Source organism: Bacillus salacetis, assembly GCF_003581585.1.
Taxonomy (GTDB): Bacteria; Bacillota; Bacilli; order Bacillales; family Bacillaceae_B; genus Rossellomorea; species Rossellomorea salacetis.
In genome coordinates this window covers 173015-223822 of record NZ_QXIR01000003.1, presented here as the reverse complement: position 1 = coordinate 223822, position 50808 = coordinate 173015, and the positions used below count along the sequence as shown (strand labels likewise).

The window sequence follows — 50808 nt, the reverse complement described above, 5'->3', positions numbered from 1 at the left end:
TTGTTTATGAATTCCTTTAAAGGGCTTTTCCAATCGATTGAAGCATTCGGGTATCTTTCCAATATTTCTGTTTCTACATATTTCAGGTCTTCATAACTCATTCCTTTTAAAGAGCTGGAGTTTTCGACCCATACAAAAATGGAGATGACATCAAAAGCCTGGTCGGTGGTTCCTAAATATTTTTCGCCTTGAAACAATATGCCCTTATAAGTGACGAGAAAGTTTTTCCTAATATTCTCCTGATCGTCGAGGAAGTAGAATTTCTTTTGCTCCATTGCCAGTTCCAATTTCCGTTTTGGATTAACAACGTATTTGAAAGCACGGTATAATAGGTAAATAATAAGGATAAAGATCAAAATTCTAATAAGTATAAGCACAAAATTACCTCCAGACAATTACACAGCATAGTCCATCTGTTCCTCTCTACGATTGAGCGGAAAAAAAGTTTCATTTTTTTATAAAATAAATTAAAGGTTTTTTCTGAAGACGGAACAATATGTTATAGTATTCGTTGTCATTCAATGAATTTAGAGGGTACATAAGTGAAAGAAGGATGAAAGGAAGCTGATGAAATGAATATTAATCATTTACTGGAAATGCAGAGAGAGCTCGATACATACATAGAAGAAGAACATGGTTTGGAAGAAACGGACCTCTTTGATAAGAAGGTCCTGGCACTGTTAGTAGAGGTGGGTGAGCTGGCGAATGAGACAAGATGCTTTAAATTTTGGAGTACAAAGCAGCCTTCCGAAAAAAATGTAATCCTTGAAGAATTTGTAGATGGGGTGCATTTCATCCTTTCATTGGGGATCAATATCGGGATCCAGCATTTTGAGCTGCGGGAAGCAAGTTATCTTGAAGAAGATGTTACGAAACAATTCCTTGAAATTTATAATTCGATTCATGACTTTACAAACGGGCGGTCTGTCTCGGAGTATGATCAGCTTGTGCATCAATATTTCTACCTTGGGGAAATCCTTGGTTTTTCACATGAAGATGTAGTACATGCCTATAAGGAAAAGAATGATGTGAATTACAAACGGCAGCAGGAGGGGTACTGAGGAATATCCATTTGGTGATAGTGGTACCATAACGAGAGCGGGCAGAAATTAATGTTAATCTTTTGAATAAATTCTGATAATTTGGTATGATTATTAACGGTACATAAAATCATTAGGGGGTCGAAATAATGGCGAAATTAGACGAAACACTCACAATGCTGAAAGATTTGACAGATGCTAAGGGTGTGCCAGGAAACGAACGTGAAGCAAGAGACGTGATGAAGAAATACATAGAGCCTTTCGCTGATGAAATTACAACAGATAACTTGGGAAGCCTGATCGCTAAGAAGGTCGGCGATGAAAACGGCCCGAAAATCATGGTAGCAGGCCATCTTGATGAAGTCGGCTTCATGATCACCCAAATCGATGATAAAGGATTCCTTCGCTTTCAAACGGTCGGCGGCTGGTGGTCACAGGTAATGCTGGCACAGCGCGTTACAATCGTAACAAAGAAAGGCGATGTCACAGGTGTGATCGGTTCCAAGCCGCCTCATATCCTTCCTGCTGAAGCACGCAAGAAGCCTGTTGATATCAAGGACATGTTCATTGATATCGGTGCATCAAGCCGCGAGGAAGCTCAGGAGTGGGGCGTGAAACCGGGCGACATGGTGGTTCCTTACTTTGAATTCACAGTCATGAACAATGAGAAGATGCTGTTGGCAAAAGCTTGGGATAACCGCATCGGCTGTGCAATTGCCATCGATGTCTTAAAAGGATTGAAAGGTGAAAACCATCCAAACGTCGTGTACGGCGTTGGTACAGTCCAAGAAGAGGTCGGTCTTCGCGGAGCAAGGACCTCTGCTGCAAAAATCAACCCTGACATCGCATTTGGTGTAGATGTTGGTATTGCAGGTGATACTCCTGGAATTTCTGAAAAAGAAGCACAAAGCAAAATGGGTGAGGGGCCGCAGATCATTCTTTATGATGCATCAATGGTTTCCCACAAAGGACTGCGTGATTTCGTAACAGATATTGCGGATGAGAACAACATTCCTTACCAGTTCGATGCCATCGCAGGCGGCGGAACAGATTCAGGTGCCATCCACTTGACTGCTAACGGTGTCCCTGCATTGTCCATCACAATCGCAACTCGCTACATCCATTCGCATGCAGCGATGCTTCACCGTGATGACTACGAAAATGCCGTTAAATTGATTACCGAAGTCATCAAGCGCCTTGATAAAGACACAGTCGCTAAAATCACATTTGATTGATAATCACTGAAGAGACTCCTTTTGGGGTCTCTTTTTAATTGTTTTTAAGTCAGCGGGTTTTCAGGGCAGTTTGAGGTTGGGGCGGGGAATCGTACACCTGAAGGGAAATCTTATATTATATTCAAAGCAGCCACAAATAAAAAACGGATGCCTGATAAGCATCCGCATCCATTATTTGCTCAAGCCTTCTTCAATTGTTTCCAAAAGCATCTTCTGCTCCTGGGGATCTGCATTATTCCAGAATACTTCCATCAAAACGCCAAGACCTGGAAGGGTTTTTTCTTCTCCGCCTTGAATCGCATCAACAATCGTATCTTTAAGCTGATCCTGATTGTTTCCGGATACATTATGGATGATCGCATTACGTAAGTTTAAGCCCATTTTTAACGCTCCTTTATCGAGTATTAATGTTTTCAAGGATATCTTCTCCTCACTTGGCGTTTATTATGTATAAATTCTGATGTATAATGTAAATTCGAAAGCGGCATAAAGGGAATATGGCTGCTAAATTGTTCACAAGGAGATTAAACTGTGAAATACGTCCAATCTGCAAAAAATCCGCAAGTGAAACAATGGAAGAAACTTCAGGCGAAGAAAGAGCGTGATCGCTCAGGTACATATATGGTAGAAGGCTTTCACCTTGTTGAGGAAGCCCTGAAATACAAAAAAGTTGTAAAAGAGGTCCTCATTAAAGAAGGTGTAGAGCTTCCCTCCGATTGGAATGTGGATGATGTCTCGATCATCACCCTGTCGGAAGATGCAGCCAAAGCTGTTTCGGCTACGGAGACAAGCCAGGGGATATTCGCTGTCTGCCATCAAGATGCAGATGGGGAGCTGGACTTAAAAGGTAAAACGTTTCTGCTGCTGGATGAAGTCCAGGATCCGGGAAATCTGGGGACGATAATCCGGACAGCGGATGCTGCGGGAATCGACATGATCATCCTGGGAGAAGGATCTGCTGATCTTTATAATCCCAAAGTACTGAGGTCTGCCCAGGGGAGCCACTTTCATCTGCAGATTGTCAAAGGGGATCTGCCTGGCTGGATCGAACGGCTGAAAGCTGAAGGAATCCCTGTATATGGAACGGCATTAGAAAATGGTATCGAATATCAGGGGATTTCCAGCACGGAGTCATTTGCCTTGATACTCGGTAATGAAGGAAATGGAGTTTCACCGGCCATATTGAACTCCACTGATAAAAATCTTTATGTCCCTATCTATGGGAAGAGCGAATCCTTGAATGTCGCCATTGCAGCCGGCATTTTGATGTATCATCTAAAAAAGGCTCAGTAATTTCACGAAAAGGTTTGAAAACAGATCAAATATTTTCTATAATAGAGGGCATATATATTAAAAACAGTGATAGAGAAAAGTAACATGTTGTAACCATCCCAGGGAAAGAGTACCGAGACTGCAAGTACTCTAATGGACAGCATCGTGAACGTTCACCTCTTGAGTTGGCATCGGGACCGTTTCTTCTGAAACCGAAAGATGCCCCGGCGAAAAGCCGTTATCCCAATGAAGTTAACACAGGACTACGTTCCTCGTGTTTTAATAAGGGTGGTACCGCGACGATAACCTCGTCCCTTGATAGGGAGGAGGTTTTTTTGTTGTTAAAAAAGGCTGTTTCCGTATTGATTGTTGTATTCGAAGATTCCAAGAGCCGGATTTTTCCCTGAACACAAAGATTTTTCTCTGGTTTTTTCCGGTGAACAAATGCAATATTGTTTCGAAAATCCATATCCAACACCAACAAATTTTACGAAAACAGCCCAATAAATTACCAAAATCAGTTAAGGAGGCCATTTGCATGGAAGCAAAATTAAAGCAGCTGCAAGAGGAAGCTATCGAAAAAATCGAAGCAGCAGAGGGGCTTAAAGAGCTCAATGATATCCGTGTTGCCTATCTAGGGAAAAAAGGACCGATCACAGAAGTACTGAAAGGAATGGGCAAGCTTTCTGCCGAAGAGCGTCCAAAAATGGGGGCTCTCGCCAACGAAGTGCGTGCAGCAGTTACAGAACGCCTTGAAGAAAAGAGTGAAAAGCTGGAAAAAGAAGCAGTCAACAAGAAACTCGCTTCAGAAACAATCGATGTCACCCTTCCTGGAAGGCCGGTCAGAAAGGGGCGCAAGCATCCTCTCACGAAAATCGTGGAAGAAATTGAAGATCTGTTTATTGGAATGGGTTACAGCATTGCCGAAGGACCTGAAGTGGAAACAGACTTTTACAATTTTGAAGCCTTGAATCTTCCGAAAGGGCACCCGGCAAGGGATATGCAGGATTCTTTCTATATTACAGAAGAAACTTTGCTTAGAACCCACACTTCACCTGTACAGGCCAGAACGATGGAAATGCATAAAGGCAAAGGGCCTATCAAGGTCATCTGTCCAGGAAAAGTATACCGGCGCGACAATGACGATGCGACACACTCCCACCAATTCATGCAGATTGAAGGATTGGTCATCGGTGAAAACATCCGCATGAGTGATTTAAAAGGAACTTTGCAGGTGTTCGCCAAGAAAATGTTCGGAGAAGACAGGGAAATCCGTCTGCGTCCAAGCTTCTTCCCTTTCACAGAGCCTTCTGTCGAAATGGATATTACATGTAAGATTTGCGGCGGGAAAGGCTGCAGTGTTTGTAAAGGCACAGGCTGGATTGAGATTCTCGGAGCGGGAATGATCCATCCTAACGTATTGGAAATTTCAGGTTTCGATTCGAAAAAATACACTGGATTCGCATTCGGAATGGGACCAGAGCGTATTGCAATGCTGAAGTATGGAATCGATGACATCCGTCATTTCTATACAGACGATGTTCGTTTCTTAAACCAGTTTCAAACACAAGAATAATAAAGCTTGAGGAGGCAGGAAAATGTTTGTTTCATATAAATGGCTGCAGGATTACGTAGACCTTTCCGGTGTGGATCCTGAAGAACTGGCCGAAAAAATCACCCGCAGCGGAATTGAAGTTGAAGGTGTCGAGATCATCGGGGAAGGGATCAAAAATGTAGTGGTCGGCCACGTATTGGAATGCGAACCGCATCCCGATGCAGATAAATTGAATCGATGTCAGGTTGATGTGGGAGAAGGCGAGCCTGTTCAAATCATATGCGGTGCACCTAATGTGGCTGCCGGCCAGAAGGTGCCAGTGGCAAAGGTAGGAGCAGTGCTTCCGGGTAATTTTAAAATCAAAAAAGCGAAGCTGCGCGGCCAGGCATCAAATGGAATGATTTGTTCACTGCAGGAGCTTGGAGTAGAGGGTAAGCTTGTTCCAAAAGAACATGCAGAAGGAATCTATGTGTTTCCTCAGGATACAGAGGTCGGTTCGGATGCAGTGGCAGAGCTGAATTTGGATGACGCTGTCCTGGAATTGGGATTGACGCCAAACAGAGCCGATGCCATGAGCATGCTTGGGGTTGCTTATGAAGTAGGCGCAATCCTTGGAAGGGATATTAAAAAGCCCGAAACCAAAGTCGAAGAGTCTTCAGAGAAAGCTTCCGAATATATTTCCGTGAAAGTGGAAGCTGTTGAAGATAACCCGCTTTATGTGGCAAAAGTCATTAAAAACATCAAAATCGGGCCATCACCGATGTGGATGCAGAACCGCCTGATTGCTTCAGGAATCAGACCTCATAATAACGTAGTCGATATTACGAACTATATCCTGCTGGAATACGGCCAGCCGCTGCATGCATTCGATTACGGCAAGTTCGGTTCAAAAGAAATTCTCGTCAGAAGAGCGGAACAGGATGAAGTGATCGTCACTTTGGATGATGAAGAAAGAAAACTTAACGAAAATCATTTAGTCATCACGAATGGCACAGTACCTGTTGCATTGGCAGGAGTTATGGGTGGAGCCGATTCGGAAGTCGGCCAGGATACAAATACGGTCCTTCTTGAATCAGCGTATTTCGCAGGCGGTCCCATCCGCACGGCATCAAAGGATCATGGACTGCGCAGTGAAGCCAGCTCCCGCTATGAAAAAGGTGTCGATCCAAACCGTGTCAGAGAAGCAGCTGAACGGGCGGTTTCCCTTATGGCAGAGTATGCCGGCGGTGAGGTGCTGCAAGGATCCGTCACAGTAGACAACCTGAAAGTGGAACCTGCTGTTGTAACGATCTCGCTGGAAAAAATAAATTCTGTCCTTGGTACCGATATCAGTGCTGCTGACGTGGAGTCGATTTTTAATCGCCTTCAATTCGCCGTAAAGGTTCAAGGAAACGAGTTCCAGGTTACTATCCCTACACGCAGAGGGGATATTACGATCGAAGAAGACCTGCTGGAAGAAGTGGCAAGGCTGTATGGCTACGATAATCTGCCGTTGACACTGCCGGAGGGTGATGCAACTGCCGGCAAGCTGACGCCATTCCAGATCAAACGCCGTGCGGCCCGCCGCAACCTGGAGGGCTCAGGCTTGATGCAGGCAATAACATATTCTCTTACAAATGATAAGAAAGCAGGCCAGTTCGCACTTCATAAGCGTGAACCGATTCGTCTGATCATGCCGATGAGTGAAGAGAGGAGCAATCTCCGTCTGAGCATCATTCCGCAGATGCTGGAAGCTCTTTCTTATAACATTGCCCGCCAAAATGATTCTCTTGCTTTCTATGAAATCGGTTCAGTGTTCTTAAAAGAAGAAAATCAGGAACTTCCTTCTGAGCATGAACATATTGCCGGAGCAGTGACTGGCTTGTGGAACAGCCACCCATGGCAGGGAGAGAAGAAGCCGGTTGATTTCTTCGTTGTAAAAGGAATCCTGGAGGGGCTTTTCGAGGAAATGGGTGTTGCGGAACATATCAGCTTCCGACAAGCTGAACGTGAAGGCATGCATCCGGGCCGTACGGCAGAAATTCTGCTGGATGACATGGTCATCGGCTTCGCCGGACAGGTACACCCTGATGTTCAAAAAGATATGGATCTTAACGAAACATATGTATTTGAAATCGAGGCTGCACCAGTATTCAATTACAACCTGCCGGCACTTCAGTACTCACCGATCCCAAGATATCCATCCATTACAAGAGATATTGCCCTTGTAGTCAATCAGGATGTTAAAGCGGGAGAGTTGAAGTCCATCATTAAGGAAGCAGGAGGCAAGCTGCTGAGGGAGGTTTCCATCTTTGACCTTTATCAGGGCGAGCATATGGAACCAGGGAAGAAATCCCTTGCATATTCATTGAAATACTTCGACCCTGCCCGCACTTTGACGGATGATGAAGTGGTCAAAGCACATAACAAAGTCCTTGACGCAGTGAAAGATAAAACTGGAGCTGAATTAAGAGGATAAGAAGCGATTGCAAGAATGAAACGCCCCCGCATAGGTGCCTATGCGGAGGCGTTTTTTGTTAAGACAGTTGGAGCGGAATGAGCCATAAGATTCCTTTATTCCCAAAAGAGGGAGGCATCAGTTTAAAAGGTGCATAGAAGGGTTCTAGAGTCCAAAAAGAAGGGTGACTTCAGCAGAAAAGGCGCATAGCCGGGTGCCGTAGTCCAAGAAGAATTGCTATCCAAGCCCAAATGGCGAAGAGAAGGGCCCAAGTGCCCTAAAAAAAGGGCAGCCCCCCAAAAAGGGAGTATAGACAGGCTGTAAATTCCCTCCCAAAAAAAGAAGTCTCAAATGAAAAGGCGTCTAGAGCAGTCCTAAACAAACAAATTCACCTGAAACTCCTATTCACTTCATCTTTTTATCCACGCGCAAGCTTCTGTGCTTTATCGCTGTTCGCGAAATGCCATTTTGTTAGTTTCTTCAATTCTGCAGTTCCGTGCTTCCTGATTATTTTCGCACCTGCGATGTCCACTTGTTTTCCGGCGCCTTTAGGCAGGGTGAAGCCTGCGGCGGAGCTGAGTTTATCCATTTCTTTGACAAAGGCATAGCGTGCAAGGATGGAAGCTGCTGCAACGGAGAGATGGATGCTTTCGCCTTTGGTGCTGAAGAGTACTTTTTCCCGGTGAATCTCTTTTTGGCCGGCTAAGTATTTATAATAAGTGCTTTCTTCGGCGAATTGATCGATCAAGATTGCTTCAGGATCCTCCGGTGATATTTTTTGGAGGAGATTAAGGATGGCCCTGTTATGAAGAAGTGCTTTGATTTTTCCCTGGGACATCCCTTGTTCCTGCAAATCGTTATACTTCGGGTTATGGCAGATTAGGAGACTGTATGGAATGACGGATACCAGGTCTTTGGCTATGGCGATGATTTTTTCATCTGTCAGATTTTTGGAATCTCTTACACCAAGCTCCTTTAATAGCGGAATCTGCTCTTTTTTTACATAGGCGGCTACGACAGTGATGGGGCCGAAGAAGTCTCCTGTCCCTACCTCATCTGAACCAATGAGTGACATTTCAGCAATATTGGCCGGTAATTTCGGGTTTGTTTTGGGCTTGCCGCTTTTCGAAGGAGCTGAATCTTGGGCAGTTCCCCATTTTCCGGCTTCGTCCTGTCCGTTTCCTCCCTGAAAGAGGACCTTTCCGGAACGATAAGCGGTGATGGTACAGCCTGGTACTTTTGCTGTAAAGACCGAACCAGGGGGCATCTTATCCTGAAGATTGGTTTTATAGAAAGCTTTCATTTCATTGATTTTCACTGCGGTGCATTGTAAGACGGTGTTAGCCACAAAGCCCACTCCCTTCTGGATATATGGTTTCTATGTATGCTTGAACCTAAAGCATATCAGACTTCTGACACTTTTAGAATTGTTAACAAAATCAGACTCAAAATGACAAAATTTTTCCCATTCTAAATATTTTCGTGTTATGATAATGTTTAGGATTCTTATGATAGGGGGCTTTCATGTTGTCTCAAAAACAAAAAAACCGTACAACTGTGGATATATATGGGACGCAATATGTCATTGTCGGGACTGAATCCACAAGTCATATCCGCCTTGTCGCTTCCTTGGTAGACGAGAAGATGAGAGAGATCAGCTCCATGAATCCTTCCCTGGATAAAAGCAAGCTTGCAGTACTGACAGCAGTGAACACTCTTCACGATAATCTTAAGCTGAAAGAGTACTGTGAAAGTCTGGAAGAAGAATTAAAAAAATTAAAGGATTGAAAATATTATGCTTGATTTAGCACTATTGATTATCCTCATTTTCGGATTCTTTGTCGGATTGAGGAGAGGGTTTATCCTTCAGCTTGTACATATGACAGGTTTTATCATTTCATTTATCATTGCCTATATTTATTATGATCAGTTAGCGCCGAAATTAACTTTATGGATCCCTTTCCCTGTGCTTGATGAAGAATCAGCATTGAACATGCTGTTTGAAGCAACGAATCTGGATCAATCCTATTATCGGGTCATCGCATTTGCCATCATATTCTTTGCTGCCCGGATTCTGTTTCAAATCATCGGTTCCATGCTCGATTTCCTTGCACACCTGCCGATTCTGAAGCAATTCAATGCTCTTGGCGGCGGTATTCTAGGATTCATTGAAACCTATATTGTCATCTTCATCCTTTTATACATTGCAGCACTGCTTCCGATTGCCGGTGTCCAGTCGCTGCTGAATGATTCAGTGCTTGCTGAGTTCATGGTTTCTAACACGCCGTTTTTATCCGGCCAGGTGCAGGACTGGTGGATCAATTATACAGAACAATAGATTCTAAGAGGACTGGCCCGTCAACCCCGGCCAGTCCCTATTTGTGTTTAAAGAGGGATTTTCCTGACATGCTGTGCCATTCTGTTTATCTTTTTCCTTTTAGGCAGGTATTCTGATAGTATTAATACTGGAGGCTAAAAAGGGTCCCGCAGATGAACATTACTCTGAAAAATCATATAAGAGGGTGATCGAATGACTGTAAATAAAAAAAATATCATTAAATTACTTGAGACAATTGCTATATATATGGAGTTGAAAGGTGAAAACACATTCAAGGTATCTGCTTTCCGGAAGGCAGCCAATGCCTTGGAGACCGACGACAGGAGCCTGAATGAGATAGATTCGTTCACGGCAATCAATGGCATCGGCAAGGGCACTGCGGCTGTCATAGAAGAATACATTTCTGAAGGGAAATCGAGCGTTCTGGAAGAGCTGCAGAAAGAGGTCCCGGAAGGGCTGGTCCCTCTATTGAAACTGCCTGGACTTGGCGGAAAGAAGATTGCCAAGCTGTATCAGGAACTCAATGTTACAAACATAGAAGAACTGCAGGAGGTTTGTGAGGCAGGAAAAGTCTCTTCCCTGTCAGGATTCGGTAAAAAGACGGAAGAGAAGATTCTGGCAGCAATCGAGAACGCAGGTTCACAGCCGGAACGCCTTCCAATTGCATACATGCTTCCAATTGCGGAAAAAATTGAAAGTGCTCTTTCCGGAATGAAGGGGATAAAAGAATTTTCACGTGCGGGAAGTCTTAGAAGGATGAGGGAGACTGTTAAAGATTTGGACTTCATCATTGCAGTGAATGATGTACAAGGTGTTAAAGAACAGATACTGAACTTACCTGATATAAAGGATTCCGTTGCTGCAGGTGATACGAAAATCTCGCTTACTTTCCTGTATGAATGGGAAGTATCCGTTGACTTCAGGCTTGTAAAGCCGGAAGAGTATGCCACTGCTCTCCATCATTTTACCGGTTCAAAAGATCATAATGTCCGTATGAGGCAGATCGCAAAGGAAAGAGGCGAAAAGATCAGCGAATATGGAGTGGAAAATGCTGAGTCCGGTGAAGTGAAAACATTCCGCTCTGAAGAAGAATTCTATGATCATTTCGGGCTTCATTGGATTCCCCCGGAACTTAGGGAAGACGGCAGGGAAATCGATAACTATTCGAAAGACTACGGACTGGTTGAATTGAAGGATATAAAGGGCGACCTGCATATGCACTCCACTTGGACAGATGGTGCTCATTCATTGGAAGAAATGGCAGAGGCATGCAGGGCTAAGGGCTATAAGTATATGGCGTTTACCGACCACTCACAGTATTTGAAAGTCGCCAATGGATTGACGGCTGAAAGGTTATTGAAACAACGGGATGAAATCCATAAGTTAAATGATAAATATGATGATATTACAATTCTATCAGGAATAGAGATGGACATCCTGCCTGATGGAACATTGGACTATGATGATGAAGTTCTTGAACAAATGGATCTGGTGATTGCCTCAATCCATTCCAGTTTTTCTCAATCAAGAGATAAGATCATGGACCGTATGAAAACAGCTTTGAAAAATGCGCATGTCGATATCATTGCCCACCCGACTGGAAGGATCATAGGCAGAAGGGAAGGGTATGACGTTGATGTCGATATGCTGATCGAACTTGCAAAAGAGACAGATACAGCACTTGAATTGAATGCCAATCCAAACAGGCTCGACTTATCCTCTGAGAACATAAAGAAAGCGGAGGAAGCAGGGGTCAAGATTGTCATCAATACGGATGCACACAGCATAGACCATCTCGAATTCATGGAAGTCGGTGTCGGTGCTGCCAGAAAAGGCTGGGTAAAGTCCGATTCTGTCATCAACACATATGAAAGTGATGATTTACTGAAATTTTTAAAAAGAAATGATTGATAGTAGGGAGGAGTATACTCCGTGAATGATAAAGTATTAAGGACGCTGGAATTCAATAAAGTGAAAGAGCTTCTTGCAGGGTTTGCTGCTTCTGCACTCGGAAGGGCAAGGGTGGATGCCCTTCAGCCTTCCCTTACGCTCGAAGAAGTCATTGAATTGCAGGAAGAGACGGACGAAGCTGCCAATATTCTGCGCATTAAAGGGCATGCGCCGCTCGGCGGGATATTTGATATCCGGCCTGCGGTCAAACGCGCGACAATAGGGGGAATGCTTAGTCCCCAAGAGTTTGTACAAACAGCCAGCACCATCCGGGCAAGCAGGAAGTTCAGGCTGTTTATGGAAGAATTGGAAGAGGAAGAAATCGAGCTGCCGATCCTTACAGGAAAAGTCAGTGAGATGGCTGTATTGACACCTCTCGAGCACAAAATCAAAGCAGTGGTGGATGAGAATGGTGCGATCCTTGATTCAGCAAGCGACGCATTAAGGCAGATCCGCTCGCAGATCAGGGCGAATGAAGGGCGTATCCGGGAGAAGCTGGAAAGAATGATCCGTTCCAGCAATGCACAGAAAATGCTGTCGGATGCGATCATCACCATCAGGAATGACCGGTATGTCATCCCTGTAAAGCAGGAATACCGAGGTAATTACGGAGGAATCATCCATGATCAGTCCTCATCCGGCCAGACACTGTTCATTGAACCTGAAGTCATTGTTTCACTGAATAATGCATTGCGTGAACTCAAGCTGAAGGAAGGACAGGAAATTGAAAGAATCCTGACAGAACTGACGGTGGAAGTAAGTGCTTCTTCAGAAGACCTGCTGCTGATTGTATCCATCCTGGCTGATATCGATTTCATGTTCACCAAGGCAAAATACGGAAAGTCCATTAAAGGAACGAAACCGGAAATGAATGGCGACCAGGTCTTGAAGCTTAACAGGGCGCGCCATCCTATGCTCTCAATCGAGGAAGCAGTAGCCAATGATATTGAACTCGGAAAGGATTTCAGTTCCATTGTGATTACAGGCCCCAACACAGGCGGTAAGACGGTGACCTTGAAAACGATCGGGCTTTTGACGCTGATGGCCCAATCCGGATTGCAGATTCCGGCACTTGACGGTTCTGAAATGGGTGTGTTCCAAAATGTTTACGCAGATATTGGTGACGAGCAGTCGATCGAGCAGAGTTTAAGTACCTTCTCTTCCCACATGGTGAACATAGTGGATATTCTCGGGAAGGTAGATCATGAAAGCCTGGTGCTGTTTGATGAACTGGGGGCGGGGACAGATCCCCAGGAAGGAGCAGCCCTTGCGATTTCCATTCTGGATGAGGTACACCAGCGGGGGGCAAAGGTTGTAGCCACCACCCATTATCCTGAATTGAAAGCCTATGGATATAATCGTGAAGGTGTCATCAATGCGAGTGTGGAGTTTGATGTTGAAACACTGAGCCCAACGTATAAATTGCTGATCGGTGTTCCGGGGCGGAGCAATGCCTTCGAAATATCCAAGAGGCTGGGACTTTCGGACAGAGTGATTCAGCGCGCTAAATCACACATAGGTACAGATAGCAAAGAAATTGAAAATATGATTGCTTCCCTTGAGAAAAGCAGGAAAGATGCAGAAGCTGAATACGATGAAGCGCATGATCTTCTAAAGCAGGCTGAGAAGATGCATAAAGATATGCAGAAGCAAATGATGGAGTTCTATGACAAACGTGACAGCCTTTATGAAAAGGCTGAAACAAAAGCAGCCCAGGTAGTGGAAAAAGCGAAAGAAGAAGCTGAAGGCGTCATACGGGATCTGAGAAAAATGAGACTTGAAAAAAGCGCCGAGGTCAAAGAACATGAACTTATCGAGGCGAGGAAGCGGATTGAAGGCGCCGCGCCAGAGCTGAATAGAAGCAAACCGAAAAAAGCAAACGCCGGCCAGAAGCGGGAACTGAAGCCGGGTGATGAGGTGAAGGTCCTCTCGTTAGACCAGAAAGGCCATCTTGTTGAAAAGGTTTCAAGTAAAGAATGGCAGGTCCAGATGGGGATCATGAAAATGAAGGTGAAAGAATCGGACCTTCAATTCATTCAAGCAGAGAAGAAAGTGGAAACAAAACCGCTCGCGACCGTGAAAGGGAAAGATTTTCATGTCGGGCTTGAACTCGATCTCCGCGGTGAACGCTTTGAAAATGCATTATCCAGAGTTGAAAAGTATATTGATGATGCCCTGCTTGCCGGATATCCAAGAGTATCCATCATTCATGGTAAAGGGACCGGCGCCCTTAGACAGGGAGTGCAGGAATACCTGAAAAACCACCGTTCCGTAAAACGGGTCCGTCTGGGAGAAGCCGGTGAAGGCGGTACGGGTGTCAGTGTCGTGGAATTCAAATAAAAGCTTCATGCAGGTCGTCTGGAATGCCGATGGGGGTAAGATCCTGAGAGCCGGCTGCCCCTTCTGTAAGGAGGCTGTCTCACTTAGGGGAGCTCAGGATCTGACGTGAATTATGATCAGGGGATTTTTTAAAACTTATATCAACAGCAGCATATGTTTAAATGTTAATTTATCAATTTTAAAGGGAGTTTCGGGATGGAGAACTTTTGGGAAAATGATTTTGTTCAGACAGCAGGTAATTACAGTGTGGTTGTGCTGTTCCTTATCCTTTTTCTTTCCGTTTTTGAGCTTGTGACAAAGTATAAGAACTGGGAAGAAATCAAGAAAGGCAACATGGCTGTAGCTATGGCCACAGGGGGAAAGATATTCGGGATCGCAAATATCTTCAGGCATTCGATTGCAGAAAATGATACACTCCTGACTACGATTGGCTGGGGAGTATTCGGCTTCATTCTGCTGTTGTCCGGATACTTTATTTATGAATTCCTGACACCAAAGTTTAAAATCGATGAGGAAATCGAGAACGATAACCGGGCAGTAGGCTTTATTTCCCTTGTAATATCAGTTGGCCTGTCCTATGTAATCGGGGCAGGCATCTCATAAGGAGAGAGAAATGGAAACGTTAGCTAAAGTGTTATTGGGACTTTGTGCCCTGTTCATCATTGTAGGTATTATTTATCTGGTCTTCTTTGTATAAGGTTACAAAACGGTAGAGCGGCCAAGCCGCTCTTCTTTAATTTACAGGATGTAAAACAATTGAGAAAAGCGATTTCGAATTGTATCAGTAGTAAAGATATACTATAATAGTATAAAGAATTAAAATTTTCTAACTACTTCTCGGAAGGGGGAAATACTTTGGTGAAACCATGGCTTGAGCTTTATCCTGAAGAAATCAAAAAGGAATTGGACTATACTCCTTCACCCCTGCAGGATTACCTTACAAAAGCAGCGGAACAGTTTCCTGATAAGGCTGCGATTCATTTTATGGGCAAGGAAGTCACGTACAGGGACCTGTATGATGCCGCTTTGAAGTTTGCCAATCACCTTAAATCACTGGGTGTGGAAAAAGGGGACCGTGTAGCAATCATGCTGCCCAATACACCCCAGTCGGTCATTGGCTATTATGGAACCCTTTTTGCTGGAGGTGTCGTCGTCCAGACCAATCCTCTTTACATGGAAAGGGAAATTGAGTATCAAATGAATGATTCGGGGGCAAAGGTCATCCTGACATTGGATATTCTTTATCCAAGGGTCACAAAAGTAATGAAGGACACTGCCCTTGAGCATGTAATTGTAACCGCTGTCAAAGACTATCTGCCTTTCCCTAAGAACCTGATTTATCCTTTCATCCAGAAGAAGCAGTATGGAATTGTCGTGAAGGTAGAACCTTCCGATAATCTGCATTTGTTTACAGACATCATGAAAACGGCGGAAAGCAAACCAATTGAAATCGAATTTGATTTCGAGGAAGATCTGGCTTTACTGCAATACACGGGAGGCACAACCGGATTTCCTAAGGGGGTCATGCTCACCCATAAAAACCTTGTTTCCAATGCTGTAATGTGTGATGCCTGGCTTTACAAGTGCAAAAAGGGGGAAGAGGTAGTATTAGGTATCCTTCCATTCTTCCACGTTTATGGAATGACAACCGTTATGATCCTGTCTGTCATGCAAGGATATAAAATGGTGCTGCTTCCGAAGTTCGACGCGGAAACCACGCTGAAAACAATCCAAAAACAAAAACCTACACTGTTTCCCGGAGCCCCTACCATTTATATCGGATTATTGAACCATCCTGAGTTAAAGAAATATGACCTGTCCTCAATTGATTCCTGTATCAGCGGTTCTGCTCCGCTTCCGGTTGAAGTCCAGCAGAGATTTGAGGAAGTGACAGGAGGGAAGCTGGTTGAGGGATACGGACTCACCGAATCATCACCGGTCACTCATTCGAACTTCCTGTGGGATCGGGAAAGAGTAAAAGGAAGTATAGGCATTCCCTGGCCCGACACTGACGCCGCTGTCTTTTCAATGGAGACAGGGGAGAAACTGCCTCCAAATGAAATTGGGGAAATTTGTGTCAAGGGTCCGCAGGTCATGAAAGGATACTGGAACCGGCCTGAAGAGACTGAAATGACCCTTAGGGACGGCTGGCTGCTGACAGGGGACCTGGGATACATGGACGAGAGAGGATACTTTTATGTAGTGGACCGCAAGAAGGATATGATCATAGCCGGCGGTTTTAACATTTATCCACGCGAGATTGAAGAGGTCCTTTATGAACATCCCGATGTCCAGGAAGTTGTGGCTGCGGGGGTGCCTGATCCGTATCGTGGTGAGACCGTAAAAGCATATGTGGTCCTCAAGGAAAATTCCAGCATAAGTGAAGAAGACCTTAATGCCTTTGCCAGAAAGCATCTTGCTGCTTATAAGGTTCCAAGATTGTATGAGTTCAGGGAGGAACTTCCTAAAACGGCTGTAGGAAAAATCCTGAGAAGGGCACTTGTAGAAGAAGAGAGAAATAAGCTTCAAGACCAAGATGAAAAGCTAGGGTGACTTTGTTTTTGGAAACTGATTAATTTCATACTATCCTGGAAATGGGAAAAGACCATTTGGCTGCCATCCGGCCCTTCTTTTTGATGGAAAGTGGGACAAGGATATTCCTCTTGACTTTTTTTCTAAAGCAATTTATCATAAAATTATGAATGAATAGTCATTCATTATTTCTAAGAGGCAGGGCATAAAATGAAAAGAGACAAACCGAAATACAAACAAATTATCGATGCCGCTGTAGTGGTTATTGCTGAAAATGGATATCACCAGGCCCAGGTTTCGAAAATAGCGAAACAGGCCGGCGTGGCCGATGGGACCATTTATCTTTACTTCAAAAACAAAGAAGATATATTGATCTCCGTCTTCCGGGAAAAGATGGGAATGTTTGTCGGAAAAATTGAAGAAGTTATAGCAGGAAACCGAACTGCGGCGGAGAAGTTATTAGTGATGATTGAAAATCATTGTAAAATCTTGTCGGAAGATCACCATCTGGCAATTGTAACCCAGCTTGAGTTAAGACAGTCCAATAAAGATATCCGCCTGAAAATCAATGAAGTGTTAAAAGGATACCTCTTGGTCATCGACAAGATCCTCACAGAAGGAATCGAAGCAGGTGAATTCACCTCCGACCTTGATATCCGCCTTGCACGGCAAATGATCTTTGGCACTATCGATGAGATGCTGACCAACTGGGTCATGAACGAACAGAAGTATGATTTGTCATCACAAGTTCCTGCCATACATAAGCTGCTGCTCAATGGCTGCGGTTTCAGGAACTGAAGACTTGCGTAGGAGGGAATCCAGATGCAGTATCTGAGTTGCAAAATTGAAAGCCAGACAGCACTCGTTACGATTCAGCGTCCGCCTGCAAATGCCCTTGCCAGTGACTTGATAATTGAACTGGACGGGTTGATGGATGAACTGGAGACGGACAATGAAGTAAGGGTTATTTTGCTGCACGGCGAGGGAAGGTTCTTTTCTGCCGGAGCAGATATTAAAGAATTCACAAAGGTGGAAAGCGGTAAAGATTTTTCCAAGCTGTCAAAGAGAGGCCAGGACCTCTTTGAACGAATGGAGAACTTTTCTAAACCAATCATTGCGTCCATCCACGGAGCTGCACTTGGAGGCGGCCTGGAACTTGCTATGGGATGCCATATCCGCATTGTCGGGGAGAATGCCAAGCTTGGTCTTCCGGAACTTCAGTTAGGATTGGTCCCCGGGTTTGCAGGTTCGCAAAGGCTTGCCAAATTTGTAGGCTCAGCAAAAGCAGCGGAAATGCTGCTGACAAGTGAACCAATCAGCGGCAAGGATGCAGTTCAGTGGGGATTGGCCAACAGGGCATACCCTGACGAAGAAGTTCTTGATCAAGCTAAGAAATTGGCTTTCGGCATAGCGAGGAAGAGTCCGGTCGCTATGAAAGCTGCCTTGGAACTTTTAAGTTATACCAAGCATGGCCGTTTTTATGATGGAGTCAAACGGGAAGCAGAGCTTTTTGGCGATGTCTTCATGTCGGAGGATGGCCAGGAAGGAATCAAGGCATTCATCGAGAAGCGGACACCTGAATTCAAGGGTAAGTAAGCCGGTAATCCCGGCTTCCCTTTGGACCAGGGGATAATTTTTTTTGCCGTAAATATTCTCAATCTTTACAACCAATTGAAAGTTTGAAATTTTAGGAGGGAACTAGGAATGAACATCTATGTACTTATGAAAAGGACTTTCGATACTGAAGAAAGAATCAGTATTTCCAACGGACAAATCAGTGAGGACGGCGCTGAATTCATCATTAACCCATACGATGAGTATGCGATTGAAGAAGCGATCCAGGTACGTGATGAACACGGCGGTGAAGTGACAGTCGTAACAGTAGGCGATGAAGAAGGAGAGAAACAACTGAGAACAGCCCTTGCTATGGGAGCGGATAAAGCTGTTTTGATCAATACCGAAGACGATGTTGAGAATGGTGACCAATTCACCACTGCCAAGATCCTTGCAGAATATCTGAAGGATAAGGATGCAGACCTGATCCTTGCCGGTAACGTAGCGATTGACGGCGGATCAGGCCAGGTTGGACCGCGTGTAGCGGAACAGTTGAACATCCCTTACGTAACGACCATTACAAACCTTGAAATCAACGGCAGCACAGTAACGGTTGTCCGCGATGTTGAAGGTGATTCCGAGACTATCGAAACATCTCTTCCTCTATTGGTAACTGCGCAGCAGGGGCTGAATGAGCCAAGATATCCTTCTTTGCCTGGTATCATGAAAGCAAAGAAAAAACCATTGGACGAAGTTGAGATTGATGATTTAGACCTTGAAGAAGAAGATGTTGAGGCAAAAACTAAAACAATCGAAATCTTCTTGCCGCCAGAGAAGGAAGCGGGCAGGATTCTGGAAGGCGAGCTTGATGATCAAGTAAAAGAACTTGTAGGGCTTCTTCACACGCAAGCCAAAGTGGTTTAATAAGAGGTTTTTTTGGTATAAATTGTTGCTTTCGGAAAAATCCCAAGGGCCGGAACTTTCCACTGAATACAAAGATATTGCATTGAAAAGAGAGAGCAGCTCTTTTCATATCGAAATTCTTATTGAAAGTAACAAAGTTTAGAAAAGAGCCTGATAAATAGACAGTCAACAGATCATTCACTCAGGAGGTAATCTAACATGGCAAGAAAAGTATTGGTACTTGGTGAAGTACGTGATAATGCATTGAGAAACGTTTCTTTTGAAGCTGTTGCTGCTGGTAAGACAGTTGCAGAAGGCGGAGAAGTGGTAGGAGTTTTATTGGGCAGTTCTGTAAGCGCTTTAGGTAATGAGCTGGTTCAATATGGAGCTGACCGCGTGGTTGTGGTAGAGGACGAAAAATTGGAGCAGTACACATCTGACGGTTATTCCCAAGCACTGATGGCTGTCATCGACCAGGAGAGTCCTGAGGGGATCATCTTTGGTCATACAGCTTTAGGGAAAGACCTTGCGCCTAAAATTGCAAGCAAGTTGGGTTCAGGATTGATTTCCGATGCTACAGCCCTGGAAGAAGCAGGCGGCAACCTTGTATTTACCCGTCCAATCTATTCCGGTAAAGCCTTTGAAAAGAAAATCGTTACAGACGGGTTGATCTTCGCGACGATCCGTCCGAATAACATCGATCCGCTTGAAAAGGATGAATCAAGAAGCGGGGATGTAAGTTCTGTAACAGCGGATATTAAAGACCTGCGCACTATCATTAAAGATGTTGTACGCAAAGCCAGCGAAGGTGTGGACCTGTCAGAAGCTAAGGTCGTCATTGCCGGCGGGCGCGGAGTGAAAAGTGAAGATGGTTTCGAACCTCTTAAGGAATTGGCTGATGTACTGGGCGGAGCAGTGGGAGCTTCCCGCGGCGCGTGTGACGCGGATTACTGCGACTACTCACTGCAGATCGGACAGACAGGTAAAGTGGTGACTCCGGATCTGTATATTGCCTGCGGAATTTCAGGGGCGATACAGCACTTGGCAGGTATGTCAAACTCCAAAGTGATTGTTGCCATCAACAAGGACCCTGAAGCGAACATTTTCAATGTAGCGGACTACGGAATCGTTGGAGACTTATTTGAGGTTGTCCCTTTGCTGACGGAAGAATTCAAGAAATTAAAAGTTTCTTCTTCATAAGGATTGATAGCAGCTGTTCATACAGAGCAGCTGCTAAATTTTTTTGCGGATGTCACAAAACCTTGAGAAGGTAATATTATGATATACCCGCCTGAATTGCAGAGTTTAGGTTTTGTTGTCTTCCTTGTTTAATTTGAAGGCCTGATATTTTTATCCACCTTCTTGTTCAAAGGTAGATTGGAGTGGAAGATGTGCGGCATCCGGGGGGATCAGCGGGACTCGTCCAGCTCAAGAGGCCGGCGCCTGTTCTATTTAAGATCTCTCCTTGCGTTGCGTCAATTGGCTAAACGCTTGCCGTGTTTATTATCTCATGCGAGAGCCCTCAAGACTGTACGGAACTGAACGGCCGCATTCACTTTTTATACTGCCCGCCCCGCTGAATCGCAAATCTGGAGTGGGAATCTTCATGAATAAACAAGGGGAAACAGGGTAAATTACCTGCGAGGCATATTTATAGCATCATCAAATGAACGATGATATACTGACGGTAACTTTGAAAGATAATTGGAGGCGAATATAAATGGCTATCACACATGCTACAGATCAAACATTCCAAAATGAAGTAGGTTCAGGTTTAGTACTTGCAGATTTCTGGGCGCCTTGGTGCGGACCTTGTAAAATGATTGCGCCGGTACTTGAAGAACTTGACGCTGATATGGGAGATAAAGTCAAAATCGTCAAAGTTGATGTTGACGAGAACCAGGAAACTGCAGGAAACTTCGGCGTAATGAGCATCCCGACTTTGGTCGTTCTTAAAGACGGCGAAGTGGTTGAGAAAGTTATCGGTTTCCAGCCGAAAGAAGCTCTTGCTGAATTACTGAACAAACACGCTTAATCAAATAAGCCAAAAAACGGGCCTGAGGGGCTCGTTTTTTTGTTTGTTTGAAAGGTCTTTAAAAAGCCAGAAATAATAGTCTGCTGGAGGTTCTAATGTAAGGTTGTGAACCTCTTTAATCATGGCTGTTTTCGCATATATTGTTGCTTTCGGAAAATTATTTGAAATATATATTGAATAGCAGCAAATTTTCGAAAAGATCCTTAATCATTAACTAAGCACCAAGAGATTTTATGATTCAAAAGAAGAAGACTGCATTTCCAGCAACGTACATCGGGAATTCAATTATAGTATGGAGTGATTAATGAAATTGTATCTTTTTCCCAGTTGTCCTGTAGTTGACCTTATTCGACTAATTGCCTATGATTATTGAAGAAGTTTACTGTATTCCGTTCATTTTTCAGGAAACAGGGGGTGAGAGTAAATGAACGAGGTCATTTCAAACAAACTGGCACTGCTGCCGGACCAGCCAGGCTGTTACCTGATGAAAGACAGGCAGGGAACAATCATATATGTCGGGAAGGCAAAAGTGTTGAAGAATAGAGTAAGATCTTATTTTACAGGCTCTCATGACGGGAAGACCCAGAGGCTTGTAGGTGAAATCGAGGATTTTGAATATATCGTAACAGCTTCCAATTTGGAAGCGTTAATCCTGGAATTGAATTTGATCAAAAAACATGATCCTAAATACAATGTCATGCTCAAGGATGATAAGAGCTATCCGTTTATTAAGCTAACAGCGGAAAGACACCCAAGGCTGATCATCACGCGTAATGTCAAGAAAGACAAAGGCAAATATTTCGGTCCATATCCTAATGCGGGGGCAGCGAATGAAACCAAGAAACTGCTTGATCGCATTTATCCATTGAGAAAGTGTGATAAACTTCCGGACAGAGTCTGCCTTTACTATCACCTGGGGCAGTGCCTTGCACCGTGCGTAAATGAAGTGGAACCTGAAACATACAAAAAGCTGACAGATGAAATTGCCCGTTTCTTGAATGGCGGTTATAAAGAGATCAAAAAGGAATTGAGCGAAAAGATGGCTGCTGCTGCTGAGAACCTTGAATTTGAACGGGCCAAGGAGTTCCGGGATCAGATTCAGCATATCGAAGCAACGATGGAAAAGCAGACGATGACCATGACGGACTTCACTGACAGGGACATTTTTGGCTTTGCCGTGGATAAAGGCTGGATGTGTGTCCAGGTATTTTTTATCCGCCAAGGGAAGCTGATTGAACGGGATGTATCACTGTTCCCGATATATGATGAACCGACCGAGGAGTTCCTGACTTTCATTGGGCAATTCTATTCAAAGGCCAATCACTTTAAACCGAAGGAAATCAACCTTCCAGAGGATATCAACGAGGACATTGTCTCAGAACTTCTTGATGTCAAAACGACCCGTCCGCAAAAAGGGGCGAAAAGGCATCTTGTTCAACTGGCCGGGAAGAATGCTGAGATTGCACTGAAGGAAAAGTTTTCACTTATTGAAAGAGATGAAGAGAGAACGATCCTGGCTGTTGATAAATTGGGAGAGGCTATGGGCATTTATACGCCTCACCGCATTGAAGCGTTTGATAACTCCAATATCCAGGGAACTGATCCGGTATCGGCGATGATTGTTTTTCTTGACGGTAAGCCTGAAAAGAAAGAGTACCGGAAGTACAAAATCAAATCTGTAAAAGGACCGGATGATTATGATTCAATGCGTGAAGTGATTAGAAGAAGGTACAGCAGGGTGTTGAAAGAAGGACTTCCGCTTCCGGATTTGATCGTCATCGACGGAGGGAAAGGACAAATCGGTGCTGCAAAGGAAGTATTGGAACTGGAATTGAATCTGGATATTCCTGTAGCCGGGCTGGCAAAAGATGATAAGCACCAGACATCGGAATTGCTTTATGGAAACCCGCTTGAGATTGTGCCGCTGGAGAAAAGGAGCCAGGAATTCTACCTTCTTCAAAGAATCCAGGATGAGGTCCACAGATTCGCCATCACATTCCATAGGCAGCTCCGAGGAAAAACTGCCTTTTCTTCCATGCTTGATGAAGTGAGCGGTATAGGTCCAAAGAGGAAGAAGCAGCTTCTGAAAACATTCGGATCAATGAAGAAAATGAAAGAAGCTTCACTTGAAGAATTGACCGCCGCGGGACTTCCTCCGGCAGCGGCTGCAGAACTCATGGAGAAGCTGACGGATTAAATAGGGTGCAGCCTTCCTCTCTTGGGGAAGGTTTTTTGTTTTGGGATGCCCTTTTTCGTAAACTTAATGTCATTCAAATATCCTTAAAATTGCCGTAGAACCCCGGTAAGCAGGAAAGACAAGCAGCCGCTCTTTCTTTTTCGAGAGTAAACCATTGGAATGCAAAGGAAATCCGGTATTTGGATTATTCCAAAAGCAGCATTATATCCGAAAACAGCCTATGAATATTTACCCGGGGAAGATGCTGTAAAAGAGCCATTACTCAAACATTAAAAGAGTAAACATTGCCAAGGAACTTTTCCACCAGTCCGCCGCGAATACAGCGGTTAAGAAAATTCATGGTTGTCACCCGCTTTTTCCTGTGTTAAAATGAATAAAAATTTTATAAATTATCACTTTTTATACAAGTGGTGATAGAGGTGCGGACTTTCATCAGTAGATGCTTCGAGGAGTATGGGCTCTTATGACGGGTATTGAAAGGGGAATTCGCCGAAGCGGGAGCGGGCTCATGGCTGCATTCGCTGGTTCTGTGTTTAAGAGATGCAGGATTGTCAAGATTAACAGTCTTGGAGAGCTATCTCACGTGGAACCTGCATAATTTTGCGATTTCACAGGCAATGAGATAACCATCTCATTGCCTTTTTTAATGAGGTTTGTTTTTCGCATTCGACCGTTATTCTTGAACTTATACTTAGAGCACAATAACCTGATAGGAAATGAGGACGAGAATGTGGGACTGATAGTACAGAAATTCGGGGGCACCTCTGTAGGTGATATCGGCAGAATCAAAAATGCTGCCGGCAGGGTGATGGATGAGAAAAAGAAAGGCAACGACGTAGTGGTGGTCGTTTCAGCCATGGGGAAAACAACTGACGGTCTCGTCGGTTTGGCGTACCAAGCGGCTTCCAAGCCCAGCAAACGTGAACTGGATATGATCCTGACCACGGGAGAGCAGATTACCATTTCCCTGCTGACTATGGCCCTGCAGGATTCAGGTTATGATGCAGTATCCATGACAGGGTGGCAGGCAGGAATCGAAACGGAAAGCATTCATGGAAATGCCCGGATCACGAATATCAACACAGATAAGATAAAAGACAATCTTTCTGAAAGCAGGATTGTAGTGGTTGCAGGGTTCCAGGGGTTAGCCGGGAATGGAGAAATTACGACTTTGGGACGAGGCGGTTCTGATACTACTGCCGTTGCACTTGCTGCTGCTCTTAAAGCGGAAAGATGTGATATTTATACCGATGTGGATGGAGTATACACATCCGATCCCCGTTATGTGAAAAACGCAAGGAAACTTGCTTCGGTGGCTTATGATGAAATGCTGGAATTAGCCAACCTTGGTGCTGGCGTACTTCACCCGCGCGCAGTTGAATTTGCCAAAAATTACGGTGTCCCGCTATCAGTGAGATCCAGCATGGAGAAACTGGACGGAACAATTATTGAGGAGGAAGTATCGATGGAAACAGGTTTGATCGTTCGAGGTGTGGCATTTGAAGAAGAAATTATCAGGATGACGGTATTTGGGCTGCGGAATGAAATTACTAGTCTTTCATCGATATTCTCGACCCTGGCGAAACATCACATTAATGTCGACATCATCATTCAGAGCAAAACTGAGACGGAGAGCATCAATCTTTCTTTCTCCATTAAGAGGGAGGACCTGGAGGATGCGATCGAAGTTTTGCAGAATAACCGCAAAGAACTGGGATTCACCACGATTGAACATGAGAGCGGGCTTTCCAAGGTGTCCATTGTCGGCTCCGGCATGATATCAAATCCAGGTGTTGCTGCCCAGATGTTTGAAGTATTGGCTGATCATGATATTCCGATCAAGATGGTCAGCACCTCGGAAATCAAGGTTTCTGTGGTAGTTGATGAGTCACAGATGCTGAAGGCTGCGGAAGTTCTTCATACTGAGTTCAACTTGGATAAAGCGGAACAGCCGCAAAAGGTCTCTGTTAAATAATGGAGAAAAAAGCTTCCTGGACCCGCATGGGTCCAGGAAGCTTTTTTGGTTTCACGGTTCATTCAATGGTATCTTTCAAATCACTGCGTACGATGATTTTTACCGTTTTTGATCTTTTGTGGATTTCTTCAGCTGCTTCTGTAATGGCCTTTTTTTGGTTTTGGACCTGCTCGGCCAGGAAACCGGCTTCCATCTTGAAAGAAATATCCGTTTTCAGAGACAGTCTTCTTTCAATCAATGGTCCCGACAATGTGTAGATTCGTTCATCTTTTTTGTCCTCAGTAATGCTCAAGTTGCCCCAGCCGGCCTCTAGAAAAAAGGCTTCCATTTCTTCAAAGGAAATCAGCGGGAATTTCCGGGCAATCCCTTTCCCTCCCCAATACAGGATGTCTGTTGTATGTTTTCCAAGTATTTCAGGGAGGAGAATGTCCCTCATCAGTTCATATCCAAACAGGGGGAGAGCTTCGATTTCCCCATTCTTTTGTTCTTTGCTGCTTTCCAATTTAATCCCCTCTTTCTATAAGGCTCTCTCCATGCTCGCAGTAAGAGAGTTGTTATGTGATTATTTTCCACTGAAGAGTAAAGATATTCCTATTAATTAAAACAGTTTTAAATATTTTCCAGTGCATCAACAATCTTCTATTAATCTATTATAAACAAGGTAAGGGTGAAATATAAATCGGTAATTCAAAAAATAGGATAGATGGAATGTTTTCCCGGGATAATGTTTCAATTTCCCCCATAAATTCGGAATGCTTGGGGAGGGTGAATTTTTTCTTTATTTGCGCGGTCAGACGAGGCAAAGAGCATTATCAATATATTTAAAATGTTTTTGCGGTATCATCAAAATTTGTGTATCCGTTTTCTTGACGCACCTGCTACATGGGAGTAAAATGAACTTGTCACATTTTTGTTATAATATGAAAATTTGCAGAAGGTTCATACCTTAATTAGTATTGACGAATTTTTATTTTAATGCATTTTTTCATCACTAAGGGGGGTATATCATTGGCTGGAAATCAAGAGTTCAATTATCGCAGGCTTCATTCATTGCTAGGTGTTATTCCGGTTGGGATTTTTTTGATTCAGCACTTAGTAGTCAACCACTTTGCCACACGGGGCGAAGAAGCATTTAATGATGCAGCACACTTTATGGAAAGTTTACCTTTCCGGATTGTATTAGAAACGTTCATCATCTTTCTTCCATTGTTGTTTCATGCTATCTATGGTTTATATATAGCTTTTACAGCAAAGAACAATGTAAGCAGGTATGGGTATTTCCGTAACTGGATGTTCCTTCTCCAGCGTATATCCGGTGTTGTCACGCTTATCTTCATCACGTGGCATGTTTGGGAAACAAGGGTAGCGGCTGCTTTCGGATCGGAAGTTAACTTTCAAATGATGGAAAACATCCTGTCCAATCCATTTATGATGGCTTTCTACATTGTCGGGGTTATCTCAACTATCTTCCACTTTGCTAACGGTTTGTGGTCTTTCCTTGTGAGCTGGGGAATCACGGTTTCTCCTCGTTCCCAGGTAATCGCCACCTACGTTACAATCGGAATCTTCGTTGCTCTATCCATTGTCGGAATCAGAGCACTATATGCTTTTGTTTAATTTGATACACTATTAGATATTACTAGACTCGAATAAGGTATTTTTGTAGGAAAAGGAGTGAGTCTCGATGAGTAAAGGAAAAATCATCGTCGTCGGCGGCGGTTTAGCCGGCTTGATGGCTACAATAAAAGCAGCAGAAGCAGGAGCGCCAGTAGACCTATTTTCATTAGTGCCTGTTAAGCGTTCTCACTCAGTATGTGCGCAAGGCGGAATTAACGGAGCGGTCAATACCAAAGGGGAAGGAGATTCTCCTTGGGAACACTTTGACGATACAGTATATGGCGGAGACTTCCTTGCCAATCAGCCTCCTGTCAAAGCGATGACGGAAGCGGCGCCTGGCATCATCCATTTACTTGACCGTATGGGCGTCATGTTCAACCGTACACCTGAAGGATTGCTGGATTTCCGCCGTTTTGGGGGAACGCAGCATCACCGTACAGCGTTTGCTGGTGCAACGACTGGACAGCAGCTTCTTTATGCACTTGATGAGCAGGTTCGCCGCCATGAAGTGGCCGGTCTTGTCAACAAGTACGAAGGCTGGGAATTCCTTGGAGTGATTGTCGACGATGAAGGTGTTGCCCGGGGTATCGTTGCACAGGACCTCAAAACCATGGAAATCAAATCCTTCCCTGCAGATGCAGTCATCATGGCGACAGGAGGACCTGGGATCATCTTCGGTAAATCCACTAACTCTGTCATCAATACCGGTTCGGCTGCATCCATCGTTTATCAGCAGGGTGCATACTATGCAAACGGAGAATTCATCCAGATTCATCCGACAGCTATTCCAGGGGACGACAAGCTTCGCCTCATGAGTGAATCAGCACGCGGTGAAGGCGGACGTGTCTGGACATACAAGGACGGTAAGCCTTGGTACTTCCTGGAGGAGAAATATCCTGCATACGGAAACCTTGTGCCTCGTGATATCGCCACCCGGGAAATCTTCGATGTCTGTGTTAACCAGAAACTCGGCATCAATGGTGAAAACATGGTATACCTTGACCTTTCCCATAAAGATCCGAAAGAGCTTGATGTTAAGCTAGGCGGCATCATTGAAATATATGAGAAGTTCATGGGAGATGACCCTCGCAAGGTTCCTATGAAAATCTTCCCTGCGGTCCACTATTCAATGGGCGGCCTATGGGTTGATTATGATCAAATGACGAATATCCCAGGATTATTCGCTGCCGGTGAATGTGATTATTCACAGCACGGCGGAAACCGTTTGGGAGCAAACTCCCTGCTGTCTGCGATTTTCGGCGGTATGGTTGCCGGTCCTAACGCAATCAAGTATATGAATGGACTTGAAAAGAGCGTTGAAGATCTGCCTTCCACACTGTTTGACCGCTATGTACAGCAAGAGGAAGAAAAATGGAATGAGATCATGTCCATGGATGGAACTGAAAACGCATATGTTATCCACAAGGAGCTTGGTGAGTGGATGACTGATAACGTTACAGTTGTTCGATACAATGATAAGCTTAAAGAAACAGACAATAAAATCCTTGAGCTGATGGACCGATATAAAAATATCAACATCAATGATACTCAAAAATGGAGCAATCAGGGTGCGATGTTCACACGCCAGCTGGGCAACATGCTTCAGCTTGCCCGTGTCATCACGATTGGCGCTTTGAACCGGAATGAAAGCCGCGGTGCACATTTCAAGCCGGACTTCCCTGATCGTAATGATGAGGAGTTCCTGAAGACAACAATGGCGAAATATAACGCTGAAACAAATTCACCTGAATTCCATTATGAAGAGGTAGACACATCGTTGATTCCGCCGCGTAAGCGCGACTACACTAAGAAAAAAGGGGGTAAATAAAGATGAGTGAAAATAAAACAGTACGCTTTATCGTTACTCGTCAAGACAGCCCTGACACTGAATCTTATACAGAAGAATTTGAACTGGAATACCGCCCGAATATGAACGTGATATCTGCGCTGATGGAAATCCGCAGAAATCCTGTAAATGTTAAAGGTGAGAAAACCACTCCGGTTAACTGGGAAATGAACTGCCTGGAAGAGGTGTGCGGTGCATGTTCCATGATCATCAATGGAAAGCCGCGCCAGTCCTGTACAGCTCTTGTCGATAAATTGGAACAGCCTATCCGCTTGGCGCCAATGAAGACATTCCCTGTTGTTCGTGACCTGATTGTCGACCGAAGCAGAATGTTCGATTCTCTGAAAAAGGTTAAAGCCTGGGTTCCGATCGATGGAACATATGACCTTGGACCAGGACCACGTATGCCTGAGAAAAGACGTCAGTGGGCTTACGAACTGTCCAAATGCATGACTTGCGGTGTTTGTCTTGAAGCATGCCCGAATGTGAACTCTAAATCAGACTTCATAGGCCCTGCTCCACTTTCACAAGTCCGCTTGTTCAATGCGCACCCAACAGGAGCGATGAACAAAGATGAGCGTCTGGAAACCATCATGGGTGACGGAGGGCTTTCCAACTGTGGTAACTCTCAAAACTGTGTGCAGTCCTGCCCTAAAGGAATTCCTTTGACTACATCAATCGCTGCCCTGAACCGCGATACATCATTCCAAATGTTCAAGAACTTCTTCGGAAGCGACAATATGGTTTGATCAATATTTCCCTGAACCCGCAGGCCCCGTGCCTGCGGGTTTTTTCGCGCATTTTACAAGAGCATATCATCCATCCTTGTCCCGCTCTAAAGAATGGATTCACTCCATGTCCCGTGGAGCACCTTGATTGCTGCACTGTTCCTGCCCTGTGTTCGTGTCTTTTGGAATACCATCCCGCGGGGGGATAAAGTGCATTTTTTAAAACGCTCTATAAGGTCATTCCGTCACAAAATCCTTTCTTCTTGAAGCCGAAAAATATATAATAGTAAAAAAAAGAATGAACATTCATTCATTTTTTACTTGAAACTTTAATGCGTTTAATTGAACCAATTGAATAGGAGGGGCAAAATCATGAGAGTTACATATATTGAAGATATGGAGCAGTGGAAGGGCCAGTTTGACTTTCATATCGGAATCAAAGTGAGGTTTTCCGAAACCGATATGTTTGGCCATTTAAATAATACAGTTCCATTCACGTATTTTGAAGAAGCGCGGATTGAATTTTTTAAGAATAAGGGTTTCATGCAGGACTGGGTCAAGCCGGAGAATGATACGATTCCAGTGGTAGCTGACCTTCAATGCGATTTTTTAAGGCAGGTATTTTTCGATCAAACCATTCGGGTATATGTAAAAGCGCATAAGATTGGATCATCCTCGGTTGATCTTCATTATATGGGAATGGATGAACGTGATAGAGTTTGCTTTACTGGCAGAGGAACAATGGTACAGATTTCCAAGGAGACAGGAAAGGGAGTACCTTGGACGGAAGAAATGAAGTCTAAGATGTCGAATAGCGTATATTTGTCCAAAAGCTGCTGACCTTTGCAGCGGACAGACTGCTTGATCGAAAATGGAAACCGAAGTCTGTCATTCAATTACAAATATCCTTGCCTATTTTTGCTAATTAAAGCCTTCTCTATGTCACTCCCCACCAATGGTTCACATATGATATCGTGACGACCGACAATACCCATCCCCGCGGTTTAAAGCTGGCGAAGGCAAGGAGGGTTACCATAATTGAAGGACAATGAATTTACACACAAACCGTTGCTTACCAAAAGAGAAAAAGAAGTGTTCGAGCTGTTAGTCCAGGACAAAACGACTAAAGAGATCGCTGGTGAACTTTTCATCAGTGAGAAAACAGTTCGGAACCATATTTCCAACGCCATGCAAAAGCTTGGAGTGAAGGGGCGTTCTCAAGCTGTTGTAGAGCTTCTTCGCATGGGGGAACTCAAGCTTTAAAAAAATTACCGGCTGTCTGCAGTGGACAGCCGGTTTTAATTTATACAACAAAAATTATGTCGAAAATAGGAACAAAGCAAATACCTATAAAAGTTACTTGAAAAATGCCGGAAAAAAAGGGACAATGCTAAGTATATGACTTGTACGAAAAGTGATTGATTGGAGTGGCATGTATGGATAACAAACAGCAGGATATGGAGGTCTTTGCTGACATAGAGAAAGATCTGCGTTACATATCATCTATCATAAAGCAAAAGGGAAGGGAAATCCTTAATCAGTATTCTATTACCCCCCCGCAGTTCGTTGCGCTGCAATGGTTATTCGAAGGCGGGGATATGACCATCGGGGAATTGTCCAATAAGATGTATCTTGCGTGCAGTACCACGACTGACCTTGTCGACAGAATGGAAAAAACAGAATTGGTAGAACGCGTGAAAGATAACAAAGACCGCCGGGTTGTAAGAATTCATCTCCTGGAAGAAGGAGAGAGGATCATTGAAGAGGTTATCAAGAAAAGGCAGCAATATCTGCAGGAAATCCTTAAAAATTTTTCGTTCGATGAAATAAAGACCCTTAATGCAAATCTGTCTAAACTACATCAAGAAATGAAATAAAGAAAATGAGGGAAATTTGTGAATCAGCCTATTGGAATTATTGACTCAGGTGTCGGAGGATTGACCGTTGCAAAAGAGGTCATGCGACAGCTCCCTAATGAGACGATTTATTATCTGGGTGACACCGCCCGCTGTCCGTACGGCCCAAGGACAGCAGATGAAGTGAAGAAATTCACTTGGGAGATGGCGGCCTTTTTAATGAACTACAATATTAAAATGCTGGTGATTGCTTGTAATACAGCTACAGCTGTCGTGCTGGAAGAGCTCCAGGATATGCTTCCGATTCCAGTCGTTGGCGTCATCCACCCGGGTGCGAGGGCTGCGCTGAAAAACAGCCAAAATGGCAGGGTCGGCGTCCTGGGCACTGTAGGGACAGTCAACAGCAATGCCTATGAAAAGGCCATACATTCCATAAATGATACAATCCAGGTCACCTCTCTTGCATGCCCGAAGTTCGTCCCATTGGTAGAGAGCGGAGAGTATGACAGCAGGTGGGCAGTGAAAATCGTCAATGAAACGCTTGTTGATATAAAGAAAGAACCAATTGATACCTTGATCCTTGGATGCACTCATTATCCTCTCCTCCAGACGATCATCCAGGATGTGATGGGAGAAGAAGTGAAGGTAATCAATTCAGGAGATGAAACGGCAAGTGAAGTAAGTGCTATCCTGGATTATCGAGGAATGCTCAATAAAAAGAAAGCCCAACCGCAGCACACTTTCTTTACAACAGGATCTGCCCGGATTTTTTCAAAGATAGCCATGGATTGGCTGCAATTAAATCACATTGAAACTAAAACCATCCTTCTTGGGGAGTAATCCCTCAAAGGATGGTTTTTTTTATGGAAACCTTAGAAAGCTCTTTGAAAATCATTTTGTTTGATATTGGGATCGCAGATGGAAATTGATTTAACTCAATGAAGAAAGGAGAACTTCGTTAGTTGATCGGAACGGTAGGCCTAGAACTCCTGCGGTAGTAGCTGGCCTCATCTAGTTCCAACGGCCAACGACTAGCGGATTTCGGGCTCCCTCCTTACGATTAGTTCTCCGCCCGCTAAGCGGAGTCGAGTGCCTAGAGCGGGAATTAACCATCTACTCCAAAAACAATAATGATACTTATTTTCAAAAGATGAAGAGGCTTGTAAAATATTTTCGGTCTAAATTTGAAAAGGGCTCGTATACATATAGTACAAACTGTCTGAGGAGGGTTCCCCTATGTCAAAGAAAACAAAGGCTGCGATTGTCCTGACTGTGCTTACTTCATCCGTCTACCTTTCAGGGTGCGGGTTGCTTGGAGGCGGAGAGAAAGCGAAAATCGATCCACCGGCTGATATGTCCTATCTTGAGGAAGGCGAGAAGGTGGATGGCGTCAAAGAGAACAGTGAAGGAGAAGTAACTTCTTCCACTTCAACAGAAGAGACAGATGCATCAGAAAGTGCAGAGAGTGTAATGACCGAGTTGTATCTGATAGATTCTAATGGTTATGTAGTATCGCAAACGCTGGCGCTTCCTAAAACAGAAAGCATTGCCAAACAAGCATTGGAATACCTTGTTGCGGATGGCCCTGTACAAAACATGCTTCCTAATGGATTCCGAGCGGTCCTGCCGGCGGGCACAGAAGTCAGTGTCAATATCAAAGATGGAACAGCCGTAGCGGACTTCTCAAGCGAGTTCCAAAACTATCAGCCTGAAGACGAAAAGAAAATCCTGGAGTCAGTGACATGGACATTGACGCAATTTGAATCAGTGAAAAAAGTTGAACTGAGGGTTAACGGTTATGAACTGACAGAAATGCCGGTAAATGGGACGCCGATCACACAAGAAACACTATCAAGAAAAGTCGGGATCAATAATGATACATCCGGGATCGCCGATTTAACTGATACGCATCCTGTTACAGTGTACTTTGTTTCACAAAATGGCGATAACACGTATTATGTTCCTGTCACAAAGCGTGTGAGCAACAAAACAGATAATAAAGTTGAAGCGGTGGTCCAGCAGCTGATCGATGGACCTGGCCCTCAGAAGAATCTTCTTAGTGACTTTACCGGTGTGGCTTTGCTTGATGAACCTTCAGTAAAAGATGGTCAAGTGACGCTTAACTTCAATGAGGGGGTATATGGAAGCTTTGAAGAGAAAATTGTGTCAGAGCACTTTATGAACTCACTCGTACTATCATTAACGGAGCAGGAAGGAATTGAGAGTGTAGCAGTCATGGTGAATGGCGAAGCTGAACTGGTGAACGAAAAAGGCGAAACTTTAAGTGAACCGGTAACCCGTCCAGAGAATGTGAACGCAATCAGTTTTTAAAAGAAGATCGTTTTTTGATATAATATAACTAAGACAAGAGGCAGCTGACACTGCCTCTTCATTTTTGCTGAATACATAATAAGCTCATAAGATGAAAGCGGCCACTGATGAAATAGAATTCATTCAAGGAGAGGTGATATCTGATGAAAAAGAAAGTCATAATAGCGACCAAGAACAAAGGGAAGGCCGGGGAATTTGAAAGGATGCTTCAACCTAAAGGGTATGAGGTTTTAACCTTGCTGGATTTTCCTGAGTTTAAAGATATTGAGGAAACAGGGACAACTTTTGAAGAAAATGCAATATTGAAGGCAGAAGAAGCATCTGCCATTTTGAAAGAGATCGTCATCGCCGATGATTCAGGACTGATCATAGACGCACTCGATGGCAGGCCGGGAGTTTACTCTGCGCGCTATGCCGGGGAAGAGAAGAATGATGATGCCAATATTGATAAGGTTCTTACAGAATTGGAAGGGGTGCCTTTTAATGAGAGAGGCGCACGATTCTACTGTGTGCTTTCGATTGCAGGACCAAACCGGAAGACAAGTACGTATTCCGGGACATGTGAGGGGAAAATCCTTGGCGAACGCCGTGGAATGAATGGATTTGGATATGATCCGATTTTTCTGGTTGAAGATAAAGACAAAACGATGGCTGAACTGACACCGGAAGAAAAGGCAGCGATCAGCCACAGAGGGAATGCCCTGAAGCAGTTTGAGGAAAATCTGCGAACGCTGACAGGTGATGTTCAATGAAACTGGTTGTAGTAAGTGACAGCCATGGATCCGACACAGAAATCAAAGATATCTATAATACCTATAACGGAAAAGTGGATGGCTTTGTGCATTGCGGGGATTCTGAATTGAAATCCAGTGATAAAGCAATGGCAGGGTATCTCGCTGTACGCGGCAACTGTGACATGGACCCTTCATATCCGGAAGTCCTGACAGCTGAATTTTCCGGCACCAGAATTCTTGCTACCCATGGCCACCTTTATAATATCAAAATGACACTGATGAACCTGAATTACCTGGCGGAAGAGAATCAGGCTGAAATGGTGTTTTTCGGTCATTCCCACCAGTTGGGAGCTGAGCAGATTGAGGACGTCCTGTTCGTTAATCCCGGTAGTATCCTGCTGCCCAGAGGCAGGAATGAACGGACCTATGCACTTATCGAGAAAGATGAAAAATCGGTCTCGGTGAAATTTTTTGATCATAACCATAAAGAGATTGTTGATTTATCCCGTAACTTCTTTGTATAATAGGAGGGCGGCAAAGACCGCCTTCTCTTCTAAGGGATTTAATATTCTTTAAAAAAGTTACCAAAAAGTGTTGACTTTTAATTGTTATGTGAATATAATAAATATTGTCGCTAAAACAAGTCCCAGTAGCTCAGCAGGATAGAGCAACGGCCTTCTAAGCCGTCGGTCGGGAGTTCGAATCTCTCCTGGGACGCCATTACACTACATATACCGGTCTTAGACCGAGCGCGAAGCCCCCTTGATCCCAAAGCGGAACAGGGGGCTTTTTTTGTGTATTCCTGACAGGTTTGCTACACTGAAACCAATTAAAGAAATAGGGCGGTTACATTTATGCATAATGGAAGTAAAGATAATAAAATCGTGTATTTTCCGCAATTGAAAGAGAGGTTATTCGAAAAGGGGGTCGACATGCTTCAAAATGGCAACCCGGCAGAAGCCGTCTCTTTATTTGAGCAAGCCTATGATATTGATCCGTCTGATGGAGAGGTCGGAACGGCCCTTGTCCTTGCATTACACGAGAGCAAGCAAAATCAACGTGCAAAAAAGTTGTGTAAAGAGCTGCTCCTTGAAGGACAAGGAGATTATTTTAAAATTGTCGAATTATATTTAATGATCCTTATTCAGCTGAACGAACACAAAGAAGTAGTAAATACAATCAGTGCATTGTTTGATGAAAAGGAAGTACCCTTTGAAAAGGAAGAGCATTTCAGCAAGCTGTTGTCCTTCTCCAAACGGGTTTTGGAGGGCAAGGCTGAGCCTGTACCCGAGCCGGTAATGGAGGCTGATGAAGCAAGCGTGCAGCTGCTCGAAGGGAAAGGCCTTCAGGAGCAGACGTTTATATTGGCCGAACTGGTGAACCGCAATATTCGTCCGTATCTTCCTGAACTGCTTGCAGCATTGAGAGATGAGGCAGCCCATCCATTCATCCAGACCATGATTGTAAACGTCCTTAGGGAACATGGAATTACGGAAGAGACTAAAATCAATAAATTCGGCAGGGAACTTACCTGTATTCCATCTCAGCTTGACGAAGTGTTCCAGACACCCTATTTCAAGGAAGTTGCTGAAAGAATAGAAGATTTGATTGCCCAGAGGAACCCGACTTTGCTTCAGCAGGTAATAGAAACTTTTACACGCCATAGTTTCTTATTATATCCGATTGAACTGGAGTGGCCGGCTGAAAAGACGGCTCTCGCTTATCTGATGTACGGTCTGGATCTGTATGGAGAAAACCCGGCTGCAATGGGGCTTGATGACATTTTGGAAGATCGTGAAGACGTACTGGAATCCATTAAGGCATTTATTTTAGATTTGGAAAAGGTCACATCCCCGGTACTGTAAGTAAATATAGGAAACTTGTTTTTACGGCTATGAGTTGAAAGAAGGATTCCATATGTTATAATATAATGGTTGCAATGTGAAGATTTTTCATATTCGAAGAGATAGTGCTTTTGTTACAGGCAAACCTATCTAAATATTTATTATGTATTAACTATAATCAATTATAGATTGTTGGAGGGAAAAGTATGTCTGCTAAATGGGAAAAGAAAGAAGGGAACCAAGGGGTTCTTACAATTGAAGTAGATGCAGATACAGTAAACAATGGTTTAGACGCTGCATTCAAAAAAGTGGTAAAGCAAGTGAACGTACCTGGATTCCGTAAAGGTAAAATGCCTCGCGGTATGTTCGAAAAACGTTTTGGTGTAGAATCACTATACCAGGATGCTCTTGATGTCATTCTTCCTGAAGCTTATGCAAAAGCCATTGAAGAAACCGGCATTCAGCCTGTTGACCGTCCTGATATCGACATTGAGCAAATGGAAAAAGGCAAAGAGCTTATCTTCACTGCTACAGTCACTGTTAAGCCGGAAGTTAAACTTGGCGAATACAAAGGACTGGAAGTTGAGAAGATGGAAACAGAAGTTACTTCTGAAGACGTAGAGAACGAACTGAAGACTCTTCAGGAAAAACAAGCTGAGCTTGCTGTCAAAGAAGAAGGAGCAGCTGAAAACGGCGATACAGTCGTAATCGATTTCGAAGGTTTCGTTGATGGCGAAGCATTCGAAGGCGGAAAAGCTGAAAACTATTCTCTTGAACTGGGTTCCAATTCTTTCATCCCTGGTTTCGAAGAACAATTGGTAGGCGTTGAAGCTGGAGCTGAAAAAGAAGTCGAAGTAACATTCCCAGAGGAATACCATGCTGCTGAACTTGCTGGGAAGCCTGCAGTATTCAAAACGAAAATTCACGAAATCAAAGCGAAGGAACTTCCTGAACTTGATGATGAATTTGCAAAAGATGCGGATGAAGAAGTTGAAACTCTTGATCAGCTGAAGGAAAAAATCCAAAAGCGTCTTGAAGAGTCCAAGAAAAACGAAGCAGATCAAACACTTCGTGACACGCTAGTGGAAAAAGCGGCTGAAAACGCTGAAATGGATGTTCCTGATGCAATGGTTGACACTGAAGTTGACCGCATGATGCAGGAATTCGAACAGCGCCTTCAAATGCAGGGTATGAACCTGGATCTTTACTTCCAATTCTCCGGCCAAAAAGAAGAAGATCTTCGCGGCCAAATGAAAGAGGATGCCGCAAAGCGTGTCCGCACTAACCTGACTCTTGAAGCAATCGCAGATGCGGAGAACCTTGAAGTATCTGACGATGAAGCGGAAGAAGAAGTTAATAAACTTGCGGAGCAATACAACATGGCTGCAGACAATATCAAGCAGGCCCTGGGCGGTCTTGATAACCTGAAAGCAGATCTTAAAATCCGCAAAGCTGTAGAAGTTCTTGTGGATAACAGCAAGACTGTTGCATAATAATAACTATAGAAACAAGGCGCGAGTTAAATCGTGCCTTGTTTTATAAAATAGAAAATCATCGTTCCTATCGGCTTACCCTTTGAAAAAACATTACAATCCAATTACATAATCACGAAAACAGGAATAGGAAGGACGTTTTTTGGATAAAGCTTAATAAGCGGGCAGAATATCGAGAAAATCGTTTGATTTCCTTTCCGGACATATATTATGATAAAATGCAATACATAACTTGAATTTTTTGAAACGACATAGCTTTTTATAAGGGGTGAATTTCATTGTTTAAATTTAACGATGAAAAAGGACAATTGAAATGTTCTTTTTGTGGTAAGACACAAGATCAGGTCCGCAAGCTGGTAGCAGGACCAGGTGTATATATATGTGATGAGTGTATCGAGCTCTGTACGGAGATCGTTGAAGAGGAGCTTGGGACAGAAGAAGAAGTAGAATTCAAGGACGTTCCAAAGCCGAAAGAAATCAGGGAAATCCTTGATGAGTATGTCATCGGCCAGGAGCAGGCAAAGAAGTCCCTTGCAGTAGCAGTATACAATCACTACAAACGTATCAATTCAAACAGCAAAGTGGATGATGTCGAGCTCTCAAAAAGTAATATCGCGATGATCGGACCTACAGGAAGCGGTAAGACACTTCTAGCCCAGACATTGGCCCGGATCCTCAATGTGCCATTTGCGATTGCTGATGCGACGTCACTAACTGAAGCCGGATATGTCGGGGAAGATGTTGAAAACATCCTCTTGAAACTGATCCAGGCTGCTGACTACGATGTAGAAAAAGCTGAGCGCGGGATCATCTACATCGATGAAATTGATAAAGTGGCAAGAAAATCTGAAAATCCGTCTATCACAAGAGATGTATCTGGTGAAGGCGTTCAGCAAGCACTTCTGAAAATCCTTGAAGGAACAGTTGCAAGTGTTCCTCCTCAAGGCGGGAGAAAACACCCGCATCAGGAGTTCATCCAGATTGACACGTCCAATATCCTGTTTATCTGCGGTGGGGCATTTGACGGCATCGAGCAGATTGTCAAACGCCGCCTTGGCCAGAAAGTCATCGGCTTCGGTTCTGACCCGAAGACAGTGAATGTGGATAATGACAAAGCATTGCTGGCTAAAGTAGTTCCGGAAGATTTATTGAAATTCGGATTGATTCCTGAATTCATCGGACGTCTGCCTGTTATCTCCAGCCTGACGCCGCTTGATGAGGATGCCCTTGTGGAAATCCTAACGAAACCGAAGAACGCATTAGTTAAACAGTATCAAAAAATGCTTGAACTTGATCAGGTTGAATTGGAATTCGAAGAAGATGCACTTAGGGAGATTGCCAACAAAGCGATCGAACGCAAAACAGGTGCCCGCGGCCTTCGTTCCATCATTGAGAGCATCATGCTTGAGGTGATGTTCGACCTTCCATCAAGAGATGATATCAAAAAATGTATCATCACACCAGGCACGGTTACAGACAATGAGCCGCCAAAACTTCTATTGGAAGACGGTACTATAATAGAAGGAAACGACGAAGAAAAAACATCCGCTTAAGGATAAAAATTAATGGTCCTTCCGGTTAACCCGGGAGGGCCTTTTTTATTCTTTAAAATATGGCAGACATAAATATTCAGTGACCTGATACAAGTCTTCGGCTAAGAAAAAAGGGGCCAAAAGTTGGATATGCAAGAGTTTAAAAAATTTTAATTGATTGAAGTGGAAGAGGAACGATCTCCTGCGGATTAGCGGGGCTGGTGAGACCCCGCAATCCAGTTCCAGCGCCCAGTCCCTCGGGGTCAAATAACCCGAAGAGAATAAAAGGGGAAAACGCCTTTTTTTCTCTTCGGAACATTTGCCTGTCGGGCCTGATCAGGGAGCTTCCACTTTTTATGCAGGCAAAGCCGAGGAGGCCAATCCAGCTACAAGGCCCCAACGGCTAGCGGACTTCAGACTTCCTCCTTGCGATTAGTCAACATCAACTCACTACCGTTCGTTGTGTTTCCTATATCTCTTGCGGAAGCCTTCCAATCTGTACGTCGCTGAACGGCCGCTTCCGCCTTTTAGTTCACCGCCCGCCCCGCGGAGTCGTTCCTCGGGAGCGGAAATCAAACACACACCGAATTATTTTTTGATATATAAGTAATTACCTCGATTTCCTATACCTTTCAAAAACTTGTTTATTCCTCCAAAGTCGAGGAGATACTAACTCTTAAACAACAAGTTATTACTGGAGGGAAAGGCATGAGTTGGACAGGAATTGCACTGATCATCCAACTGTTTTTCGGGGTGATTATCGGATTATACTTTTGGAACTTATTAAAAAGCCAAAGAACACAAAAGGTTTCGATTGACCGTGAGTCAAAAAAGGAAATGGAACAACTAAGGAAAATGCGTTCCATCTCTTTATCAGAACCGCTCTCAGAAAAGGTAAGACCGCAAAGCTTTGCCGATATCGTCGGCCAGGAAGACGGCATAAAGTCATTAAAGGCTGCATTATGCGGTCCAAATCCACAGCATGTCATCATTTATGGCCCGCCCGGGGTAGGAAAAACGGCAGCAGCCAGGCTTGTACTTCAAGAAGCAAAAGAGAAGATGCAGTCTCCATTTAGGCGGTCATCTGTTTTTGTTGAATTAGATGCGACTACAGCCAGATTTGATGAGAGAGGCATCGCCGACCCTCTTATAGGTTCTGTACATGACCCGATCTATCAGGGTGCAGGCGCGATGGGGCAGGCGGGGATACCGCAGCCAAAGCAGGGAGCAGTGACAAATGCACACGGGGGGGTATTATTCATTGATGAAATCGGTGAACTGCACCCGATTCAAATGAACAAATTATTGAAAGTCCTTGAAGATCGGAAAGTATTTTTGGAAAGTGCCTATTACAGCGAAGAAAATACTCAAATTCCCACACATATCCACGATATTTTCAAAAATGGGCTCCCCGCAGATTTTCGCTTAATCGGTGCCACAACCAGGACACCAAACGAAATCCCTCCAGCCATCCGCTCAAGGTGTATGGAAGTGTTTTTCAGGGAATTGAACAAAGAAGAGGTCATTCAAGTGGCGCAGAAAGCTTCTGAAAAAGTGAATATCCCTATAAGCAAGGAGGGTGTCGATCTTCTCGCTTCGTATGCCCGCAATGGACGGGAAGCCGTGAATATGGTCCAAATTGTTGCCGGATTGGCGATTACAGAAAAAAGGGATTCCATAGATGATAAAGACATTGAGTGGATGATTCAGTCCAGCCAGCTGTCTCCCAGAATGGATCGGAAAATCGATGGAAAACCGGCAATTGGCCTTGTAAATGGCCTTGCTGTCACCGGCCCGAATACAGGTTCACTATTGGAGATTGAAGTGACTGTCATTCCAGCCAACGAAAAAGGAAGCATCAATATCACGGGAATCGTGGAAGAAGAAAGTATCGGCGATAAAGGAAAATCCATCAGAAGGAAAAGCATGGCGAAGGGATCAATTGAAAATGTCCTTACCGTGTTACGCTCCATGGGGGTACCGGCGGACCAGTTTGATATTCACGTCAATTTTCCGGGAGGCATTCCTGTAGATGGTCCATCGGCAGGGATTGCAATGGCAACCGGCATTTATTCCGCAATCTACCGCATTCCGGTTAAATCGGATATCGCACTTACAGGGGAAATAAGCATCCATGGCTTTGTCAAACCGGTAGGCGGCGTGTACCCTAAGGTGAAGGCAGCCAAAGTTGCAGGTGCTTCTGCAGCCATCATTCCCCATGAAAACATGGGCGCCATCCTGCATGAGATTGAAGGGATAGAGGTCAAACCGGTCAAGCACTTACAGGAAGTGTTCCAACTGGCCCTGGATAAAGAGAAAGTTGAAGAAGAAATAACATTCAATGATAAAATCAATAAAAAAAGCGTATAATCATTTGATGGTAATATCGGTTTAGTACACCCTCTGGAGAGGAAAATGAGGAATAACCCTAAGCATAATACATGAAGACAAAAGATTTTATAGGTAAGATGAAGGAGAGGGGGGTCTTAGGTTCTCCCTCTTCACTGATGAGATATGAGAATATTGAAAGCATTTCTCTTTAAAAGAGTGCTCCATTCCTATAAAATGGACACCTCTATACAAATAAGATAGAATTGTACAAAGACTTATGAGATACAAAAGGGCGAGAATTCCTGGAGGTGTAAAAATGGCAAAACAAAAAGAAATAACTCTTCCCCTCCTCCCATTAAGAGGTTTGCTTGTTTATCCAACTATGGTCCTTCATCTTGACGTAGGACGTGACCGGTCAGTCCAGGCATTGGAAAAAGCGATGGTTGATGACCAATATATTTTTCTGACTACTCAAAAGGATATGAATATAGATGAACCAGGCGTGGACGATTTCTACAAAATGGGGACCTTGACGAAGGTCAAACAAATGCTGAAACTACCTAATGGAACGATCAGGGTGCTCGTGGAGGGAATCCAAAGAGCGGAAATCAGCGGATTTACCAATGAGGAAAAGTTCTATGAAGTGAACATATTCACACATGAGGACAGCGAAAAAAAGGAATCAGAGACAGAAGCGCTGATGAGGACGCTGTTAAATTATTTCGAGCAATACATAAAGCTCTCCAAGAAGGTGTCGGCTGAGACCTATTCGACGGTTTCGGATATCGATGAACCTGGAAGGCTTGCTGATATTGTTGCGTCCCACCTTCCTTTGAAAATGAAAGAAAAGCAAAATGTCCTTGAAACATTGGATATCAAAGAACGTCTTCAGCTTGTCATCCAGACGATCAACAATGAAAAAGAAGTGCTGAACCTTGAGAAAAAGATCGGACAGCGGGTCAAGCGTTCAATGGAACGCACCCAGAAAGAGTACTATCTGAGGGAGCAAATGAAGGCGATCCAGAAGGAACTGGGCGACAAGGAAGGAAAAACCGGTGAAATTGAGGAACTGACACAGCGGATCGCCGAAGCGGAAATGCCTGAATCTGTGGAAAAGACCGTTCTGAAAGAACTTGGAAGGTATGAGAAAGTGCCGACGAGTTCTGCGGAAAGCTCTGTCATCCGAAATTACATCGAGTGGCTGGTCTCACTGCCGTGGTCAGCCCAGACTGAAGATGATCTTGACATAAAAAATGCGGAAGAAATCCTGAATCGGGATCATTTCGGTCTTGAGAAGGTAAAGGAACGTGTCCTTGAATACCTGGCTGTTCAAAAGCTGACGCAATCATTGAGAGGACCCATCCTTTGTCTGGCAGGACCTCCGGGAGTCGGAAAAACAAGCCTTGCGAAATCAGTGGCAGAATCCCTTGGAAGGCATTTTGTCCGCGTATCCCTTGGCGGGGTACGGGATGAATCCGAAATCCGCGGACATAGACGGACTTACGTTGGAGCGATGCCGGGACGTATCATTCAGGGCATGAAAAAAGCGGGAACCATCAATCCTGTTTTCCTTCTTGATGAGATCGACAAGATGTCCAGTGATTTCAGGGGAGATCCATCTTCAGCAATGCTCGAAGTGCTCGATCCTGAACAAAACTCCAACTTCAGTGACCATTACATCGAGGAAACCTATGATTTGTCCAAAGTGATGTTCATCGCCACAGCCAATGATCTATCCACGATTCCAGGTCCGCTTCGTGACAGGATGGAAATCATCACAATAGCGGGATATACGGAACTTGAAAAGGTTAACATAGCCAAAAATCATCTTCTCCCTAAGCAGATTAAAGAAAATGGGTTGACCAAAGCCCAGCTGCAGGTAAGGGAAGATGCGCTTCAGGCAGTGGTCCGTTACTATACCAGGGAAGCCGGTGTCCGTGGATTGGAGAGGCAGCTGGCAACACTTTGCCGTAAGACAGCAAAAGTGATTGTATCAGGAGAGAAGAAGAGAGTAGTCATCACTGAAAAGAATATTGAAGATTTTCTTGGCAAACGGAAATTCCGCTACGGCCAGGCTGAAACAGAGAATCAGGTAGGCGTTGCTACAGGATTGGCTTATACTTCTGTAGGCGGAGATACGCTGCAAATTGAAGTCTCCCTTTCCCCTGGGAAAGGCAAACTCGTGTTAACGGGAAAATTGGGTGATGTCATGAAAGAATCAGCTCAGGCAGCATTCAGTTATGTACGATCAAAAGCGGTCGATTTGAAGCTTGAAGAAAATTTTCATGAGAAATACGATATTCATATCCATGTCCCGGAAGGCGCTGTGCCGAAGGATGGGCCATCAGCGGGCATTACGATTGCGACAGCCCTTGTTTCCGCTCTGACAGGACGGGAAATCAGACGCGAAGTGGGTATGACAGGGGAGATCACCCTGAGGGGACGGGTTCTGCCGATTGGCGGGTTGAAGGAAAAGACGCTAAGTGCACACCGTGCTGGACTGACAACGATTATTCTTCCACAGGACAATGAAAAGGATATCGATGATATTCCCGAGAGTGTCAGGAAGGATCTGAAGTTTGTTCCGGTTTCCCATATCGAAGAAGTATTAGAAACAGCTTTAGTAGGTGAGAGAAGTGAAAGTAAATAATGTAGAGCTAGTCATAAGTGCTGTAAGGCCAGAGCAGTATCCTGGAGATTTTTTGCCGGAGTTCGCTCTGGCTGGCCGCTCCAATGTTGGAAAATCCTCATTCATCAACAGGATGATCGGACGTAAAAGCATGGCAAGGATTTCATCCAAGCCTGGAAAAACTCAAACGTTGAATTTCTACAAAATCGAAGAAAGCATTTATTTTGTCGATGTTCCCGGATATGGGTTTGCCAAAGTATCCAAATCAGAACGCGAAGCTTGGGGAAGAATGATCGAGACGTATATCACAATGAGAGAACAGCTAAAAGCAGTCATTCAAATTGTCGATTTGCGCCACCCCCCTACACAGGATGACATCATGATGTATGATTTCCTGAAACATCATGAGATTCCTTGTGTCATCATTGCCACAAAAGCCGACAAGATCCCTAAAGGGAAATGGCAGAAGCATTTGAAGGTAACAAAAGAAGGGCTTGATATAGAAGAGGGGGATGAAGTCATCCTTTTCTCCTCAGAAACCGGCTTGGGCAAAGACCAGGTTTGGGCTGCCCTTAATGCCAGAAGATAATAACGAAAGAGGACATTCCTTGTGAATGCCCTCTTTTTTTATGATTAAACTTACAAATTGTTTTATTTATGTTTCAAATATTATAAAGACGGGAAAGGAAATTAAAGGATATAGAGGTATTCCGTTGCATTTGAATGAATATGCGGGCTCAGTTAATCTACAGGAGGGATGGGGTGAAATACACAAAATTATCAGTAAATTAAGATTTTGAGAATAGTTAAATAGTTTGCTAACATAATAATTAAGAAAAAAACTAGGGGGCCAAAAAGACATGAAAAAGATTAAAAGTTTATTACTATTGCTTACTTCAGCAGCATTGATTTCTGCCTGCGGCACAAATGACGATGCGAATGGAGAAGGATCCGGAGACGGAGAAACATTTACATATGCAGCATCAGGGGAATTTAAGCCGTTCAGTGTGACCAGCGGCGACGGAACAATGACCGGATTTGATATCGATGTAGCGGAAGCTGTGGCAGAAGAAATGGGAATGGAACCGGAACAGAAGAAGTTTAAATTTTCCGGAATTGTAGAAGGTGTGCAGTCCGGCCGGTTTGACGCAGCTGTCGCCAGCCACACCATTACAGAGGAAAGAGCCGAAAAGGTAGCATTTTCAACACCTTACTACTATTCAGGCCCGCAAATTTTCGTCCGTCCCGACAGTACTGTTGAGACACTGGAAGATCTTGAAGGAATGGAAATTGCCGTTTCGAAAGGATCTACTTATGCTGATACAGCCAGTGAAGTGACGGATGAAATCCAATCATATGACAGTGATGTCGTCGCTTTGGAAGCATTGAGCAAAGGTAAGCATGATGCAGTCATCACTGACTTTGTCACTGGGAAGGAAGCAATCAATGCAGGTCTGGAATTAGAAGCCCGTGAACTGTTGGGCAGAAGCGAACAGGCTATTGCTGTTGCGAAAGACAATGAAGAACTGCTCAAGAAAATCAATGAAGCATTGGACACCTTAAGAGAAAATGGAACGTTGGCTGAAATCAGTGAGGAATATTTCGGCGATGACATCACGACCGATCCGGAGGAATAATTATACTTCAGAGGAAAAGGAGCGGGTGTGCGGCAACGAAGCGCATTCGCTTTTTTCTGTAAAATGATATTAAACTTGTAAACTAACTTTTTTGCAAATTGGAGGGAAAAAATTGACTCTTTTTGAGACGTTTTTAGACACGTATGATGTATTCCTTCGTGGAATGTGGATTACTTTTCAATTAACAGTCATTTCAGTATTTATCGCTATCTTCATCGGTTTATTTTTTGCCTTTTTAAAGATCTCAAAAGTCAAGATCCTTGAAATCATTGCCGATATTTACATATTTGTCGTCAGGGGAACCCCGCTGATCGTACAGATATTCATTTTCTATTTTGGATTGACAGCTCTTCAGATTTCCGATTTCTGGTCAGTCGTACTGGGATTGGCCTTCCATAATGGTGCCTATATCGCGGAAATCTTCCGGGGAACCATCCAATCCATTGACAAGGGGCAGATGGAAGCGGGAAGGTCCCTTGGCATGTCCTCCGGTTTAACAATGAGAAGGATCATTCTGCCGCAGGCTTTCAGACGTGCATTGCCGCCGCTTGGAAACCAATTCATCATTGCTTTGAAGGATTCATCACTCGCTTCTTTCATCGGTATGTTTGAGTTATTCAGTGTAGCCACCACTTTGGGATCAAATAATTTTGACTATATGACATATCTGCTGATCGTAGCGGTGTATTACCTTGTATTGGTACTGATCTTCTCATTGCTTGTGAATTTCGTGGAAAAGCGCATGTCGCTTGGTGAGTAGATAAGCACTTTTAAAACGGATGGAGGGATATAACTTGAGTCAGGAAATGATTAAAGTAGAAAAATTGAATAAATCCTTCGGTGACCTGCACGTACTGAAGGACATCGATATAAATGTAAGAGAAAGTGATGTGGTCTGTTTGATCGGTGCAAGTGGTTCAGGCAAGAGTACATTGCTCAGATGCTTGAATTTCTTGGAGATCAAAGATGACGGCAGGATCATCATCGAAGGGGAGGAAGTAAACAGGGGCTCCCATGATTTAAATGAAATTCGGGCAAAGGTAGGGATGGTGTTCCAGCATTTTTACCTTTTCCCTCATAAAACGGTAATCCAAAATGTCATGGAAGCACCTATCCAGGTTAAGAAGATTCCAAAGAACGAAGCGAAAAAAGAGGCCATGGATCTGTTGAAGAAGGTTGGTTTGGAGGACAAAGCAGATGTGTATCCTTCAAAGCTTTCCGGAGGGCAAAAGCAGCGTGTGGCCATCGCACGCGCCCTGGCCATGAAACCGGACATAATGCTGTTTGATGAACCGACCTCCGCGCTGGACCCTGAGCTTGTAGGAGAGGTTTTGACTACGATGAAAGAGCTCGCTTTGGAAGGGATGACAATGGTCGTGGTGACTCATGAAATGGGGTTTGCCCGTGAAGTAGCGGACTGGGTTGTCTATATGCACGATGGCAGGATTGTCGAAGTGGGGCCGCCAGAAGAACTGTTCGGAAATCCAAAAGAACAGAGGACACAAGAATTCCTTGATTCAATTCTATAGGGCTCTTTTGTCTATATAATACAAAGACCAAAAGTTCTATCCATATTTGAAACCATTAAAAACAGGATCCGGAAGCGGGTCCTGTTTTTATTTTTTCTTAATGAGGAGAAGATAAACACCAATAAGTACAATGATCAGCGGCCAAAAGTCGCGGATTACATTGACGCCTCCCTGCAAAAAGCCAAGCCATTTCAAAACCATATCATAAAACAAGAGGATTATAGCTAGAATAAGAAAGAGTACACCTTGGAACAAGCCATTCCCCGTTTTCTGGTATCTGAGCAGGAAACCAAGTGAAATGATGAGTATGAATACTCCCATATGGTCAGGCCAAATGGCAACGAGATTGGTTATATGGAAGTGCAAACCGAACCCTGTGAGAATCGTACCGGGAAGTATCGATTCGTAATCTCTTCCTTTATATCCCTGAGCCAGGAATGCTGTTCCTACAATGATCAGGAGTGTAGGCCATGTGTAAAACTCCCGGAAAATCTCAATATTGGATTGCTGAAGGTAAAAATAGATGCCGAATCCAATCAATATCATTCCTGGAAACAGTCGTTGTCCTTTCATAAAAGCCTCCGATTTGTAAACTTGAATATTGGGGTTTCTTTTGTTAATCTAACATAGGAAACTATGTCGAAATCAATAAATTTATGTAATTTACTTTAATAAATGTTTCAAATGCGGGTATATCATTTGCAAGCATTACCCGCCTGAGGCCTGTACCAGCCGTCTTTACACGTTATCCGCTGGCTAGCCCCTCGGGTCGTTATTCTTTCACCAGCCGAGGACAAAAGCGTCCTCATCTGGTGAAAGAATCAACGCCTGTCGGGGCTGGACGAGCCGGCTTCACTTTTAATGGTATCCAGTTCCGTCGGCTAGTCCCTCGGGTCGTTATGCTTTCCACAGCCGAGGACAAAGGGCGTCCTCATCTGTGGAAAGGCATCAACGCCTGTCGGGCCTTAGCAAGCCGACTCCACTTTTAATGGTATCCGGTGTCGGCAGCTAGCTCCTCGGGTCGTTATGTTTCAACAGCCGAGGGCAAAAAGCGCCCTCATCTGTTGAAAGCATCAACGCCTGTCGGAGCTTGGCGAGCTGCCTTTACACTCGATTCGCTATCCAGTTCCGCTGGCTAGCCCCTCGGGTCGTTATTCTTTCACCAGCCGAGGACAAAAAGCGTCCTCATCTGGTGAAAGAATCAACGCCTGTCGGGGCTGGACGAGCCAGCTCCACTTTTAATGGTACCACAGGTTTCATGTTATGTTCACATTTATTTGGATGGTACATTTGTCGTACATGTTATACTAGAATTAATGATTAAGTTGGGGGTGTATTTCTGTCATGCACATAATTACAGTCGGTTTAAATTACAAAACGGCCCCTGTTGAGATTCGTGAACGTTTATCTTTTAATGAGGCAGACCTGCAAACAGCGATGGAAGCACTTAAGGGAAAGAAAAGTATCCTTGAGAATGTGATCGTCTCTACATGTAATAGGACGGAAGTATATGCGGTCGTAGATCAGCTTCATACAGGTCGTTATTATATTAAGGAATTCTTATCTCAATGGTTTAAAATTGACAAAGAGGAGTTTTCTCCTTATTTGTTCATATATGAACAGGATGGTGCTGTCGAGCACTTATTTAATGTTACGTGCGGCCTGAACTCCATGGTGGTCGGTGAAACACAGATTCTTGGCCAAATACGGTCAAGCTTTTTGTCTGCCCAGGAATCCGGAACGACAGGTACTGTCTTTAATCACCTTTTCAAGCAGGCGATTACAATGGCAAAGAAAGCTCATTCAGAAACAGAAATCGGTTCGAATGCCGTTTCTGTCAGCTATGCTGCTGTCGAACTTGCCAAGAAAATATTCGGGGATTTGAGCGGTAAGCACGTTTTGATCCTTGGTGCGGGCAAGATGGGTGAGTTGGCAATCAAGAACCTTCATGGCAGCGGAGCAACGAAAGTGACGGTCATCAACCGTACGTTTGAAAAGGCCGTTTCCTTGGCTGATAAGTTCAATGGGGACGCAAAGACGTTACAAGAACTTCAGTGTGCGCTGGTTGAGGCGGATATTCTTATCAGCTCTACAGGCTCTAAGGAATACGTGGTGACTAAAGACCAGATGAACCTGGTTGAGCGGATGAGAAAAGGCCGTCCTCTTTTCATGGTCGACATTGCTGTGCCAAGGGACCTGGATCCGGAAATCGGCAACCTTGACAGTGCATTCCTTTATGACATTGACGATTTGGAAGGCATTGTCGAAGCCAATATGGCTGAAAGGCAAAAAGCAGCAGAGTCCATCGGCATCATGATTGAGGCGGAGATTGTCGCTTTCAAGGAATGGCTCAATATGCTTGGTGTCGTACCTGTCATTTCAGCACTAAGGGAGAAAGCATTGATGATTCAAGGCCAGACGATGGAAAGCATTGAACGCAAAATGCCTAATCTGAGTGACCGCGAACGGAAAGTATTAAATAAACATACAAAAAGCATCATCAATCAGTTACTGAAAGATCCGATCCTTCAAGTGAAAGAGCTTGCCGCTTTGCCGGATGGACAGGAGAAACTGGATCTATTCATTAAAATATTCAACATCGAGGAACAATTGCAGCCGCAGGCAGATGCACTTGAGAGCAAGGGGAACGAAAAGACAGGAGCTGCTCCAGTGAAACTTCAGCCCTCTTTTCAATCATAAGCGAGGTTAAAAGTCGATGTTTGAACAAACAATGACAAGGCTGCATGAACTGATGATCGTTCTGTATGCCATCAGCATTCTTTTTTACTTCATAGATTTCTTAAACAAAAACCGGAAGGCAAATATGTTTGCCTTCTGGCTTCTTGCGATTGTTTGGGCTCTTCAAACAATCTTTTTGTTTCTTTATATGATGCGCACAGGCAGGTTTCCGGTCCTCACCATATTTGAGGGGCTTTATTTTTATGCCTGGGTGCTGATCACACTGTCTCTTGCAATAAACCGGGTCCTTCGAGTGGACTTCACCGTGTTTTTTACAAATATACTGGGATTCATCATCATGGCTATCCATACCTTCGCTCCAGTTCAGGTTGAATCCAATGCGATGGCCGAACAGCTGGTTTCGGAATTGCTGCTGATCCATATCACCATGGCCATCCTATCTTACGGTGCTTTTTCCCTGTCCTTTGTGTTTTCACTGCTCTATCTGCTGCAATATAAGCTCCTTAAAGAGAAAAAGTGGGGACCGCGGTTATGGAGGATCAGCGATTTGTCGAAACTGGAAAAAGGAGCCTATATTTTGAATGCAGCCGGGGTCGCCATGCTCCTTCTGGGGTTGATTCTTGGCCTGCAGTGGGCTG

The 50808-nt window shown here is 44.1% G+C and carries 44 protein-coding genes, 1 tRNA gene and 1 riboswitch (1 of these 46 running past the window's edge); of the genes, 40 read left to right on the top strand and 5 right to left on the bottom strand.

Annotated elements, in window-relative coordinates:
• Positions 1-377 (bottom strand): sigma-w pathway protein ysdB (locus tag D3H55_RS04145; RefSeq protein ID WP_168412955.1); only part of this gene is annotated, 377 nt, incomplete at its 3' end.
• 195 nt (positions 378-572) lie between these two features.
• Here D3H55_RS04145 and D3H55_RS04140 point away from each other — a divergent pair.
• Positions 573-1061 carry a dUTP diphosphatase gene (locus D3H55_RS04140; protein WP_119545639.1) on the top strand — a complete coding sequence of 163 codons (489 nt, stop codon included), beginning with the start codon at positions 573-575 and terminating at the stop codon, positions 1059-1061.
• A gap of 128 nt (positions 1062-1189) precedes the next feature.
• Entirely contained in the window at positions 1190-2275 is a 1086-nt protein-coding gene (locus tag D3H55_RS04135; protein WP_119545638.1) for a M42 family metallopeptidase, read from the top strand.
• A gap of 171 nt (positions 2276-2446) precedes the next feature.
• On the opposite strand, the gene sspI is transcribed toward D3H55_RS04135, so the two are convergent.
• Positions 2447-2656 carry a small acid-soluble spore protein SspI gene (gene sspI / locus D3H55_RS04130; protein WP_119545656.1) on the bottom strand — a complete coding sequence of 70 codons (210 nt, stop codon included), beginning with the start codon at positions 2654-2656 and terminating at the stop codon, positions 2447-2449.
• A gap of 150 nt (positions 2657-2806) precedes the next feature.
• On the opposite strand from sspI, the gene D3H55_RS04125 reads away from it, so the two are divergent.
• From D3H55_RS04125 to pheT, 3 genes are all read left to right on the top strand, one after another.
• Positions 2807-3568, top strand: a complete 762-nt coding sequence (locus D3H55_RS04125) for a TrmH family RNA methyltransferase (RefSeq protein ID WP_119545637.1) — start codon at positions 2807-2809, stop codon at positions 3566-3568.
• A 517-nt stretch (positions 3569-4085) separates the two neighbouring features.
• Positions 4086-5123: a phenylalanine--tRNA ligase subunit alpha gene (gene pheS, locus D3H55_RS04120; protein ID WP_119545636.1), complete on the top strand. Its 1038-nt coding sequence runs from the start codon at positions 4086-4088 to the stop codon at positions 5121-5123.
• A gap of 22 nt (positions 5124-5145) precedes the next feature.
• Positions 5146-7560 (top strand): phenylalanine--tRNA ligase subunit beta, encoded by a 2415-nt coding sequence (gene pheT / locus D3H55_RS04115; RefSeq protein WP_119545635.1) that lies wholly within the window; start codon positions 5146-5148, stop codon positions 7558-7560.
• A 397-nt stretch (positions 7561-7957) separates the two neighbouring features.
• On the opposite strand, the gene rnhC is transcribed toward pheT, so the two are convergent.
• Positions 7958-8887 carry a ribonuclease HIII gene (gene rnhC, locus D3H55_RS04110; protein WP_119545634.1) on the bottom strand — a complete coding sequence of 310 codons (930 nt, stop codon included), beginning with the start codon at positions 8885-8887 and terminating at the stop codon, positions 7958-7960.
• A 179-nt stretch (positions 8888-9066) separates the two neighbouring features.
• On the opposite strand from rnhC, the gene zapA reads away from it, so the two are divergent.
• The 13 genes from zapA (at position 9067) to D3H55_RS04045 (ending at position 25363) form a co-directional block, all read left to right on the top strand.
• A complete protein-coding gene (gene zapA / locus D3H55_RS04105) occupies positions 9067-9327 on the top strand; it encodes a cell division protein ZapA (RefSeq protein WP_119545655.1) in 261 nt (86 codons plus the stop codon).
• 7 nt (positions 9328-9334) lie between these two features.
• On the top strand, positions 9335-9877 hold the full coding sequence (locus D3H55_RS04100; RefSeq protein WP_119545633.1) for a CvpA family protein: 543 nt from the start codon (positions 9335-9337) through the stop codon (positions 9875-9877).
• A 192-nt stretch (positions 9878-10069) separates the two neighbouring features.
• The gene (gene polX / locus D3H55_RS04095) at positions 10070-11788 is read left to right on the top strand and encodes a DNA polymerase/3'-5' exonuclease PolX (RefSeq protein ID WP_119545632.1); all 1719 of its coding nucleotides are present in this window, start codon (positions 10070-10072) and stop codon (positions 11786-11788) included.
• A 21-nt stretch (positions 11789-11809) separates the two neighbouring features.
• Positions 11810-14167 (top strand): endonuclease MutS2, encoded by a 2358-nt coding sequence (locus tag D3H55_RS04090; protein WP_119545631.1) that lies wholly within the window; start codon positions 11810-11812, stop codon positions 14165-14167.
• Positions 14168-14362: 195 nt separating this feature from the next.
• Positions 14363-14770: a DUF350 domain-containing protein gene (locus D3H55_RS04085; protein WP_119545630.1), complete on the top strand. Its 408-nt coding sequence runs from the start codon at positions 14363-14365 to the stop codon at positions 14768-14770.
• A 252-nt stretch (positions 14771-15022) separates the two neighbouring features.
• A complete protein-coding gene (locus D3H55_RS04080) occupies positions 15023-16720 on the top strand; it encodes a long-chain-fatty-acid--CoA ligase (RefSeq protein WP_119545629.1) in 1698 nt (565 codons plus the stop codon).
• A 189-nt stretch (positions 16721-16909) separates the two neighbouring features.
• Positions 16910-17497 carry a fatty acid metabolism transcriptional regulator FadR gene (fadR, locus tag D3H55_RS04075; RefSeq protein WP_119545628.1) on the top strand — a complete coding sequence of 196 codons (588 nt, stop codon included), beginning with the start codon at positions 16910-16912 and terminating at the stop codon, positions 17495-17497.
• A gap of 24 nt (positions 17498-17521) precedes the next feature.
• Complete coding sequence (locus tag D3H55_RS04070; RefSeq protein ID WP_119545627.1) at positions 17522-18295, top strand: enoyl-CoA hydratase; 774 nt, start codon at positions 17522-17524, stop codon at positions 18293-18295.
• 108 nt (positions 18296-18403) lie between these two features.
• Positions 18404-19177 (top strand): electron transfer flavoprotein subunit beta/FixA family protein, encoded by a 774-nt coding sequence (locus D3H55_RS04065; RefSeq protein WP_119545626.1) that lies wholly within the window; start codon positions 18404-18406, stop codon positions 19175-19177.
• A 198-nt stretch (positions 19178-19375) separates the two neighbouring features.
• Positions 19376-20356, top strand: a complete 981-nt coding sequence (locus D3H55_RS04060; protein WP_119545625.1) for an electron transfer flavoprotein subunit alpha/FixB family protein — start codon at positions 19376-19378, stop codon at positions 20354-20356.
• Between the two features lie 520 nt (positions 20357-20876).
• Positions 20877-21191, top strand: a complete 315-nt coding sequence (trxA, locus tag D3H55_RS04055; RefSeq protein ID WP_119545624.1) for a thioredoxin — start codon at positions 20877-20879, stop codon at positions 21189-21191.
• Positions 21192-21615: 424 nt separating this feature from the next.
• Complete coding sequence (gene uvrC / locus D3H55_RS04050; protein WP_119545623.1) at positions 21616-23388, top strand: excinuclease ABC subunit UvrC; 1773 nt, start codon at positions 21616-21618, stop codon at positions 23386-23388.
• A gap of 406 nt (positions 23389-23794) precedes the next feature.
• Positions 23795-23973, top strand: a riboswitch (Lysine riboswitch).
• Between the two features lie 145 nt (positions 23974-24118).
• The gene (locus D3H55_RS04045) at positions 24119-25363 is read left to right on the top strand and encodes an aspartate kinase (protein ID WP_119545622.1); all 1245 of its coding nucleotides are present in this window, start codon (positions 24119-24121) and stop codon (positions 25361-25363) included.
• A 58-nt stretch (positions 25364-25421) separates the two neighbouring features.
• Here the strand turns inward: D3H55_RS04045 and D3H55_RS04040 are convergent, their stop codons facing one another.
• Positions 25422-25865, bottom strand: coding sequence for a YslB family protein (locus tag D3H55_RS04040; protein WP_240628473.1), 444 nt, complete (start codon positions 25863-25865; stop codon positions 25422-25424).
• A 506-nt stretch (positions 25866-26371) separates the two neighbouring features.
• Here D3H55_RS04040 and D3H55_RS04035 point away from each other — a divergent pair.
• The 20 genes from D3H55_RS04035 to D3H55_RS03930 all read left to right on the top strand — a co-directional run bounded on the left by D3H55_RS04035 (position 26372) and on the right by D3H55_RS03930 (position 47470).
• Positions 26372-26980: a succinate dehydrogenase cytochrome b558 subunit gene (locus D3H55_RS04035; RefSeq protein WP_119545621.1), complete on the top strand. Its 609-nt coding sequence runs from the start codon at positions 26372-26374 to the stop codon at positions 26978-26980.
• 67 nt (positions 26981-27047) lie between these two features.
• Entirely contained in the window at positions 27048-28808 is a 1761-nt protein-coding gene (sdhA, locus tag D3H55_RS04030; protein ID WP_119545620.1) for a succinate dehydrogenase flavoprotein subunit, read from the top strand.
• Positions 28809-28810: 2 nt separating this feature from the next.
• Positions 28811-29575, top strand: coding sequence for a succinate dehydrogenase iron-sulfur subunit (gene sdhB / locus D3H55_RS04025; protein ID WP_119545619.1), 765 nt, complete (start codon positions 28811-28813; stop codon positions 29573-29575).
• Between the two features lie 348 nt (positions 29576-29923).
• Positions 29924-30394: an acyl-CoA thioesterase gene (locus tag D3H55_RS04020; protein ID WP_119545653.1), complete on the top strand. Its 471-nt coding sequence runs from the start codon at positions 29924-29926 to the stop codon at positions 30392-30394.
• Between the two features lie 198 nt (positions 30395-30592).
• Entirely contained in the window at positions 30593-30817 is a 225-nt protein-coding gene (locus tag D3H55_RS04015; RefSeq protein WP_006838260.1) for a helix-turn-helix domain-containing protein, read from the top strand.
• Between the two features lie 173 nt (positions 30818-30990).
• Positions 30991-31431, top strand: a complete 441-nt coding sequence (locus D3H55_RS04010) for a MarR family winged helix-turn-helix transcriptional regulator (RefSeq protein ID WP_119545618.1) — start codon at positions 30991-30993, stop codon at positions 31429-31431.
• Positions 31432-31449: 18 nt separating this feature from the next.
• Positions 31450-32250, top strand: a complete 801-nt coding sequence (gene racE, locus D3H55_RS04005) for a glutamate racemase (RefSeq protein WP_119545617.1) — start codon at positions 31450-31452, stop codon at positions 32248-32250.
• A 396-nt stretch (positions 32251-32646) separates the two neighbouring features.
• On the top strand, positions 32647-33741 hold the full coding sequence (locus tag D3H55_RS04000; protein ID WP_119545616.1) for a GerMN domain-containing protein: 1095 nt from the start codon (positions 32647-32649) through the stop codon (positions 33739-33741).
• A gap of 143 nt (positions 33742-33884) precedes the next feature.
• Entirely contained in the window at positions 33885-34493 is a 609-nt protein-coding gene (locus D3H55_RS03995; RefSeq protein WP_119545615.1) for an XTP/dITP diphosphatase, read from the top strand.
• Entirely contained in the window at positions 34490-34999 is a 510-nt protein-coding gene (locus D3H55_RS03990; protein WP_119545614.1) for a metallophosphoesterase, read from the top strand. The genes D3H55_RS03995 and D3H55_RS03990 overlap by 4 nt, the downstream gene beginning before the upstream one ends.
• A gap of 119 nt (positions 35000-35118) precedes the next feature.
• Positions 35119-35195: transfer RNA gene (locus D3H55_RS03985), tRNA-Arg, on the top strand.
• Between the two features lie 134 nt (positions 35196-35329).
• Positions 35330-36340, top strand: a complete 1011-nt coding sequence (locus tag D3H55_RS03980) for a tetratricopeptide repeat protein (RefSeq protein WP_119545613.1) — start codon at positions 35330-35332, stop codon at positions 36338-36340.
• A 185-nt stretch (positions 36341-36525) separates the two neighbouring features.
• A complete protein-coding gene (tig, locus tag D3H55_RS03975) occupies positions 36526-37812 on the top strand; it encodes a trigger factor (RefSeq protein WP_119545612.1) in 1287 nt (428 codons plus the stop codon).
• 278 nt (positions 37813-38090) lie between these two features.
• Complete coding sequence (gene clpX / locus D3H55_RS03970; RefSeq protein WP_119545611.1) at positions 38091-39365, top strand: ATP-dependent protease ATP-binding subunit ClpX; 1275 nt, start codon at positions 38091-38093, stop codon at positions 39363-39365.
• 687 nt (positions 39366-40052) lie between these two features.
• On the top strand, positions 40053-41714 hold the full coding sequence (lonB, locus tag D3H55_RS03960; protein ID WP_119545610.1) for an ATP-dependent protease LonB: 1662 nt from the start codon (positions 40053-40055) through the stop codon (positions 41712-41714).
• 277 nt (positions 41715-41991) lie between these two features.
• A complete protein-coding gene (lon, locus tag D3H55_RS03955) occupies positions 41992-44325 on the top strand; it encodes an endopeptidase La (RefSeq protein WP_119545609.1) in 2334 nt (777 codons plus the stop codon).
• Positions 44312-44893, top strand: a complete 582-nt coding sequence (gene yihA / locus D3H55_RS03950; RefSeq protein WP_119545608.1) for a ribosome biogenesis GTP-binding protein YihA/YsxC — start codon at positions 44312-44314, stop codon at positions 44891-44893. Before lon ends, yihA begins: the two co-directional genes overlap by 14 nt.
• Positions 44894-45164: 271 nt before the next feature.
• Positions 45165-45941, top strand: coding sequence for a transporter substrate-binding domain-containing protein (locus tag D3H55_RS03940; protein WP_119545606.1), 777 nt, complete (start codon positions 45165-45167; stop codon positions 45939-45941).
• Positions 45942-46053: 112 nt separating this feature from the next.
• Positions 46054-46701: an amino acid ABC transporter permease gene (locus D3H55_RS03935; RefSeq protein WP_168412954.1), complete on the top strand. Its 648-nt coding sequence runs from the start codon at positions 46054-46056 to the stop codon at positions 46699-46701.
• Between the two features lie 46 nt (positions 46702-46747).
• Positions 46748-47470 carry an ATP-binding cassette domain-containing protein gene (locus D3H55_RS03930; RefSeq protein ID WP_168412957.1) on the top strand — a complete coding sequence of 241 codons (723 nt, stop codon included), beginning with the start codon at positions 46748-46750 and terminating at the stop codon, positions 47468-47470.
• 87 nt (positions 47471-47557) lie between these two features.
• Here the strand turns inward: D3H55_RS03930 and D3H55_RS03925 are convergent, their stop codons facing one another.
• Positions 47558-48043 (bottom strand): LiaI-LiaF-like domain-containing protein, encoded by a 486-nt coding sequence (locus D3H55_RS03925; protein ID WP_119545604.1) that lies wholly within the window; start codon positions 48041-48043, stop codon positions 47558-47560.
• A gap of 771 nt (positions 48044-48814) precedes the next feature.
• On the opposite strand from D3H55_RS03925, the gene hemA reads away from it, so the two are divergent.
• Together hemA and D3H55_RS03915 are read left to right on the top strand one after the other, a co-directional pair.
• Positions 48815-50170, top strand: a complete 1356-nt coding sequence (gene hemA, locus D3H55_RS03920; protein ID WP_119545603.1) for a glutamyl-tRNA reductase — start codon at positions 48815-48817, stop codon at positions 50168-50170.
• Between the two features lie 16 nt (positions 50171-50186).
• Positions 50187-50808, top strand: the 5' portion of a protein-coding gene (locus D3H55_RS03915; RefSeq protein WP_119545602.1) for a cytochrome c biogenesis protein. The gene runs 212 nt beyond the window's last position; only the first 622 of its 834 coding nucleotides appear in the window; the start codon lies at positions 50187-50189; its stop codon lies off the right edge, out of view.

Coding starts and splice junctions, on each gene's coding strand:
- D3H55_RS04140 (WP_119545639.1), top strand. CDS start 573: ATGAATATTAATCATTTACTGGAAATGCAGAGAGAGCTCGATACATAC.
- D3H55_RS04135 (WP_119545638.1), top strand. CDS start 1,190: ATGGCGAAATTAGACGAAACACTCACAATGCTGAAAGATTTGACAGAT.
- sspI (WP_119545656.1), bottom strand. CDS start 2,656: ATGGGCTTAAACTTACGTAATGCGATCATCCATAATGTATCCGGAAAC.
- pheS (WP_119545636.1), top strand. CDS start 4,086: ATGGAAGCAAAATTAAAGCAGCTGCAAGAGGAAGCTATCGAAAAAATC.
- pheT (WP_119545635.1), top strand. CDS start 5,146: ATGTTTGTTTCATATAAATGGCTGCAGGATTACGTAGACCTTTCCGGT.
- D3H55_RS04100 (WP_119545633.1), top strand. CDS start 9,335: ATGCTTGATTTAGCACTATTGATTATCCTCATTTTCGGATTCTTTGTC.
- polX (WP_119545632.1), top strand. CDS start 10,070: ATGACTGTAAATAAAAAAAATATCATTAAATTACTTGAGACAATTGCT.
- D3H55_RS04085 (WP_119545630.1), top strand. CDS start 14,363: ATGGAGAACTTTTGGGAAAATGATTTTGTTCAGACAGCAGGTAATTAC.
- fadR (WP_119545628.1), top strand. CDS start 16,910: ATGAAAAGAGACAAACCGAAATACAAACAAATTATCGATGCCGCTGTA.
- D3H55_RS04070 (WP_119545627.1), top strand. CDS start 17,522: ATGCAGTATCTGAGTTGCAAAATTGAAAGCCAGACAGCACTCGTTACG.
- D3H55_RS04065 (WP_119545626.1), top strand. CDS start 18,404: ATGAACATCTATGTACTTATGAAAAGGACTTTCGATACTGAAGAAAGA.
- D3H55_RS04060 (WP_119545625.1), top strand. CDS start 19,376: ATGGCAAGAAAAGTATTGGTACTTGGTGAAGTACGTGATAATGCATTG.
- trxA (WP_119545624.1), top strand. CDS start 20,877: ATGGCTATCACACATGCTACAGATCAAACATTCCAAAATGAAGTAGGT.
- uvrC (WP_119545623.1), top strand. CDS start 21,616: ATGAACGAGGTCATTTCAAACAAACTGGCACTGCTGCCGGACCAGCCA.
- sdhA (WP_119545620.1), top strand. CDS start 27,048: ATGAGTAAAGGAAAAATCATCGTCGTCGGCGGCGGTTTAGCCGGCTTG.
- sdhB (WP_119545619.1), top strand. CDS start 28,811: ATGAGTGAAAATAAAACAGTACGCTTTATCGTTACTCGTCAAGACAGC.
- D3H55_RS04010 (WP_119545618.1), top strand. CDS start 30,991: ATGGATAACAAACAGCAGGATATGGAGGTCTTTGCTGACATAGAGAAA.
- D3H55_RS04000 (WP_119545616.1), top strand. CDS start 32,647: ATGTCAAAGAAAACAAAGGCTGCGATTGTCCTGACTGTGCTTACTTCA.
- D3H55_RS03995 (WP_119545615.1), top strand. CDS start 33,885: ATGAAAAAGAAAGTCATAATAGCGACCAAGAACAAAGGGAAGGCCGGG.
- D3H55_RS03990 (WP_119545614.1), top strand. CDS start 34,490: ATGAAACTGGTTGTAGTAAGTGACAGCCATGGATCCGACACAGAAATC.
- D3H55_RS03980 (WP_119545613.1), top strand. CDS start 35,330: ATGCATAATGGAAGTAAAGATAATAAAATCGTGTATTTTCCGCAATTG.
- tig (WP_119545612.1), top strand. CDS start 36,526: ATGTCTGCTAAATGGGAAAAGAAAGAAGGGAACCAAGGGGTTCTTACA.
- lonB (WP_119545610.1), top strand. CDS start 40,053: ATGAGTTGGACAGGAATTGCACTGATCATCCAACTGTTTTTCGGGGTG.
- lon (WP_119545609.1), top strand. CDS start 41,992: ATGGCAAAACAAAAAGAAATAACTCTTCCCCTCCTCCCATTAAGAGGT.
- D3H55_RS03940 (WP_119545606.1), top strand. CDS start 45,165: ATGAAAAAGATTAAAAGTTTATTACTATTGCTTACTTCAGCAGCATTG.
- D3H55_RS03930 (WP_168412957.1), top strand. CDS start 46,748: ATGATTAAAGTAGAAAAATTGAATAAATCCTTCGGTGACCTGCACGTA.
- D3H55_RS03925 (WP_119545604.1), bottom strand. CDS start 48,043: ATGAAAGGACAACGACTGTTTCCAGGAATGATATTGATTGGATTCGGC.
- hemA (WP_119545603.1), top strand. CDS start 48,815: ATGCACATAATTACAGTCGGTTTAAATTACAAAACGGCCCCTGTTGAG.